The organism is Streptomyces sp. NPDC051018 (genome assembly GCF_044456085.1).
Taxonomy (GTDB): Bacteria; Actinomycetota; Actinomycetes; order Streptomycetales; family Streptomycetaceae; genus Streptomyces.
On sequence record NZ_JBITFN010000012.1, the window covers coordinates 210,654 to 268,324 of the forward strand.

Genomic DNA, 57,671 nt, shown 5'->3' on the forward strand with positions numbered 1-57,671 from the left:
CTGACATACCGGGACGGTGGAATGGGTGGGGACGATCTGTGCCGCTCACTCGTTCAGCAGGCGGGCGGCCGGCTGAATCACGGGGGGTTCGCCCAGTTCCTCGCCAACTGGCAGCACGTGGAGGGCGAGGAGTGGCAGGACCGGCTGCGCTCCTGGGTGCCGCGCGGGTGCGATGCCTGGATCGTGCAGCGCGAGGTGCAGGACATCACGCAGTACGCCGAGCTGTGGCTGCGCGACAGCGGCGACCACCGGGGGGACCCGGGGGCGTACGCGGCGCGGTACGGGGCATGGCTGGACGAGTTCGAGGCGCGCGGGACCAAGGCGGTCGGCTTTGGCTGGATCACCCTGCGGAGATCGGACTCCGGTCGGCCCTCGGTCGTCGTGGAGGAGTGGCCGCACCCGGTGGAGCAGCCGCTCGGCGAGAGCGTACGGGCCCACTTCGCCCGCCAGGAGTATCTGCGCACCCATGACGACGCGGCCCTGCTCGCCGACCACTTCGTTCTCGCGGACGGGGTGACGCAGGAGCAGGTCGGGCTGCCGGGCGCGGAGCACCCCGAGCATGTGGTCCTGCGGCAGAGCCGGGGGATGCGGCGGGCCACCAAGGTCGACACGGTGGGGGCGGGCTTCGCCGGGGCGTGCGACGGGACGCTGAGCGCGGGCCGCATTCTGGACGCGATCGCCCAGCTCATCGAGGAGGACCCGGTCCTGCTGCGCGACCGCACCCCGCAGGCGCTCCGGCTCCTGGTGGAGGAGGGCTTCCTGGAACCGGTGACGCCGGTCGGGTAACACGCGCGGTGCTCGTGCCGGGGCCTCGCAGGGCCCCCGTGCCTCCGGTGCCGCCCACGTACCGGGGCGGACACAAGCCCTCCCGGACCGGCTGTCATACGGAGGGGCACGAGCCGGGCGCGGGGGAGTGGGGGATGGTAGATCGAGCCGGATGAGGGGGTGAAATCGGCCAATGTTCGGTTACGTGCCTTGTCCCACCCGCTCTGTCGTCCCCCTCCGCCCCCGGTATGTCGGCCCCGCCTCACCCGCCTGTTCACCCGGCGCCCGGACCGGACCACCTCATCGGCCGGTCCGCCCCCTGCTTCCTCCGGGCCCGGTCACCCCGTGATCACACGGATCCCGCAGCCACACCCGCAGAACCCGTGCCGCCCCGCCCCATTTCTTCCCCGAGGGCTCCGTGTACCGGGCCCGCGAGTCCGAGGGGCCGGGGAACCGGAGAGCCCGGGCGGGCAGCCGGAGGGCCGGGCGGGGAGCGCCGCCCGGGTGAACCCACGCGTCGTTCACCCGGAATTCGTGTCTCCGACGCCCCGGGGTGCCAGCCTCGACCCGGGGCAGAGCCTCCGTGATCCCCCGGCGACGCGGCAGTACACAGAAAGGCGGGGTGCGGGTATGGAGAGCGGTCCGGCGATCTTCGCGGGAACGGCGTTCGCGCTGTTCGGGGCGGCGCTGCTGCTGTGGACCGGAGTGCGCGTGATGCACCGCGCGCCGGTCGCCCAGGGAGTGAGTCCCGCCACGGCCGTCGCCCTCACGACCCTCTCCGGTGTCGTTTCCCTCGCCCTCGGGCTGTGGTGCTTCGGCCGCGTCTGAGCGGGGTTCCCGCGCCTCCACGTGCCGGTCCGGGCGGCAGGAATGCCCGGACTCGGGTTACCGTTCGAGTGGCCGTTGCGGGCTTTTGCCGTTTGACACGGGGGCGGGTTGTACCGTCACACTCCGCAGCGGCAGCAGCACCACGCAGCCTCCGCATGGGCATTTCGCGGGATCTGCGGGCACCATTGCAGCGTCACAGCGGTGTGCGCGACCAGCGCCGTACTGCCGTGTCTGCCCATCGAGCGTCGACCGGAGAGAAGAGCGAAGTTGTTCCCGACCAGCGAGACCGCACAGGGCGGCCGCCGACTCGTGATCGTCGAGTCGCCTGCCAAGGCGAAGACGATCAAGGGGTACCTCGGCCCCGGCTATGTCGTCGAGGCGAGCGTCGGGCACATCCGCGACCTCCCCAACGGCGCCGCCGAGGTTCCCGAGAAGTACACCGGTGAGGTCCGCCGTCTCGGTGTCGACGTCGAGCACGACTTCCAGCCCGTCTATGTCGTCAACGCCGACAAGAGGGCGCAGGTCAAGAAGCTCAAGGAGCAGCTCGCCGCCTCCGACGAGCTCTATCTCGCCACCGATGAGGACCGCGAGGGCGAGGCCATCGCCTGGCATCTGCTGGAGGTCCTCAAGCCCAAGGTCCCCGTCCACCGGATGGTCTTCCACGAGATCACCAAGGACGCGATCCGCGACGCCGTCGCCAACCCGCGCGAGCTGAACAAGCGCATGGTCGACGCCCAGGAGACCCGCCGTATCCTCGACCGTCTCTACGGCTACGAGGTCTCGCCGGTCCTGTGGAAGAAGGTCATGCCCCGGCTCTCCGCGGGCCGGGTCCAGTCGGTGGCGACCAGGCTCGTCGTGGAGCGGGAGCGGGAGCGCAGGGCGTTCACCTCCGCCGAGTACTGGGATCTGACCGGCACCTTCTCCACCGGCCGCGCCGGGGACCAGTCCGACCCGTCCTCACTGACGGCCCGCCTGAACTCGGTCGACGGACAGCGGGTCGCGCAGGGCCGTGACTTCGGCCCCGACGGCCGGCTGAAGTCGGGCCAGGTGCTCCACCTCGACGAGACGGAAGCGCGCGCCCTGGCCGCCGCGCTGGAGAACGCCTCGTTCGCCGTCCGCTCGGTCGAGTCCAAGCCGTACCGCCGCTCGCCGTACGCCCCCTTCCGTACGACGACGCTCCAGCAGGAGGCCTCCCGCAAGCTGGGCTTCGGGGCCAAGGCCACCATGCAGGTCGCGCAGAAGCTGTACGAGAACGGCTTCATCACCTATATGCGTACGGACTCCACGACTCTCTCCGACACCGCCGTGGCCGCCGCCCGCGCGCAGGTCACCCAGTTGTACGGGGCGGGCTATCTGCCCGACAAGCCCCGGGTGTACGCGGGCAAGGTCAAGAACGCGCAGGAGGCGCACGAGGCCATCCGGCCCTCGGGTGATCGTTTCCGCACCCCGGGCGAGACCGGGCTGACCGGCGAGCAGCTCAAGCTGTACGAGCTGATCTGGAAGCGGACCGTTGCCTCCCAGATGAAGGACGCGGTCGGGAACTCGGTCACGGTCAAGATCGCCGGTACGGCGTCGGACGGCCGGGACGCCGAGTTCTCCGCGTCCGGCAAGACGATCACCTTCCACGGCTTTATGAAGGCGTATGTGGAAGGCGCCGACGACCCGAACGCCGAGCTCGACGACCGTGAGCGCCGGCTGCCGCAGGTCGAGGAGGGCGACCCGCTCGCCGCCGAGGAGATCTCGGTCGACGGCCACGCCACCAAGCCGCCCGCCCGCTACACCGAGGCGTCGCTGGTCAAGGAGCTGGAGGAGCGCGAGATCGGCCGCCCCTCCACCTACGCCTCGATCATCGGCACCATCCTCGACCGCGGCTATGTGTTCAAGAAGGGGACGGCCCTGGTGCCCTCCTTCCTGAGCTTCGCCGTCGTCAATCTGCTGGAGAAGCACTTCGGCAGGCTCGTCGACTACGACTTCACCGCCAAGATGGAGGACGACCTCGACTGCATCGCGCGGGGCGAGGCGCAGGCGGTGCCGTGGCTGAAGCGCTTCTACTTCGGCGAGGGCTCCGAGGGGGCCGCCCCGGGCGCCGGTAGCGCGTCCGCCGCGGGCAATGGCGACGGCGACCACCTCGGCGGCCTCAAGGCCCTGGTCACCGATCTCGGCGCGATCGACGCCCGGGAGATCTCCAGCTTCCCCGTCGGCGACGGGATCGTGCTGCGGGTCGGCCGCTACGGCCCGTACGTCGAGCGCGGGGAGAAGGACGCGGAGGGGCATCAGCGCGCCGATGTGCCCGCCGACCTCGCGCCCGACGAACTGACCGTGGAGTACGCGGAGGAGCTGCTGGCCAAGCCGAGCGGTGACTTCGCACTGGGCAAGGACCCCGTGTCGGGCAACGAGATCGTCGCGAAGGACGGCCGCTACGGCCCGTACGTCACCGAGATCCTGCCCGAGGGCACCCCGAAGACCGGCAAGAACGCGGTCAAGCCGCGTACGGCCTCCCTCTTCAAGTCCATGTCGCTGGACACCGTCACCCTGGACGACGCGCTCAGGCTGATGTCGCTGCCCAGGGTCGTCGGCACCGACGCGGAGGGGGTGGAGATCACCGCGCAGAACGGCCGCTACGGCCCGTATCTGAAGAAGGGCACCGACTCGCGTTCGCTGGAGAGCGAGGACCAGCTCTTCGGGATCACGCTGGAGCAGGCGCTCGCGATCTACGCCCAGCCCAAGCAGCGCGGGCGGGCCGCCGCCAAGCCGCCGCTGAAGGAGCTGGGGACCGACCCGGTGAGTGAACGTCCGGTGGTCGTCAAGGACGGCCGGTTCGGTCCGTACGTCACCGACGGCGAGACCAACGCGACGCTGCGGAGCGGCGACAGCGTGGAGGAGATCACGCCCGAGCGCGGGTACGAACTGCTCGCCGAGAAGCGTGCCAAGGGCCCCGCCAAGAAGACCGCGAAGAAGGCGGCGGCGAAGAAGGCACCCGCCAAGAAGGCGCCGGCGAAGAAGGCGGCTCCCGCGAAGAAGACCGCGGCGAAGAAGACGGCGGCCAAGACGGCCGCGAAGAAGACCACCGCCAAGAAGACCGCGGCGAAGAAGGCCACGGCCGGCAGGTCGGCGGCCTCCGCGGCCGAGGACGAGTAAGCGGGACGAGTACCGGGACGATCGGTACGGACCCCGGCGGTCGGGGTTCGCCCGGTCGCGGGGCGCGTCGGGGCTGACCGGGCGCGCCCTTGGTTACCGGCAGTATGGGCAGGGTGGGCCCGCTGTGCGCACCCTGTCCCGGAACGTCTGCCGGGCCCCCGCCCCGGTCGCCGCGCGCGGGCGCCCGTGAGCCGTCGCGCACTGCGCCCGTATGTTCGGACGACCCTCCGGGGAGTACGGCGCTCCGGATAGGCTGGGCGGATGACGCGAGCCGAGCAGCCAGCCGAGCAGCAGGCGGTCGTGAGCACCGCCTCAGAGACTGCCTCGGACTCCGGCACCTCCGCACCCCAGCACCCCCACGAGCCCAACGGTACGCACAGTGACCTCGTCGCGGACTCCCGTGAGCGGGCCCTGCGCGCCCTGCTGCGGGTCCCCACGCTGAAGAGACTCTGGAACGCCCAGGTCGTGGGAGGCGTCGGAGACGCCGTCGCCGTCCTCGTCCTCCTGCTGCTGACCCTTCAGGCGGCGGTGACCCAGGGCATGTTCGGCGGCGGCTACCGCGGTGCGGCCTTCGCCGTCGCCGCCGTGCTCGGCGCCCGCGTCCTCGCCACACTGCTCTTCGGAGCCGTACTGCTCGGCCCGCTGACCTCGCTGACCTCGCCGAAGGGCCCCCTCGACCGACGCTGGACGATGATCGGGGCGGACGGGCTGCGGCTCGCTCTGCTCATCGTGGCACCGCTGTGGATCGACTGGACCCCCGCGAACGCGACGGTGATCCTGCTGGTCACGGTCTTCCTCATCGGCGCGGCGGAACGCTTCTGGACCGTCGCCCGTGACGGTGCCGCCCCCGCGCTGCTGCCCGCGCCACCGCCGGAGGGCGCGGCCGTACGCCCGCTTCCGGACCATCGGGAGGCGCTGCGCCGGCTGTGGCTGCGCACCTCCTTCGCCGCGATCCCCCTCGGCGCGGCCGTCCTGCTCGTCGCCACCCTCATCGGCGAACTGATCGGCCAGGGCGTCGAATGGTTCCTGCTGCACCCGGCGGCCCTCGGGTCTTACGTCGCGGCCGGTCTCTTCGCCGCGTCCGTCTCGGCGCTGTTCTTCGTCGAACTGCCGAACACCCAGACGTCGAGGCCGCGCTCGCCGCTCGAAGGGCTGCTGCGGCCCGCGGTCGTCTCCCCGGCCGCGCCGGCGGGCACCGACAAGGCACGTCAAGCGGGCACCGACAAGGCACGTCCAGCGGGTGACAAGGCCCGCCGGACGGGTACGGACAAGGGGCGTACGGGAGCCATACCGCTGCTCGTCCTCGGCTGCGGGGCGGTCGCGGCCGCGATCTCGTCGGCCGTCGCCGTCTCCGTACTGCACTCCATCGACCTCGGAGGCGGAGCCGCCGCTTTCGCGCTCCTCGTGCTCGCGCTGACCGGCGGCAGTGCCCTCGGGATCCGGGGTGCGCAGTACGTACTGCCCGCGCTGTCGCGCCGGCGGCTGCTCGCGCTCGCCCTCGCGATCACCGGAGTGGCCCTGCTCGCGATGGGGCTGGTGCCGGACACGGCGACCGTGCTGTTCATCGCGCTGCTCGCCGGGGTGTCGGCGGGAGTCGCGGCGAGCACCGGGCACACGCTCATCGACCAGGAGGTGGAGGAGCCCCGGCGCATCCGGATGACCGACCACCTCCAGGCCGTCGTCCGGGTCGGCATCGGTCTCGGCGCGATCGGCGCGCCGCTGCTCGCCGCCGCGATCGGACCGCACCGGCTCGCGAGCGGGGACTTCGTCTTCGCGCACGGCGGGGCCGCCTTCACGCTGATGCTGGTGGGCGCGCTGCTGCTGCCCGTGGCCGCGATCGTCCTCGCCAAGACGGACGACCGCTCGGGCGTGCCGCTGCGGCGTGACCTCGGCGACGCGCTGCGCGGTGGCGCGGACCCGGCGCAGGCGCCCGCCGCCACCGGCTTCTTCATCGCCGTCGAGGGCGGAGACGGCGCCGGGAAGTCCACCCAGGTCGAGGCGCTCGCCGAGTGGATCCGGGCGAAGGGGCACGAGGTCGTCGTCACCCGCGAACCGGGCGCGACCCCGGTCGGGAAGCGGCTGCGATCGATCCTGCTCGACGTCTCGTCCGCCGGACTGACGAACCGCGCCGAGGCGCTGCTGTACGCCGCCGACCGCGCCGAACACGTCGGCTCGGTGGTACGGCCCGCCCTGGAGCGCGGGGCGATCGTCATCTCCGACCGCTACATCGACTCTTCCGTCGCCTATCAGGGCGCCGGGCGCGATCTGTCCCCGACGGAGATCGCCCGGATCTCGCGGTGGGCCACGGACGGGCTCGTACCGCATCTGACGGTTCTGCTGGACGTCTCGCCCGAGACCGCGCGCGAGCGCTTCACCGAGGCGCCCGACCGGCTGGAGTCCGAGCCCGCCGAGTTCCACCAGCGGGTGCGCGCGGGCTTCCTCACCCTCGCGGCGGGCGACCCCGGCCGGTATCTCGTCGTGGACGCCGGCCAGGAGCCGGAGGCCGTCACCACCGTCGTACGCCACCGGCTCGACCAGCTGCTCCCGCTCTCCGCCGCCGAGGTGAAGGCACAGGAGGAGGCGCGCAAGGCGGCCGAGGAGGAAGCGCGCCGCAAGGCCGAGGAAGAAGCCGCGCGCAAGGCGGAGGAGGAGCGTCTGGAGCGCGAGCGCCAGGAGCAGCTCGCGAGGCTCCGCGCCGAGGAGGAGGCCCGGCGCAAGGCCGAGGAGGAGGCCGCGCGGCAGCGTGAGGCCGAGCGCCAGGCGGAGGAGGCCCGCCGGCGCGCCGAAGAGGCGCGGCGGCTCGCGGATGAGGAGCGCCGCAAGCGGGAGGCCGAGGAGAAGGCGCACCGCGAGGAGCAGGAGCGTCTGCGCAAGCTCGCGGAGGAGCAGGCCCGGCTGCGGGCCGAGGCGGAGGAACGCCGGCTGGAGAAGCAGCGCAAGGCCGAGGAGGCGCTGCTGAGGGCGGAGGAGGCCCGCCGGGCGGAGGCGGAGGCGGCTCGCAGGGCTGAGGCCGAGGCGGCCCGGCTTGCGGAGGAGGCGCGTCGGGCCGAAGAGGCGCGGCAGGCGGAAGAGGAACGTCGGGCGGATGAGGAGCGTCGGGCGGAGGCGGCGGCGCGGGCGGCTTCCGCGGCCGAGGCGGCCTCGGAGGCGTCCGGGGTCTCGCCGAACGAGGTCACGGTGCCGACGCCCGTGGTCCGCCCGGACGACATCACCCAGGAGGTTCCGAAGGTCTCGCCGCCGTCGGACACGGCCGAGACGGCGGTGCTGCCGTCGGTGGCGCCGGGACGGTCCGATTCCGGGGCCGAGGGGACGGCTGCGGGTACGGATGAGGCGGCGGGAGCCGCTGGAGAGTCCGGAGGGTCCCGAGGGCCTGGAGAGTCCCGGGGGTCCGAAGGGGCTGATGCGGCGGAGACCGCGGTCCTTCCGCCGGTCCGGGGCGAGTCTCCGGAGGACAGGGTCCCGCAGGGCATCTTCCGCGACGAGCGGGCGGGGTCTTCACGCGCGTCGGGTTCCTCGCGTGCCGCGGGTCCGGCCGGCCCCTCCCGTTCATCCGGTTCATCCGGCCGCTCGGGTTCGTCTGGTTCTTCCGGCTCCGGCTCCCGCTCCGGCGCGTCGTCGGTCGGCCCGAACGACCGTACGCGTGAACTTCCCCAGGTGGATCCGGACACGGGCCGCCCCCGCCGCCGCTCGGACTGGGCGGAGGAGACCCCGCTGGACGACCTTCCCACCCTGGCCGACGAACTGCTGGGTCCCCACGACGACGAGGACGACGGGCGCAGGCGGAGGGGCTGACCGGGGCTGCCCTTGGGCTTCCGGGGCCCTGGACTGGACCCGGGGGCGGCGGTTTCCAGGGTCGTTGGCACGCTCCGAGGGGGCGTGGGTACGACACCGGGGGCCTGTCGGGCGGCCCCGGCCGGTTGCCGGGGGCTCCCGGCCCCCGTCGGGCGCCCCGGATTCCGATGGCCGGCGTCTCGGACCTTCGTCGGGCGCCCCCGGACTCCGTTGTTCCGCGCCCCCGGGCCTTCGTCGGGTGTCCTGGGACGGGGGCACCGCACCGGGTGATGGGCACGGCACCGGACCCCGTCAGATGCCCGGGTCCCTTCTCGGGCGTCCCGGACCCCGTTGTCATACCCCTCCCTCACAATGGAGGTCCCAGTACAAGGCAGAGGCAGGTGACGGCATATGGCCGTATGGGACGACCTCGTCGGGCAGGAGCGCGTGCAGGCGCAGCTCGCCGCCGCCGCGCGGGACGCGGACGTCCTCGTCACCGCCGTGGCCCAGGGGGAGCACCCCCCCGACGCGTCCAAGATGACGCACGCGTGGCTGTTCACGGGGCCGCCGGGGTCGGGGCGTTCCACCGCAGCCCGCGCCTTCGCCGCCGCGCTCCAGTGCGTCAGCCCCGACAGGGCCCTCGGCGGCGCGCCGGGCTGCGGGTTCTGCGACGGCTGCCACACCGCCCTCGTGGGGACGCATGCCGATGTGGAGGTCGTCCGTACCGACCTGCTCTCCATCGGCGTCAAGGAGACGCGTGATCTCGTCCGCCGCGCCCAGCTCTCCCCGGCCGTCGGGCGCTGGCAGGTGATCATCCTGGAGGACGCGGACCGCCTCACGGAGGGCGCGGGCAATGTGCTCCTGAAGGCCGTCGAGGAACCCGCGCCCCGCACCGTATGGCTGCTGTGCGCGCCCTCGCTGGAGGATGTGCTGCCGACGATCCGCTCGCGCTGCCGCCATCTGACCTTGCGTACGCCACCGGTCGTGGCGGTCGCCGATGTGCTGATCCGGCGGGACGGCATCGAGCCCGACGTCGCCGCCGCGGCGGCGCGCGCCACTCAGGGCCATATCGGCCGGGCCCGCCGCCTCGCCACCGACGAGCGGGCCCGCGCCCGGCGGTCGACCGTGCTGAAGCTGCCGCTGCGGGTCGACGACATCGGCGGCTGCTTCAAGGCCGCGCAGGAGCTGATCGACGCCGCCGCCGAGGACGCCAAGCAGGTCGCCGACGAGGTCGACGCCAAGGAGACGGAGGAGCTGAAGACGGCGCTCGGCGCTGCCCAGGGCGGGCGGATGCCACGCGGGACCGCCGGGGTGATGAAGGAGCTGGAGGACAGGCAGAAGCGACGCAAGACGCGTACGCAGCGCGACAGCCTGGATCTGGCCCTCAGCGATCTGACCGGGTTCTACCGCGATGTGCTCACCCTCCAGCTGGGCAGCGAGGTCGCGATCGCCAATGACGACGTACGGGACTCACTCGACCGGCTCGCCCGTGCCTCCACGCCCGAGCGCACCCTGCGCCGGATAGAGGCGGTGATCGCCTGCCGTGAGGCGCTGGAGGCGAATGTGGCTCCGCTGCTGGCGGTCGAGGCGATGACGATGGCGCTGCGCGCGGGGTGAGACCCCGCTCGGGCTGAGGGACCCCCGACGGGCTCGTCGGCGAGGCCGCGCCCCGTCGGTGCGCCGCCCGCGCGTCCCCCGCGCGGGCGAGGGGTCGGCGTGTCGTGTACCCGAACGCCGACAGGATCGAACTGGTTGTGCGAGCGTGCGCGGTGCCGCGGGCCAGGGGCAGGACCGGAGCGCGGGACGGGGCGCCACACCGGTTCGTACCGGTACGAATGGGCAACCCTCCGCCGTGTCCCCTACGCTCCGGACATGGATCCAAGGCGCGTACTCCGAAGTTCCGCTCTCGTGCTGGCCGCGGCCGGCGTGCTGCTGTCCGGCTGCACCGGCGGGGGCTCCTCGCCCAGCGCCTCCGCGTCCACGACGGGCGGCTCGGGCTCGGGCGCGACATCAGCCCCGGCGGCGGAACTGAAGCCGTACTACGCGCAGAAACTGTCGTGGCGCGACTGCGGTGTGCCGGGCTTCCAGTGCGCCACGCTGAAGGCCCCCCTCGACTACGACAAGCCCGGCGGTGACTCCGTCCGGCTGGCCGTCGCCCGCAAGAAGGCCACCGGCCCGGGCAAGCGCCTCGGCTCTCTCCACGTCAACCCCGGCGGCCCCGGCGGCTCGGCCGTCGGCTACCTCCAGGCGTACGCGGGCATCGGCTATCCCGCCCCGGTCCGCGCCCGCTACGACATGGTCGCCATGGATCCGCGCGGCGTCGCCCGCAGCGAGCCCGTCGAGTGTCTGACCGGGAAGGAGATGGACACGTACACCCAGGTCGACCAGACGCCCGACGACGCGGCCGAGACGGCTCGCCTCGCCACCGCGTTCAAGAACTTCGCGGCGGGCTGCGAGAAGCGTTCCAAAAAGGTCCTGCCGCATGTCTCGACCGTCGACGCGGCCCGGGACATGGACGTTCTGCGCGCCGTGCTCGGCGACGAGAAGCTGACGTACGTGGGCGCCTCGTACGGCACCTTCCTGGGCGCGACCTACGCCGAACTGTTCCCCTCCCGCACCGGCCGCCTCGTCCTCGACGGCGCTCTGGACCCCTCCCTGCCCGCCCGGGCGCTGAACCGCGACCAGACCGAGGGCTTCGAGACCGCGTTCCGGTCCTTCGCGGCGGACTGCGTCAAGCGCAAGGACTGCCCCCTCGGCACCACCTCCACCACGGACGCCTCCAACCGCCTCAAGGCGTTCTTCGCCGAACTGGACGCCCGGCCCGTCCCCACCGGCGAGTCCCGGCGGCTCGGCGAGTCGCTGGCCACCACCGGAGTCCTCACCGCCATGTACGACGAGAGCGCCTGGCCCCAGCTCCGTACTGCCCTGACGAGCGCCATGAACGGCGACGGCGCGGCCCTCCTGGCCCTCGCCGACACCTACTACGAGCGCGACGGCGACGGCTCCTACGCCAATCTGATGATGGCCAACGCGGCCGTGAACTGCCTCGACGCCCCGCCCGCCTTCACCGACCCCAAGGCCGTCGAGTCCGCGCTCCCCGAGTTCGAGAAGGCGTCCCCTGCCTTCGGCCGGAACTTCGCCTGGGCCGCTCTGAACTGCGCCTACTGGCCCACTCCCGCCACCGGCACCCCTCACCGCATCACGGCCCAGGGCGCACCCCCCATCCTCGTCGTCGGCACCACCCGCGACCCCGCCACCCCCTACAAGTGGTCCCGGTCCCTCGCCACCCAGCTCTCCTCCGGCCGCCTCCTCACCTACGACGGCGACGGCCACACGGCATACGGCCGCGGCAGCGACTGCGTCGACACCGCGATCAACACCTACCTCCTGGAGGGCACCGCCCCCGCCCTCGCCAAACGCTGCCGCTGACCACCCCCGACCTGCCCGGCACCGGGCCCACCGGCCCCCCGGATGGTTCGGGGCACCCAAAACCACCCTGTAGACTTGGCGCCGCTGCTGATGCGAACGCGTCTTCGCCGGACGGGCCATCTCCGCAGCGTGCCGCCTTAGCTCAGTTGGCCAGAGCAACGCACTCGTAATGCGTAGGTCTCGGGTTCGAATCCCGAAGGCGGCTCAGAGAAACCCCAGGTCACATAGCCCGTGACCTGGGGTTTTCTGTCGTTCAGGGCATGCGCGTCACGCGGCTGAGGTTGCGTGGATTTGCTTGCGTGAGCGATGCGTGAGCGGAGAGGGCGCAGCCCTACTTCTTGGGCTTCTTCCGCCCGGTCTTCTTCTTGCCCTCGGCCTGGGCCTTCTTGGCGCGCTTGGCCTTCTTCCGGGCCTTCTCCGCCTTGCGTGCGGCGTCTTCCGCTTCCGCCTTCCGTTGGAGCGGGACCAGCTTGGCGGTGGCTTCGGCGGCCCTCTTGCCGACGTGGGGCAGGACGCTCTGGTAGATGTCCCGCGTGATCCGGGTGTCGCTGTGCCCGAGGGTGTCCGCCACGATCTTCACGTCGATGCCGGCGGCGAGCATGAGGGTGGCCGCGCCGTGGCGGAGGTCGTGCAGCCGGATCGGCGGGAGGCCGGAGGCGGCGACGAGGCGCTCGAAGAGGTCGGTGACCTTGCCGGGGTGGAGCCAGGAGCCGTCCTCTTGGGTGAAGACGAGCCCGGTGTTCACCCAGGCCGAGCCCCACTCCGCGCGGTCGGCTTCCTGCTGCTTGCGGTGCCGCTCCAGTACGTCGACGGTGTCGTTGTCCAAGGCGACGACGCGGAAGCCGCTGTCCGTCTTCGGCTCGGACGATTCGACCTCCCACCCGTCCTGCACGAGCTGACCCGTCACTGTGAGGGAGTGTCGGTCGAGGTTGGTCTCCGACCACGGCTGCCCGCACGCCTCGCCGCGACGCAGGCCACGGAAGGCGATCAGGTGCCACATGGCGTACAGCCGGTCATCGGCCACGAAGTCGAGGAAGGCGCCGGTCTGTTCCGGTGTCCAGACCATGACGGGGGAGGGCTTCCCGGCCGTCTGCTCCCACTTGGCGACCCGTTCGTCCGTCCACACCAGGGCCTTCGGCTTGCGGACCGGGTCGATCTCGACGTGGGCCGCTGGGTTGAACGTGATGATCTGCTGGCCGATCGCGTCGTTCAGAGCGGCGCGGAGGGTGGCCTTGATGTGCTGGCGGGTGGACGGCCCGGTGACGCGGCGGAAGGGCGGCATCGCGTCGATCGCCGCCTTCATCGTTTTGCGGCGGGTCCGGTTCTCCACGCCCTTCCAGGGCACGGTCGCCAACTCCTCGACCGCCGCACGCCGCTGGGCGTTCTGCTCCAGGATCTCGGCGTTGGCGTCGGTGATGGCGGTGAACATCTCGCTGAGGTGGCTCACGCGTAGCCGGTCGAGGCGACGGTCGCCGATGTGGGGTTTGAGGTGCACGCGGACGTCGGTCTCGTAGCGGCTGATGCCCGACTTTCGGATCCGCTTGCCCGCGAGCCACCGGTCCAGCCACTCGCCCACGGTGAGGCTGCCGACGAGTTCCTGACCGGCTTTCAGGCGTCGCCGGGTCTCCTCCACGTCCGGCAGGGGCAGCTTTCCTCCACTGACCTCGGCCAGCATCTCCGCGGTCAGCTGGACACCCTCAGGGTCGTCGGTCTCGGCGAGCCCCATGAGGGCACGTACGTGGTCGAGGTCCGCCTGGGCGGCCTTGAGGCTGCTGTACCCACCACGGGCGAAGGACCGTCGGCTGCCGTCCTCGCGTGGCGGCAGTTCCTGTCGTATGGAGTAGGTGCAGTGGTTCCTGCTGTTGCGCTTGGGACAGGAAGAGCCGAGTTCCTTGCCGGTCTTCGGGTCGCGGCAGGAGCAGCGACGGTAGGTGGAGCCCTTCAAAGGCGTTCCTCCGAGGTGGTGTCGGGGTCAGGTTCAGACGGGTCGATGTCGCCCAGTGCGGGTGGCAGGTCTGGCAGGGTGGCCCCCTCGTCACGGAGGTTCCGGCGGAGGTGGCGGAGGGCGTACTTGGCGGAGATGGCCTGGTCGGCGTACTCGGTCCGCTTGCGCTCGGCTTCTTCCTGCTGGGAGCGGCCGGTGGCTGCCTTGGCGGCGAACCGCGCCCGTTCTTCCTCTTCGAGCGCGGCGAGGGCGGTTCGTACGAGGCTGGCGTGATGCTCGAAGTCGGAGACCAGGCCGGCGTCGTGGCCGGGCACGTCCTGCTCGCCGGTGAAGCGTCGTAGGGCATCCCAGGTCGGCACGAGGTCCTGGAACGGCAGCTCCTGGGTCTTCTCGACGTAGCCGACGGGGAAGATCAGGCAGACCGGGTAGGTCTCCAGGGCGGCGGCCAGGACCATGACGTCCACCAGGGGCAGGGTGGCGCGGCGGCCCGATTCCATGTTGGCGATCACGTTGCGCGGGATCGGGTGCCCCAGCTCCTCGCAGCGGTCCGCCAGGTCCTGCGCACTCCATCCCCTCCCCTTCCTTCTGCGCCGGACCTCGCTGGCCACGTTGGCCTTGATCCGGTCCGCCCACTCCGGAACGTCTTCTTCATCATCGAAACCGTGTTGTGTCATGCAGACACATTAACTTGAGGATCCTCTATGGAGTGGCCTGGAGCCGGACGTGATCCGCGCGTTCGCCGACGGCTGCACGGAAAGAGGAGATGCGGTATGCGTGAAGACGCCACGAACGGGCGGCCGAAGGGGATGAGCCGGGAGGAGCTGCTCGCCCTCCCAGTGGCCGTTGACCTGGACACCAGCAACCGGGCGCTCGGATTGGGGCGGAGCAAGGGCTATGAGCTGGCGAAGCGGGGCGCCTACCCGTGCAAGGTGCTGCGGCTCGGCAATGCCTACCGGGTCGTAACGGCGGACCTGTTGAGCCTGCTCGGACTGGCGGCGTGAGGGGCAGGGAGCGTAGCAGGCGGTTCTGCGCTGAGCTGACACAGAATCGCTGGACTGTGCAGGGGTGTGGACGTAGTGTCCGTGTTCCCTCCGGGGAACGCCCGGCCTGTTCCGTCTCGGAACCGGCCGCGTTCACTCAGTGAACGGAGCGGGCCTCCGGCGGTGCAACGCCGGAGGCCCTGGCAACCCCCATCGGCCTGTCACGAACCAACCCGGCGGTAAGGGCGTGCAAGCCCGCCACCGCCAGAAGAGGAGCCGCCCAGTGGAACACGCCCCCACCCAGCCCTATTCCACCCCCACCAAGCCCATCTGGCCCCCAGTCGCTGTCCCCGGACATCCTGCCCACCAGGGCGGCCAGGGCGGGGAGCCCTCTGCTCCGGCAGAGGTGTCGCTCGGGGAGGCGGTGCCCGATCCGGAGCCGACTGCCGGGTCCGGTCTGCTGGACGAACTGCGTGCCCAGATAGCCAGGTTCGTGATCCTGCCCTCGCCAGAAGCGCTGGACGCGGTGACGCTATGGGTGGCGGCCACTCATCTCCAACCCGCGTGGCAGCACGCGCCGCGTCTCGCGGTGGTCGGTCCGGCGAAGCGGTGTGGCAAGTCCCGGCTGCTGGACGTACTGACCGAGACAGTGCACGAGCCGATGCTCACCATCAACACCACCCCGGCGGCGGTCTTCCGGTCGATCACCGAGGAGCCGCCCACGCTCCTGGTCGACGAGGCGGACACCATCTTCGGCACACCGAAGCAGGCGGAGAAGAACGAGGAGATGCGCGGCCTGCTGAACGCCGGGCACCAGCGGAACCGTTACGTCACCCGGGTCGTCGGCAACGACCACACCCCGCACAAGTTCGCCACCTTCGCCATGGCCGCCATCGCGGGCATCGGCGACCTCCCCGACACGATCATGGACCGGGCCGTGGTGATCCGCATGCGCCGCCGGGCCGAGGGGGAGCACGTCAAGCCGTTCCGCTCCCGCCGTGACATCCCGGTCCTGCACGAACTGCGCGACCGGATCGCCGCCTGGGCCTGTCCCCTGCTGGACGAAGCGGCCGACCTGGAACCGGAATTGCCGGTGGAGGACCGCGCGGCCGATACCTGGGAACCCTTGGTGATCATTGCCGACCTCTCGGGCGGGTCCTGGCCCCGTCTGGCGCGGTCGGCGTGTGCGCGGATGGTCGCGGCCGAGGAGCGGGCGGAGGAGGAGAACCCCGGCGGGGCGAAGATCCTCGCCGACATCCGGCGGATCTTCCACGCCAAGGGAGACCCGGAGAGCCTCAGCACCGACGACCTCCTGTTCGCCCTCAACAGCGACACCGAGGCCCCCTGGGCGGAATGGGGCCGCAACGGGCTGACGCCGCGCGGACTCGGCGCACTGCTCCGCGACTACAACATCGCCTCCGGCAACGTCCGCGTCGGCGACATCCAGCGCAAGGGCTACACCCGCAACAAGTTCGCCGATGCCTGGCGCCGTTACTGCCCCACCGTCCACCCGATCGACGCCGACCCCGTCACCGCCGAGGTCTGAACCGGCCTCCCCGGTTGCCGTCCGTGCCGTCCCTGCCGTGATCCTGCAGGTCAACAGGAATCCTGCCAAGACGGCAACCGGGCCCAAGACGGAAACACGATCACCACCACCCCACCCCGGGTCACGAAGCCTCGTCCCGATCCGTCTTGTGCCGTCCCGGCCGTACCCGCCGTATCACTGCAGGTCACAGCCTCACGCCGTGGGACGGGAAACGAGCCCCGTCCGTCCACAGCCGTACCGCCGGGACGGCAGCACGCCCCGACTGCTGTCCCGGCCCTGACCTGCGCCTGCAACGGCCAAGACGGCAAATACGGACCACGCCGACAGCCCCACGCACCACCCCAGGAGCACGCACCCCATGGCCACATCCGCCATACCGCCCGCGCACCCCGGCACCGGTCACCAAGTGACCAGTTGGGACCGTGCCGCGATCCTCGCCCTCGGTGCCGCCGCCTGCGCCCTCTCGTACGACGCCCTCCAGCAGATGGCCGTCGCCATCCATGTCTGCGGACTCCTCACCTACCTGTTCCCGCTCGTCATTGACGGGTTCATCGCCTACGGCGTACGCGCTCTCCTCGTCCTGCGCACCGCCCCGTTCCGGGCCCGCCTCTACGTATGGGCCCTGTTCGGCACCGCGACCTGCGCCAGCATCTGGGCGAACGCCCTCCACGCCGTGCGCATCAACCAGCAGAGCCCGCCCGGCACGCTGCACCTGAGCGACCTCACCGTCGGCATCCTGTCCACCCTCGCCCCGCTCGCCCTCGCCGGAGCCGTCCACCTCCACATCCTCATCACCCGCGAAACCACCACCGACACGGCACCCCCGCCGGTATCCCTCCCTGAGCCGGAACAGCTCACCAGCGAACCGGCGACCATCCGACGGGGTGGACGGCCGGCGGACGCGACTCTCGACGAACTCGTCGAGATCGGCCGGATGGCCGTCGCCGAGCATGGCCGAGTCTCCCGCTCCACCGTCCTGCAAGCGATCAGGGACAAGGGCCTCAAGATCGGCGGCGAACGACTGACCGAGGTCATGAACACCCTGCGAGCCGAATCCGCAACCACCCCCGCTGACGGCTGACCGCACCCCACCGGAACAGGCACGGGGTGGTCGGAACCCTTCCGACCACCCCGGTCCCCGGACCAACCCCTAACGGACCGGACTGAGAAGCGTCCGGACTGCGGCTTGGGACGGCGACGGAAAGGTCCCGCCTCAGAGCCCTCCCTCCCCATGCTGGTGGTCTCGGCACCTGCAGACAGAACGTCGCCGTGGCTTTTCCGGGAGCCAGCCGACGACTCCACCCACTTCACGCGCACACCCCGAGGAGAACCGCCACATGCCCCACCCGAACAGCCCTCAATCCCTCGACCACCAGGAGACGACCACTGCGGTCACCAGCGCAGCAAGGTATGCCGCTGGACCGTCCAAGGGCCGGTCCCATGCGGATGCCTCCGCCCCGGGGGTGGCGGAGGAGTTCGGGCACCAAGGGGCACCCGAGGGAGGACCGTCAGCGTTCCCGACCGTCAGCCCGTTGCCGCGAGCAGCCGAAGCCGCCGCGTTGCATCGTGTCGCCCGTCGCCGCCAGCGAGATCCGAGTGGCCAGCGCAAGCAGCGTGTCGACGCCCGTTACAGCGTCGACGAGAAGACAGCGATCCTCGCCCGAGCCAGGTTACTGAACATCGCCGGAGCCCACTACGTCGGCGCGGTCGTCATGGCCCACATCCACGGAGACCTCGCCCTGCCGGGTCAGCGCACCCCGCTCGACGACTACATCGACGAGCTGACTGCCCTCCGCGGGGAGGTCGCCAGGATCGGCAACAACATCAACCAGATCGCCCGCAAGCTCAACGCCGGTGGTCATCCCCAGCCTGGGGACACCGAGCTTCTGGCCCAAGCCGAACGCACCCTGGCGGATACCGGAACCACCGTCCGCAGGATCGCAGCAGCCGCGAACCAAGCCCTCACGAGGAAGGAGGGCCGGTGATCGCGAAGATCAGCAGCGGCAAGAGCACCGCCGGCCTCATCTGGTACCTGTTCGACACGAAGAAGGCCAAGGACCGCACCGACCCGCACCTGGTCGCCTCCTGGGACGGCTTCGCCCCGGACCCCGGCCGGGCCGAGGACTTCGACGCCACCAAGAAGCTCCTCGTCGCCGACCTCGACCTGCGCGTCAAGCAGGCCAGGCGGCTCGGCCGGGCACCCGAACAGTATGTGTGGCACTGCTCGGTCCGGGCCGCGCCCGAGGACCGAGAGCTCACGGACGACGAGTGGGCCGAGGTAGCCCGCCGTGTCGTCCACGCCACCGGCATCGCCCCCGAAGGCGACCCGGACGGATGCCACTGGGTAGCCGTCCGCCACGCCCCGGACCATATCCACATTGCCGCCACCAAAGTCCGCGGTGACCTGAGCGCCGCCCGCCACTGGAACGACTACCGCAACGCCGACCGAGAACTCGTCGCCGTAGAGAAGGAGTACGGCCTCCACCAAGTCGCACGTGGAGACCGCACCGCCGCCAAGCGCCCCACCCGCGCCGAACAGGAGAAGGCCCGCCGCCGCGGCCGGGGAACGACCGCGCGTGAGCAGTTGCGCACCACCGTTCGCACCGCCGTTGCCGCCGCTTCCACCATCGAGGAATTCGCCCACCTGCTCAGCCAGATCGACGGTGTGCTCACCCAGGTCGTCTACTTCCCATCCGGGGACGTACGCGGATACAAGATCGCGCTCAAGGGTGACACCAATGCCCAAGGCGACCCCGTCTGGTTCTCCGGCTCCGAGCTCGCCCCAGACCTGTCCTTCCCCAAGATCCGGGAACGTCTGGACGCCATCGAGCCGGCCACCGACCAGCAACTGAACTGGGACAGGCCCGACCCGTGGCACCAGACCATCACCATGATCGAACTCATTCCCCACCGCCTGGACCAAGCCGACGACGAAGCCTCCCAGGCCCACCTCCACGCCTTTGGTGAAGTCCTCGACGCCCTTCCCCTCCTTGCGCCCCGGCAGCTTCAGTCCCAGCTTCGAGACGCGGCGTCCGCGTTCGAACGTGCCACTCGCTCCCGCATCCGGGCCGAGCAGCACCAGGCCCGTGCACTGCGTAGCGCCGCACGAGCAACGCTCCGGGAGCCCCCGCCGAAGGACGGAGCCCTCCTGGCGATGCTTCTCGACGCCGCCGTCCTCGTCGTCATCGCCGCAGTTCGCTGGCATCAGCTCCGCCATCACGACCAGCAGGTCGAAGCCGCCCGCCAGGCTCTGCTGCATATCCAGATCGCCTACGACCAGGCCGCCGTCGCTCCATTGGCCGCCCTCTCCCAAGGCCGACCATCCCAGCAGATCGTGGACCGGCACATTCACCGCGTACGTCGTGCTGTCCCCAGCCAAGCGGAGCGGGTTCTCGCAGACCCTGCCTTCGACGCCCTCGTCGCTGTCTTGTCCGGAGCCGAGGCCGCTGGCCATGATCCGGATCAGTTGCTGCGGCAGGCCACGGATCAGCGTGCCTTGGATGACGCCCGCCACCCCGCCCGAGTGCTGACATGGCGCGTACAGCGACTCAGCACAGGTCAGGCGTCCAGTAGCCGAGACCGTGTGGCTCGCGTTCGCAGTACCGTCAAACCGGGTAGTGCTCCGGCTCGTCCAGCAGAGTTCACGCCGCCACAGCCTTCGGTGCCGGGGCGCCGACGCTGATCACCGGAGCACGAGGCTGTCCCGGATCACCTTGTCGCTGGCGTGTAGGGCCGCCGCCAGCTCGCCGTGCAGGTGATCGGGGATGGCCCTGGCTCCCAGCGCGCAGGCCCTGACCAGGGCGCGGCAGTCCTGGGCTTCCCGAACTGTGGCCACGGTGAGGAAGCACGGGTGGGTCAAAACCTCGCGGGCCGCGTAGCCGTCCTCGGCTTCGACCGTCCTGCGGTGGAGGTCTTCAACAATGCGCTGCGCGGCGGGTGTTTCGGCGGGACCGACCGCGTCGAGAATGGTGAGACCCAGCCGGATGTCGAATACGGTCATCCCAGGCTCTGGCGACCGTTGAAGGTAGGCCGCGATCAGTTCTGCCAGATGCGCGTCGAACGGCTGCTGGGCATCGTGGCGGCACTGGACGGTCAGGCACGCCGTGACGAGTTGTTCCCAGGGGTCGCCGGGCGTCGTGTCGTGGAGGAGAGCTGCTGACGATGTCGTGTCGTCGGATACGAGGGCGGACAGTACGGCGACTTGGCGGCCGTCGAGCATTCGCTTGCCGATGCCTCGGTGGGACTCGATGTGCTTCAGGGCCTCGGCCCAGCGGCCGGCGGTGGTGAGGGTGCGGGTGCCGTCGGCGAGGAGTACGCGCCAGAGCCAAGCGCGGACCTCTTGTCGGTCGGCATCGGTTGCCGTGAGGTCCGCCGGTATCCCGACACCGTCAAAGTGGGCATGCACGCCTGCCGCGACGGCTCCGTACAGGTCGAGCAACCGTTGCCGTCCCTCGTCGGCGCGGCCGGCGCGGATCTGGAGGCGGGCGAGGTTGACGACGGGTTCCAGTCCGCGGATCGCGCTCATCCCGGGCAGCGGACAGGCGTGAAGGTACGCGGCGGCGTGCTGGTGGCACAGCTCACGCGCCATATCAGGAAGGTCGAGATCGGAAGCGATGAGCGCGGCCTGGTTGTAGACGGCCGACGCCAGACCTTGGTCGGCCTTCCGTACTGCGGTGTCGGCTAGGTCGACGAGCGCGTGGACGCGTTGGGGCAGGGGTAAGCAGGCGGGGCGGAATCGGGCGACGAGCGGGAAGCGCTGGGCGGTGGGTCCGTGCGGGTCCATGAGTCCCCCGGGGCGTGAGTGGGCGGCGGTGCCCGCCCTCCGTAGGCCGACGGGCACCGTCCTCTATCTGTCGGTTGTCACTGCCAGTCGACGACGATCTGGTTCAGCGGCGTGTCGAGGGCGAAGAGACCGGGGCGCTGTTCGACGGGCGGGGCGTCGAGGGGCTGGATTTCGAACGTGGCCTCCCGGCCGCGATACTCCCGGTCCCAGGTGCGGACGGCGTCGGCGACCGTCGCGGCCAGCTCGTCGCTGCCGGGCCCGTGGCCGATGACCCCGAACTCCCAGAGCTTGCCACCCTCGGGCGTCCTCTTCTCCAGCAGCCGCCGGGCCAGGTAGGTGACGGCACCCTTCTCCACGGCCGCGGTGGACGAAGGGTAGGGGTCCTCGGTGAGCAGCCCTCCCTTGGCGCTCTGGGGGAACAGCATCCGGATCAGGCCGGAGGGCAGGGAGCAGGTGAGGAACAGCTCCATCCATTCCGGCGACTCCATGGCGCGGACCGTCATACCGGTCCACTCCTCGGTGCGCGGCTGCTCCAGAACACGGGCGAGGGCGTCGGCGTCGATGTCCTGGCCGGCAGGCGCTTGAAGCCGGACGGTGCCGTCGGCGCTGAGCGGGATGACCCGGCGGTCGTCGTCGGCGATGCCCCGCCGGAGCGGCATAAAGGTGTTCATCTCACTGCCGAGCGACACCCACCGGCCGTCATGCTGTTCGTACGCGATGGAGCGGGCGACGCTGCCCTTGAGCCGCTGGGGAACGAGGAGCCGACCGCCGGGGGCGAGCTGTTCCAGCCAGGCGTGCGGCACGCCGTGCGCGCCGACGGTGGCGATGATCCGGTCGTACGGTGCTCCCTCGGCGTATCCGAGGGCTCCATCCCGGGTCACGGCCCGGACATTGGTGATTCCGGCAGCGGCGAGGTGGGCGCGGGCACCCTCCACGAGGTCGTCGTCGACGTCGAGCGTGGTGACATGGCCGCTCTCGCCGACCAAGTGGGCGAGGAGCGCAGCGTTGTAGCCGCTTCCGGCGCCGAGTTCGAGGACGCGGTCGCCGGGCCGGACGTCGAGCTGGTCCAGCATGAGGGCGACGACCCCCGGCTGGGACGCGCACGAGATGGAAGTGCCGTCAGTGTCGTACTTGATGTGCACCGGCGCGTTGGCGTAGGCGTCTTCGAGCGACGCGTCGGGCACGAACACATGGCGGGGGACGGCCCGAAGGGCGGTCTCGACGGCGGGGGTGCGGGCGTGTCCGTTCGCCCGGATCTGGTCGACCAGGGCATTTCGAAGGCGCTCGGCGTCCGCCCAGCCGGTGGTGATCGTGTCGGTGTTCACCGCGCCGACGCTATCGGCGCCCGCCGCGGCCCCGCTGGGCGACGCGGTGTTGTCACTGGTTCCCATGACTACCTCTCGTGCGATGTTGAACAAGGCGCTCTGGTCGTGCCGAAGGAGACCGGCGCGGTTGGCGTGGAAGATCACGTGGTGGGCGATGACGGCTCGCAGGCCGCGGGTGATACCGCCGTGGTCCGCGAGGTTGGCGAGGGCCACCCCTGCTTGTTCGAAGGCGGTGACCCATCCGTCGTGCCCGTGGAGCGGGCCGCCCGGGTGGCAGAGGCTGCGGGCGTCGGCGGTCATCAGCTTCCGTACGGCGGGGGCCAGTGCAGCGGCGCGTTTGATCGGCAGCGGATCGGTGGCCGGCCGGAGGGCGGCGACCTTTGCCCAGACGTCCCCCTGCTCGAACCAGTCGAGTCCGGCGCCGCGCATCATGGCGCTCATCAGCAGTACGGCGGTCTCCCGGCGCCCCAGATGCCTCGGGCCCGGCTGGTACATCAGCAGGTGGCGGGAGTCGCTGTGGAACAGTTCGTGGGCAGCGCCCATGGCCGCCTGGCCGCCGAATGCGTCGGTCTCGGGCTCGTATATACCGGACAGCCACGACACGACCGAGCCCACGCCGACGAGGTCGTTCAGCAGCGTTTCTACGACCGGGGAGGGTTCGTTGGCGCGGTACCGCAGAGGCCAGGGCTGTTTGTTCATGAACCACCAGCCGGAGAGCTGTCCGGCCGCTTCGGCGGCGATCAGGGCGGGGCCGAGGCATTCGGCGATGACGAGCTGGGCGCGTGAACGGTCGACGAAGGTGATGTTGTGCTGTTGCCAGCGGTCGGAGGGCATCGGGGTCTTTCGGTCGGTGGATCAGGCGACGAGCAGGCAGGAGTCCCAGGCGGAACGGGGCGGTACGGCGGTGCTGGGCGCGAGGAGCGCCAGGGCGACACCGGCGGCACCGTTGAGCAAGCCCGGCTCTCCGTCGCCGAGTGCGGTGTCCGGCGGGTGGATCTCGTTCAAGAGCGCCGGGATCGCGACGCGCATCCGGCCTGCGGTCGTCGCATGGGCGTCGTCGGCGGCACGGGACGCAATGTGGGCGAGCCCCGCGAAACCGTGGCACAGCCCGTCGTCCGTCGTGACCTTGAGCTGGTCGGCGTCGGTGAGGGCAGCCACGAGGGCGTTCTCCGCCCCGATTTGGCGGGAGGTGTCGCCGAGGGCAAGCGCGGCGAGTTGCTGGGCGCGGGCGAGGCCGGCGCTGCCGTAGCACCAGGAGGGGCGTTGGGGTGCGGACGGGGTGAGGTGGCCGGTCCGCAGTTCGTCCCGGGTGATCCAGTACGGCCAGGCCGGGCCGTGACCGGTCTCCCAGCGGTCCAGCCACGCGAGGATGGTGCGCAATGCCGCGTGGTGCCCGTCGACGACGGTGCCGCGCCGGGCAGCCAGGGCGAGGAGGGCGAGTACGCCACCGATGCCGTGCGCCATGCCGTTGTTGGCGTGGCCGCGGGGGAAGCGGTCGTCCGGGTTGCCCGAAGGCCCGGTCTCCGTCCACCAGCCGGGCAGGGCCTCGCCCTGGTGGGGCAACGGTTCGGTGAGACGTACGCAGTAGTCGAGCACGGCACGCGTCGGCGCGCTGCCGGGGTCGCGGCGCAGTAGGTAAGAGCCGTATCCCGTAAGCCCTCTGATCGCGTCGAACTCGGCGAGCTGCGGCAGACGCCCGGCGTCGATACGGCGGTGCGCGACATCCAGACGTCGTCCGACGTCGATCGTGATCCGGTCGTCCATCGAGTTCAAGGCACGCTGGTACGAGCCGGGGATGTGGTCTGCCGCGCAGGCCAAGGCATGGGCGAGTGCGGGCATCCCGTAGAAGGGGTGGCTGTCGGGACCGCTGGTGAGCGGCTGATGGGAGGCGGCGGCGAGCCAGTCGTGAGCGCGCTGCCACGGCCCGAGGTCGCGTGCGGCCCGCTCGATGTGCAGGAGCGCGATGCCGGGAGGACCGTAGGCCAGGTGCTGCCGGCGCGAGGGCGAGAACCGCTGTACGTCGGGATCAGCGAGCCGGTACGCGATGGCGTCGACCAGGCCGAGAGCCGGGTGAGTGGTCACGCCGGCCTCCTCTCGGCACGCGCCGTCCAGGCGAGAGCGGCGGCACGCGCCAGATAGAGGCACACCTCCTCCTCGGGGAAGTTCACCGCGATGTTCCGTACGAAGTGGACGTGCAGGAGTGACGTCAGGACATCGTCGATCGCGACGCCCTGGGTGTCCGGGCCGGGCAGATGCAGCCGGTAGGCGGCGAGGGCTGGCTCCCGTTCCGCCCATCCCGACACGATTGCCTCCCCGCCTGGGACTCCGCGCAGTGCCGACCAGCCGTCGCGGGGATCGGCGAGTTGCACGGCCTCGGTGAACTGCCCGCGTGGCACAGGCGCGGGGGACGTCGGCGGGATGTGGTCGATCAGCCACCGCATGCCAGCTTCGGTACCGCCGAGGAAGGCGGTGGCGATGGCGACCGTATGCGCCGCCACCAGGGCACGATGCCCGGGACGCTGCCGTTGCGCGAGCTGTGCCACGACGGCGCGGGAGTCAGCGCGGAACACCTCCTCGGCGGCCTCCCACGCCACCCCGGAGCCCCAGCGGCCCATCTCGCGGTACGAGGTGGGATAGCGCAGATCGGCCAGCAGACCGACGCGGCGCATTTCGTCGCCCCACTCGCTCACCGCACGGGCGGTCTCGGCGAAGGCTCCCGGATGGGGGAGGGCGATGCGGACGCGGAGGTGCTGGGCCGGGTCGCGGAAGCGGATGAACCACCACGGCGGGTTGCCGAGTCGCTTCAGCAGTTCGGGCAGGTACTGGGCGAGCAGGGTGTCCTGGCGGCGGGCGTCTCCGTACAGGGCCGCCAGGAGTACGCACGAGGAGGCAGGGGTCTGCATCTGCGCCGGTGAGAGGGTACGAGCGGCGGTGGGAGCGAGCAGTGGCGGCCAGGCCGTCGGCCGTACCGCCTTGAGAGGCACCACGATCTCGTGAGCGCGCCCGTCGCACCAGCCGTACTTCTCCGGAGCCTCGATGAGCACGGCGGTGTGCGCACGGTCAAGGTGCTGACGCAGCAGCACCCGATGGGCGGCCTCATCAAGGTCGAGGAACAGGCGCCGGTCGCCCTCCACGAGGTACACCCGGCGTGGCAGCCGCCGTCGGACCCGCCAGTTGGCCAGAGCCGCGTCCCACTCGGTGCCGCTGAGCAATTCCGACGCGTCCAGCCGCCAGCGTGCCGGGGCCAGCACCGTACGTCCGTAGCGGAGGCGCGGAAGGAACGGCATCGCTGTGGCGGCGCCCCAGTCGAACGCGGTGACCTGCGCGCACTGGGCGCGGGACAGCTCGGTGAGGAATCGCGCCAGCGGCGGGGTGTGCGTGTGCAGGTTGAGCGCGTTCATCCCGACGGCTTCAACTCGGTGGCCTCGCCCTGGGGCGGCTAGGTACATGCGGCGCCCGTCGCATGCGACCGCCAGGTCGTCGGGGGTGAGCACGTCGGTATCCGGGGCGTGGTGCTCCTGGAGGCTGATCACGGTGGGCAGGACCTGGGGTGCGCGGGTGACGTGGGCGCTTTCGGGGAGCAGGGGCGGGAAGGAGAGCTGCGCGGGCACAGTGTCACTGTCCGCGGTCGGTAGATCAGCCAGCTCTGCGCTTAGCGCCTCGCGGGCTGCGTGCTCCAGCACGCTGAGGAAGCGGCCCGTGGACACGCCGGAGCCGCGTGACACGCTCACGACCTCCAGCCGGAAGCGCCCGCGCCGCAACTCTTCCAAGCTGGCCGAGTGCACTCGTACTCCCACCTCCAGATGCGGAGGCACCCGTGGCTCGTCCGGTCCCACGTCGAGAGCAGCGACCAAGTCATCGGTGAGGACGACCTCGTCGAGCCCTTCCAGCGCGGCCGTCTGAGCCAGGCGTACGAGTACATCGTCCCGAGCGGAGATCCGAGGCCGGCACGCGCCGCGTGGAGCGCCCGGGTAGCCGTTGGGATAACCGACGCCGCTGTCTGCCACGACTTCCTTGAGCGGCACCATCGTGCCGATGCCGTACCGCTCGTAGAACCGCTGGTGGTACTCGCCCCACGCGGCGGTGCCGTACGGGCGGGTACTCAACCGGGTCAGAACGAGGGCGGCGCGCTCGACTTCTCTGGCTACTGTCTCCGGCAGCACGAGCTGGGCGTTCAGCCGCAGGTCGAACGCGACGGGATGGCGGTTCCCGCTCGGCACCAGCTCCCGCATCCGCGCGGCGGCTCTGTCTCGGCCGTCTCGTGTGGCGCACTCCTCCAGGCCCGCCCGGATCGCGTGCAGCTCTGCCACAGTCTTCGAGACCGGAGCGACAGACTCGGCGTCGACCGCGTCGAGCTGGTCGACGAGGTACCCGAGGGCGTCGGTCTCGGTGCCCGGCGCGTGCAGGCTTGTGATCAGTACCCGCCGCCGGACCAGCTCCGCCAACAGCACTTGGGACTTATCGTGCCTGGCCTCGGGGAACTCCGCCCGGAGCTTGTCCAGAAGCGCGCCAAACCGGATCGGCGCCCTGGCTGCGGCGAGGACAGCGCGCACCGGTGAGGTGAGGGCCAACGATGCCTCGACCGCCCGGGTTCCGTGGCCTTGGGTATCGGACTGGAACGGCACGACGAGCCGTTCCCCACGGACGGATGCGGTGCTGTTGGCGACGACTGGCAGCCGTTCAAGTAGTTCCGGGCATGACTCCAGCCGATGCACGACGGTGGCCAACCACTCCGCCCCGGCCCGGCCGACGACTACGTGCTCCGAGCCCCAGTCCACGCGCACCTGCGATCCGAACCTCGCAGTGGCCACACCAGCAAAGAGACCGAAGGGAGTCGCCCGATGCTGCGCCCGCAGCAGATAGCGGACCACGGCCAGCGCCGCGCGCCGTAGGTCCCGGGCAGAGGGTTTCCCCGCTGTGCACAGGGCCTGTACCTGCGCGGCCAAGGCCGGGCTGGAGTGTTGCAAGGTCTCGGCGAAGTCCTCGTTGGCCCAGACCGTACGCAGCCACGTCACTTGGGTTGCCACGATGCCAGGCGATCCCCCGCCGAGATCGGGGCACGGAGAGACCGGCAGCAGCGGCCGGGCGACGGCGCGCACGAGGGCGGTTGTTCCGGCGCGGAACGTCGCGGTCGAGGTGACCACCGACTACCTCCGTGGGTTGCGGGAACGGGCGGCTGGGGCCGCCGCACGGAGGCGGCGGCACCAGCCCGGTGTGACCACAGACAGGTCAGGCAACGTTGGTGGTGCAGGCACCGCAGGTGGTGCCGCAGTTGTCGTCGGTCAGGTTGACCAATCCCGCCGGGTCGGCGATCTCGACAAGGGAGACGTCCAGGTCGAAGACGTCCGACGATTCCGGCGCCTGCGGGCGGACCTGGGTGAGACTGGGTACCACGGTGTTGCGCGTCATGGTGACTACCTCCTTGTTTCGTTGGTTTGTTGCTTTGCTGCATTGCTTCCAGTCGCCCTCACGGAGCGATGCCTGATCGGATGGCTCCGTGGGAGGCTCCTAGCCGCCCGGCACGAGGCCACGGAAGCGGGCCGCCCTGCCTCGAACCGGGAGAGCTGAAGCGGCTGAACGGATCGTTCACTGGCCGCTCTTAAGCCGTAGCTCGGCCCAGACCTCCTTGCCCCACGGGCACCTGTCCGAGCCGTGCAGGTCATAGCCCCAGCAGTCCGACACCGCATCGATGAGGAGCAGGCCGCGGCCTGACTCGTCACCGTGGTCTGCGAGGCCGGCAACAGGCAGGCGTTCCGGTTCCCAGTCCACGACGCTGACACGCACGCGCGATGCGCTCGGCCGTCCCACGGTCAGACGGATGTCGTGGCACGGGGTGTGCTTGGTGGCGTTCGCGATGAGTTCCGTGACTATCAGCGCGGCGCGATCGGCGAGTTCGTCGAGGCGCCACGCATCAAGGACGTTCTGAACGAGCTTGCGACCGGTCTCAGCAGCGGACGGCTGGCACGGGAAGGTCTGACTGAGTGCGGGGCGGCCGACGGAGGCGGTGTGAACAGGCGTGTTGAGGCTGGTCATGGCGATGGAGCCTTCGTGTTGTCTAGGTGCCCGGTCCGCCCCTTGCGAGACGTGAAAATGCGGACCGGGCCGTCAACAGCCGCCCGGAATGATGGGCGACCGACATCCAGACAACCCCGGCTTCCGCTCTGCCGGTTAGGGCTATCAGGCACCCACCTAACGGAAGTACCTAGGGTGATTTGACCCAGCGTTTACCTGACTGCTGGGTGACGTGAGCGCTACCGTGCGTGGATGGATGCCGCGCGCAACATCGCTCTTGAGGCGTGGATGGCCGAGCATGGCTACAGCTCCAACAGCCTTGCCGAAGCTGTGAACAGCTCTTTAGAGCGGTTGACCGGGAGGCCCGGAGGGCTCGACGGATCATCGATCCGGGGCTGGAAGGCAGGACGCGTGAAGTGGCCGAAGTCGGCCACCCGTAAGGCGCTTGAGGACATCGCCGGACTGCCCGCCACCGCTTTAGGGTTCGTTCCACGGGGCAGCACTCTGTCCATCCCGGTTCCACCGCAGCAGGAGGACCCTGACATGAAGCGCCGTACGCTCGTCGGCGGGATCGCGACGGCCGCCGTCGCAGCGGCAGCACCCGGCGCCGCGTCGCCACGCCGTATCGGCATGAACGACGTCGACCGTCTGCAGAAGCGCTTCGCCGGGATCGTCGCCAGCGACCACCGCCACGGTGGACAACTCGGCATCGAACAGCGAGCCGCCGCGCTCGCAGACGAGGCACTGAACCTCCAGAACGCGGGAAGCGCCACCCAGCGCGTACGCAGCAGCCTGTACGCCTCCGCGGCAGCATTCCGCTCCTCGGCGATGTGGGCGGCGATCGACGGCCGGCGCTACGACGTCGCGAAGACGCACATGCGGGAGGCGCAGGCCCTCGCAGAGATGTCCGGGGACCAGGCGATCAAGTTCCGCATCTGGAGCCATACGGGGACGATGTACCGGCACCTCGGGCGCCCCGCCGACGCCCTCGCCGCGAACGACGTGGCCCGGAACCTCTTCCTCACCCGGCGCGACCCCCTCTTCGCGTCCCTCGGCCTGGCCCGCCAGGGAGCCATCCAGGGTGCAGCCCAGGACCGCAGTGGCATGCGTCGAGCATTCGACCAGGCGCAGGAGGCCATGTTGCGCTCCGACCCCGCGGACTACCGGCCAGTGTGGATGCTCGCCTTCTACGACCAAGCGGAGCTGGACTCGCTGGCCCTGTCCGCGCGTCTGGCGCTGGGCGACTACCCGGCCGCTGAGTACCACGCCCACCGCTGCCTGGCCGCGCTCCGACCGCACATGATCCGGTCCCGCGCCATCGCGACGACCCGCCTCGCGCACGCCCAGCTCGCCCAAGGGGCTGCGGACGCCGCCACGGCCACCGCGATGAAGGTGCCCGCCGACGTCGCCACTCACCACGCCCGGGTGGCACGCATGCTGCAGGAGTTCGGCGCCGCCCTGCGCGCCACCGCCCCCGGCAGCACCACCGTGCAGACCTGGACCGAGCACGCCGCCACTTGGAGGACCACCGCATGACCACGGCCCCCGCCATCGAACTGCGCACCTTCACCACCCTCGACCCCGTCCGCGGCGACCTCCTCGACGTCTACGCCGACGTGCGTGCCCCACTCCTCCACCTGCCGAACTACGCAGTCACCACCTTCGGCGAACGCCTGGACCGCCACGGCACCGAACCGGGCTTCGTCGCCGTCCTCGCATACGCCGACGACGAACCGGTCGGCTACGCCTACGGCAACACCATCGAACGCGGCGACCGATACTGGCAGCGCACCACCCCGGAGCCGGCGGAGAAGTACACCGAGCGCCCAGCCCTGGCCCTGAAGGAGATCGGCGTCCGCCCGGCCTGGCGCAAGACGGGCACGGCCCGCCGCATCCATGACGCTCTCATCGCCGCCCGCGATGAGCCGTACGCCACCCTCATGGTCAACCCGGCCGCCGGTGACGGTAAGGTCCACGCGCTCTACAGGTCGTGGGGCTACGAGGACATTGGGCAGAGCCAGCCGTCATCGGCATCGCCGGTTCTCGCAGTGATGATCCACTTTGTTCCTGTCTCATTGACGCCCGAAGTCTGATTCGTTCCTTTTTGGATTTGCATAGGTAATGGCCCCCTGTCTGGCGGGAGTGCACTGGCCCTCGACGTTTTCAGGTGAGAACCTTAGGAATGCTCTGGTTGATTTGTGGAGAAGGGCAACGCGGCCTGGGCCGCGACAGCTTGGCGTGGTCATCCGAAATCAGACCCTTCAGCACCCGTTTCGCCAGCCGTTTCCTTCTGCACTGTGCGTCAGCGTGCTCACAGCAGGACGGTACTGCGGCTAAATGGCGTGCCGCATGCGGCGTCGGCGCAGGTAGCCGCGAATCTTGCGGGAGCTGTAGCCCTTGTCGGAGATGACGTGGTCGGGCCGGGTCCGCAGGTGGCCCGGCCCAAACCTGCGGACCCGGGAACCCATCACCTGCTCGAAGCGGGTGCGGTCGTTGGCGTTACCACCCGTCAGGATGAGGCCGAGCGGGCGGCCCTCCCGCCGCAGGCCAGATGGAGCGTGGCGCTCAGCCCTCCAAGGGACCGGCCGAGGGCGTGATCACCCGCTTCGTCGCCCTCATGCGCCCCTTCTTTTGCCGCCAGCCGCGTGCTTGTGGGCCCCCACGGCCGTGGAGTCGACCGACATGAGCCAGTCGATGCCCCCGGCCGCGTCCTTCTCCGCCTGGTTTATCCGCAACATCCGCGAGAATGTCCCGTCCAGTGCCCACTGGTGGAAACGGTGTGTACAGGGTCTGCCGCGAACCCTCCCGCTCCGGCACATCGCGCCAGGCCTGGTCTGCAGCTCCACACAATCCCGTTCAGCACCACCCCGCCGTCCGACCGTGGCCAGCCTGCAGTCCCCGAACTCGGGCAGGAACCACGACATCGCCCCCCAACTCGGCATCCGAAAGCTCATGACGACGCACCACAAACAACGTGATCTCTCACCACGTGATCAGCTTTGAAGGCACTCCCTAGCCGCCGACCTCCTGGCGGTCACGGTCCAGGGAGTCGTGATGGTGAACAACGCGGAGAACTTGAAGGCTAACGAGCCTTAGAGCAGCGGGATTGAAGGGCGGGTGGAGGAGAACGGAACGGTGGGCGTGCCTATCCCGCTGGAGCGGAGGGGCCGCCGCTGATCGGCGGAGCAGGCCACCGGACAGCAGGCCAGGCCCGATCTGGAGGAATGCTCGCCACATGGACGGCGGGCGTGAGGCTTCAGAAGCCGCTCCCGCCGTTCTGCCTGCTTAGTTCAAGGAACCATGGATGAGTTTAGGGCGTCCCCTGTACCGTCTAAGCGACAGCGCTGTCGCTGATGTCCCAGGAGGGGGGAAGAGGCACAGGGGTGTGCTGGAACGAACAACCCAATGACGCCTTTAACGCGCGGTGACCGGCAACCCGATCGCCCCGTGTGAGGCGTTGCTCCCAGCGCGCTGACCATCATCCACCCCTACCTCTGAAGGCATGAACGCATTTGACCGTTGGTACAAGGGGCTCAGCAGCTTCAACCGGGACCTCGTCCTGCAGCACTTCTGTGCAGAGGCTCCGGTTTCGCTGGGCGAGCTTGCTTCTCGGCATGCCCTTCTTCGGCAGACTGCGCGGCAGTGCCGGAAGTTCCTCATGGATGAGTTCAACCGCAGTGTCGAGGGGGATTCGATACTCCGTGCCTGGATAGAGCACGCGGAGCTTGATCTGCGGAAACCTTGCCTCGTCAGTTCGTTTCTGGACCGCCATGCCTGGCTTGGCGAGAACATTGGGGACGGGCTCACCGCCCTCCGCCTGTTCACCGGCATGCGCTGGCTGGACGCGACCACCTCCGTGTCCCCGACCGATCAGTGGATCTTCATGAATGATCTGGAAGAGTGTGGCGCCGCCACGGTGAGAGCCCTTGATCTTGATGTCGACGAGGTGATGAGTCTGTCGACAGCCTCCGCTCTCCTTGACGCACGCAGGGTTCCTGTCCCCAGTGATTTCAACACCCTTCGTCAGTGGCTGATCCACTGTGGTCTTGACTGCGAGGGCAAACAGATCTCGTTGACTCGCTCCAAGCCCCGGCTTACTGAGACCGCTGTCGTCTCTGGCGGGCTGTCTGAGCTGGTCGAGAAGCTGTCCGCCCTCCTCCTAGTAAATGAAAACGGCGAGAGCGTTCTTACTCTCGGTGACCTCCTAGGTGAGGCGGAGACGGCGGACGGGGAGCTTGGAGTGGTCTCCCGCATGCTCCGCGACACCACCTTTGCGGCGGGTGAGGGCTGGGTTGTGCCGGATCGCTCCGCCGATTCCGAGCGGCGTCGGGCAGTGCGAGGCGAAGGAATCTCGGCGGAGCGGAATGCTACGGAGGGTAATAGTCCTTCAAGTGCGACCGAGCAAGTCAAAATTAGCGAAGCAGAGAGTGACGGATCCGTTCCGCTTGCAGGCAAGCTGGCGGATGCCGGCAAAGCAGGTCTGGAGGCGTCGCCCGGAGACCTCATCGCGCAGCTCCTCGAAGGCTGTGCTGAGGGCATGAGCACCTCGCTTATCGAGGATGCACTGGACGGAGTCGTGCCACAGGGAGAAGTGACGGAGGCGCTCTTCACGGATGCGCGCTTCGCGATCACGGCCAGGGGAGCCTGGTGCCTCCAGGACGGTTCTGACACGACTGGACCCTCCGCTGCAGCGATCCCGGCCCAGGGACTTTCCTCCCGAGAAGAAGAAGCGTCCGCCTCGACCACCGAGGCCGTCGGCCGCGTCGGCTCGCGCGGTGGGCTTCAACGTGAGCGCGAGCGCCTCGACAAGGTGGAGGCCGCCTTGCGCGAGGTGGACACCCCGCTGACTGTCGAGGAGTTGAAGGAGCGCACGGGGGTCACCATTGGGATCCAGTATCTCCGGCAGCAGATCGAAGCGGATGCTCGCTTCAGCCGGAGCCAGCGGAACCAGTGGTCGCTGACTGAGTGGCACCTCCCGGTGTACAAGCCGATCAAGGAACTGATCTCTGACATGGTCGATGCGCACGGCGGCCAGGTTGAGGCAGACAAGGTCGTGGCGCTTCTTCGCCGAGACTTCGACATCAAGGAGTCCAGCCTGCGGGCCGCCATGTCCATTGCGCCCTTCACCGCAGGCGGAGGGATCGTCCGCCGTATAGGTGAAGACCTGGACATTGGCTCCGAGGAAGCAGCTGTCCCCGCAGCCCGCACCGCTGAGACCGATGCGTCGGGCAAGCAGCAGCCCCAACCCGTCGACGAGGCCCCCGACGTGGATGACCTCATGGACCACCTGGGGTTGATCTGATGGCGGCTTCCCCTTTCCTACGCGACTGCGGCGCGGAGTCCGACTACCGCAGCGACCGCAACAACCTTGTCGAGGACTTCTACCTGCCTGCCCTCGCCGCCTCCACCGCTTACGACCGGGCCGTGGGCTACTTCGCTGCGTCCGTGATCGCCACGCTCGGGCAGGGAATCGACGAGTTCACCGCGCGCGGCGGCACCATGCGGATCATCGCCTCCCCCTACCTTGACCCGGCCGACATCAAGGACATTGAGGACGGCTACGAGCTGCGCAAAGTCCTCCAGCGTGCTGCCCTCCGCGACCTAGAGCAGGCGGTCGAGGACGCGCGGGCAGCCCGTGGCCTCGGCAAGCTCGGACGACTGGTCGCCGAGCACCGAGTCGATTTCAAGCTGGCCTATGTCGAAGAGCGTGGCCGCGTCGGCATGTACCACGAGAAGATTGGTGTCTTCCGGGACGGCCGAGACATCATCGCCTTCAAGGGCAGCGCCAACGAGACCCGCTCCGGTCTCGTTGGCAACTTCGAGGCGATCGAGGTCTATCGGAGCTGGGAACCGAGCGATGCACGCCGGGCCGCGCGTATAAGCAAGGACTTCGATGACCTCTGGGAGAACCGCACGCAGATGCTCCGCGTTATCCCGTTCACCGATGCCGCCAAGGTGATCGTCGAGCGCAGCGCCCGGGCCACCGCAGACCAGTACGAGCTGGACGAACTCCCGACCGGCGGAACCCCCATCCGCACCACGCCGCTGCCTCCTCCTGGCACGCTTGCGATCCCGCCTAGTCTGAAGGTTCGCGACTACCAGAAGGAAGCGGTCCAGAACTGGTTCCGCAACCAGTGCCGAGGCATCCTCCGCATGGCCACAGGCACAGGCAAGACCCTGACCGCACTTTCCGCTGCCTCCCAGCTCGGCACGCTCCTTCGGAAGAACGATGCGTCCGCCTCACTCCTCACTGTCGTCGTGGCCCCGTACCAGCATCTGGTCGACCAGTGGGCCAAGGACATCGAGTGGTTCGGCGTGACACCGTTGCGGGCCTACGAGACGACCAGCAGATGGTCCCCGCGCGCTCACAGCCTGCTCCAGAACATCGCCCTCGGCGGTACCCGAGGCGGCGTCATTGTCGCTACCAACGCCACCTTCGGCGGCGATGCCTTCCAGAACCTGCTCAGCTCCTACCGGGGGCACCTCCTCCTCATCGCGGACGAGGCCCACAACCTCGGTGCCGCGCACTTGCGTACCCGCCTCCCGGAGAAGGCCCAGTACCGCCTCGGCCTCTCCGCCACCCCGGAGCGCTGGTTTGATGAGGAGGGAACCGACGCCCTCACCGACTACTTCGACCGAGTCGTCTTCGAGATGGGAATCGGCGAAGCCATCCGCCGCAGCGCCCTGTGCCGCTACACCTACACGCCCATCCTCGTGGAGCTGGACGACGAAGAAGCCGAACTGTACGCAGAGACCAGCGCGAAGATCGCCCGCCTGATCGCGGCTGGCACAGACCTGAAGGAGACCGCCGACCGGGACTCCCCGCTCGGCCGACTTCTGAAGAAGCGCGCCGACATCATCGGCCACGCCCGCGGCAAGCTGGAGATCCTCCACGCGGAGATCGAGAGGCGCCGGGACACCAGCCACCAGCTGATCTACTGCGCCGAGGGCAAGCATCCCCTTCTCTACGAACACGGCACCGACGGCCCGCGTCAGATTGACCAGGTCATGGAGATGATCGGCAACGAGCTGCACATGCCCGCTGCCCGCTACACCTCGGAGACCAAGCGCTCGGCCCGCCTGGACATCCTGCGCCGCTTCGAGAACAACGACCTCCAGGTCATCTCCTCCATGCGCTGCCTGGACGAAGGCGTGGACGTCCCGGCCTCCCGGACCGCCTACCTCCTGTCCAGTTCCTCCAACCCCCGCCAGTTCATCCAGCGCCGCGGCCGCGTCCTGCGCAAGGCGCCCGGCAAGAAGCACGCGGACATCATCGACTTCGTCGTCGTACCGCCTGCGGGCGGGGACGCGATTCAATACGAGACCGAACGCAGCCTGCTCCGTCGCGAACTGGCTCGCGTCGAAGAGTTCGCCTACCTCGCTGACAACGAGGGGGACACGCTCAATGTCCTCCGCCCCGTGCGCGAGCGCTACGGCCTCTTCGACACCTGAGCCCTCACTGCAAGTACTGCCATTCCTTCCGTACCCGCTACCTCGAACCAGGAGTAACCCGTGAGCGACGAAACAGCCGGCCAGCCTCCCGCACGAACGGTGCGCGACGTCCTGAACGAGCTGCCGCGGGAAGCCAAGATCCTCGTCCAGAAGGTCATCGACCTGGAGACCGAGAACATCCACATCAGGGAGACGACCAAGGTCGTCCCGAAGATCGTCGACACCGTGAGGGAGCTGACCAAGTGAAGCTGCTCAAGCTGACGCTGAAGAACTTCCGAGCCTTCTATGGTGAGCAGGTTCTCGACCTGTCTGTGGAGGAGGGCAAGCCCGCCGTCCTCATTTTCGGTAACAACGGTGCCGGCAAGACCACCCTGCTCAACGCGTTCGCCTGGGCCCTCTACGGCACCTTCTCGGAAGACGTGGAACAGCAGCATCGCGTCATTCACGACAAAGCATGGGCGGACACGGCGTTCGGGGAGGACATCACGGCCTCGGTTCGGCTGGACTTCGAGCACGACGGGACCCGGTTCTCCGTGGTCCGGCACGTCACCGTTACCAAGGAGAAGGCGGAGCAGGAGCCCGTCGAGCCCGAGCTGACGGTCACGGAGATCGGGACGGACGGCGAAGCCCAGAGCATCCTCAACGGCCAGGACCGGATCGAGAAGATCCTGCCCAAGGGCCTGCGTCAGTTCTTTTTCTTCAACGGTGAGCGCATGGAGAAGATGTTCTCCGGCGACGTGAAGCGGGAAGGCGAAGGCAAGAACCAGGAGGTCCAGAAGGCCATCAAGACCCTTCTGGACTTGGAGGCCATCGAGCGTGCTCTGGAGGACCTGCCGAAGGTCTCCCGAAAGCTCGCCAGCGAGATCGACTCCAAGGAGGACAGCAGGCTGAAGCAGCTGTCTGACCATATGGACCAGCTCGCCACCCGCGAGAAGGAAGAGGTGGCAGAGATGCTGCGCCTTTCCGGCGAGATCAGTGCCTTCCAGAAGGAAGTCCAGTCCATTGACCGCGCCCTGCTCCAGAACAGGGAGGCGGAGCCGCTCCAGAAGAAGCGGGACTCGCTGACCCGCCAGATCAAGGCCGCGCATGACCGGCACATGGAGTACAAGAGCCGCAAGCGCGAGCTGCTGTCACGGCACGGCTTCCTGGCTCTGACCAGCGGGATCGACACTAAGGTGATTGAGCTCGCGGACGAGATGCGCGAGCGCCGCCAGCTGCCCGCGGGCATCCAGCGCAGCTTCATCGAGGACATTCTCGAAGCCCAGCTGTGCATGTGCGGCCGTGAGGTCCGAGAGGGGACCCAGGAGTACGAGGAGCTGGACAAGCGCAAGTACAACGCCGGTCTCGAGGACGTCCAGGAGAGCTGGATGCGGGTCAGCGGCAAGATGAAGAACCTGGAGGAGAGGCGCCAGGAGATCCTGGAGCAGCTCACCCTCAACGCTTCCGACATTCAGAAAGCAGACGCCGAGATCAGCGAGCTGGAAGCAGAACGCTCTGATGTCGATCGGCAGCTGGAGGGGGTGAACATCCAGGACGTCCAGCGCCTCATCGAGCGCCGGAAGAACTACGCCTCCAAGGAGACCGACGCCCGCGTCGCGCACAAGGAGGCTGAGAACAAGGTCACCTCGATCAAGCAGGAGGCAGAGGCCACAGGCCGCCAGTACCGGAATGCTGAGGTCAAGAGCGAGAAGGCCCGCAAGGTTCAGATGCAGGTCGAGCTCGTCGAGAAGGTGCGTGCCGCGCTGAAGGAGATCCTCGAGATCAAGACCGAGGAGGTCCGCGACCAGCTTGACAAGAAGGTCAAGGAGGTCTTCTCCCGGATCTTCATCAAGAGCTACGTACCCGAGCTGAACGACGACTTCGAGCTGGAGCTGCACACCGCGAGTGGAGTGGCCATCCGCTCCACCGGTGAGAACCAGATCCTCGGGCTCAGCTTCGTCGGCGCGGTCTCCGAGGTTGCCAGGAACATCAGTGCCCGAAAGAAGAACAGGGGGGAGGCGACTATCGAGACCGGCAGCGGCGGTGTCTACCCGGTCGTCATGGATGCCCCCTTCGGCAGTCTCGACCTGACCTATCAGGAAGAAATCTCCAAGGCCCTGCCAGCGCTGACATCCCAGATCGTCACCCTGCTCTCGCAGTCGCAGGCGCGGGGAAAGGTTCTGGAGAACCTCCAGCAAGCCGCCAACCAGATGTACGTACTGCGCTCTTATACGCCGAACCAGTCGGCAGGCGAAGAGACGATTGTGATCAACAATCGTGAGGTTCCGTACGTGTCACACGGCGAATTCGAGCACACTGTTCTGGAGAAGGTGACCTACTGATGGCCTACACGGACCGATTCCGCCGTCCCCAAGAGCATGAGGTCCTGCTCGGTAAGCTCACCGACAGAAAGACCGGGACGTTCGCGACTATGGTCGAGGCGATGATGTTCGCCGCGCTGCTAGGCCGCTGCCGAGGCGAGCGCAAGCCGTTCGACCAGGCTGACGAGCCGATCCGCCTCGCGCTGATGGAGAGCCGGGACTACGGGGAGGTGCTTCTCGACATGCTTGGAGCCGTCGAGTGCCCCGACGACCCGAAGATCCTCAGCGCGGACCGGCAGCCCGAGCGGGTCCTCATTTTCGAGGAGTACGCGAACGCTGGCCTGTCCCACCTGCAGACCCTTATAAATCGTCAGTCCGACCAGGACCTTGACACGGTCATTTCGAACCTCGTCCTTGAGGGGCTAAGGACGCCGCCGGAGGCAGAGAAGGACGACGTTGGCGACATCCTTGCCAGCGCTGACCTGGACTGGTAAAGCCGCTACCTCAGGGCAGGGTCGACAGCCGGAATCCGTACGGCTATCAACCCTGCCCACCTCTGTGGAACGTAGTAGTTGGTCTCGTGTTCATGGGGCGGGATGTCTCCGATGGCGGTGTGAAGCAGCTGGTTGTTGAACCAGTCGGCCCACTCTGCGGTGGCCGCGGCCTCGATGCCCAGGTCCGCGGCGACCGCATTCATAACGGCCCACCCGGTGGGGTGGCTGTGAATAATCTCCGCGACCATGCGTACCGCACACTCGCGAAACTCGGCAGGGTAAGAGGACGAGCGGGCCATGACTTGATTCGCTCAGGGAATCGAGCCTTCAATTAGCACCGAAGCGCTTCATGCCCTAATTCACTGATGCCGATAGGGTCAACGTGCTCGGAGTTATGCGACTCCTGACAAGACGCTGAAGGTGATCCCAGATGGTCAGCCGGCGTCACCTGCGCCTCACACACGACTTGGCAGCGTGTCCCTACTATTGCAGTACAGCTGCCTGCTACCGGAAGGCCGTGATCAGTGCAGCCAGGGAAGTTACCAGGGTGGCAACTGCCGTGATTGTGGCCGGAGTTATACGCCCCTTCGAGGGGCCCTCGTTACTCTGGCCACCAGACGTGCTCCGGCCCTCATCCCGCAGGCACGTCGAGGTGCAGCAGTGATCGTCGCCAAGCGGATTGTGCACGTTGCTCCTTTCTTTGGGCTCATGCGGTTGCCACGTAGCAGGGGAAAGCGGAGCCCAACTACCCCTCCCCCTCGGCTGCAGCGAGCCAAAGGGAAGATGAACGACCATGACCGGGTAACCCTGACACCATCCGAGTCATACCGCTTTGGAACGAGACGTTCTCACAAACAGCTATACGTAGCTGTGCGTCACAGTTTTTGATTTATAAATTCAAGCCCCCTGGATTCGATCCGCCATTGCGACACGTGAAACCATGTTCGTGCAGCGGCACGCCAAGTCGCAGTGCACTTCGCGAACGGTGCGACTTGGCGCCTAGGCGCCAGTCGAGGAAATCCGGAAGGGAAGACTCCCTAGGCTGGCACTCTAAAACTGCTGGTCCGGGGGGTGGCGCTCGCGGAAAGTGAAGCGACACCTCATATGGGTTACTTCATTCGAGTGCCGGGCGGTGCGTGTGATGGCTGCCCTAAGTCTCGGAACTTTTCGTTCCGTTTTCATTTAGAATGAAGCCTGGATCCGTTGCTGGCAAAGTAAAAACCTTCACGCTACATCGATTAGAGCTCTTTCGTTACAGAGAGTGTCGGCCGAAAGTCATCGAGGTTGTTGGAGGTGTATTGATTTTTCGGCGAGAGGGTCAGGAGTCTGATAGTGGGCAACCGGATAGCGTTAAATGCCACTTATTGATCCGAAACGGTAAGCGTTCCGGGTCGTCGAATGCTGCGTGAGTGAACTGGTGGGGGAGGCGCTGACCGCGCGGCGCGTGGGTGAGCATCAGGTGCTGTCCGGGGTCGAGCAGGCAGCAGTGCGGCAGGCGATTTTGGATCACCTGCCGTGTGACCTGGGTCTTCGTGGCCAGTTGTGGACGCGTGGCCAGGTGGGTGAGCTGATTGCGAAGCTGTATCGGGTGCGGATGACCGAGCCCGGGGCGGGCAAGTACCTGCGGCGCTGGGGGCTGTCGTTCCAGCGGCCCGACAAGCGCGCGGTCGAGCAGAACCGGAGGCGGTGCGGACCTGGCTGGAGGAGACATGGCCGGCGATCCGGGCGACGGCGAAGGCCAAGAACGGTGAGGTGCTGTTCGCCGACCAGGTCGGAATCCGTTCTGATCAGGTCACCGGTCGCACCTGGGGCGAGAAGGGCCGCACCCCCATCGTGCGCCGCACCGGCAATCGGTTCTCCGTGAATGCGATGTCCGCGATCAGCGCGAAGGGCCGGATGCACTTCATGGTGTTCACCGAGACCTTCGACGCGAAAGTCATGTGCCGCTTCCTCGACCGGCTCATCGGCCACTTCCGACCGCAAGATCCACCTCGTGGTGGACGGTCACTCCGCACACCGCTCTCACGTGGTCCGCACATGGCTGGCCGACCACGCCGACAGGATCGAGCTGCACTTCCTGCTCCCGTACTCACCCCGAACTGAACCCCGACGAACTCGTCAACGTCGACCTCAAACGCAGCCTGCTCATGAGCAGCAGGACCCGCCACCAGGCCCAACTCGCAGCCGAGAACCGCAGGTTCTTCCACCGCCGCCAGCGCCAGCCCCACATCGTCCGCGGCTACTTCGACGGCCTCCACATCCGCTGCACCCTCGAAGAGAACCATTTGAGTTTCTGATCAATAATGGTTGCAGCCTCGGCGCTATTTTTGTATTCGAGAGGATGTAGTAGAAGGGCAGGCGGGGGAAGTCGTGCTTCAGCCTCGACAGGCTGACATTTCACATACTTTGGCGTTTGAGCCGGTTGAGGAATGGATTCTCCGTGCCTGCAGTAGTTCAGCGCGGCCAGGTCTTGACCGCGAGCCCGGCAAGGACGGTCTGCCGAAGTCGGATGCTGTCCGGGGTCCACTCGCTCTTCTCGCTGATCTTTCTGGTCAGCTCGAAGCCCGACGCCTTGAAGACCTCGACCTTTTCGGCAAACGACTTGTTCCCGATCTTAGAGTTCACTCCAGCCTGCAGGAGCACCATGTTGCCAATGCGGTAGACCCAGCTGGCGGCGTCCTGCTTGTCCCCGCTCTTCTTGATGAAGTCCTCCCAGTCGGCTTCCTTGGCGTTCTGCGGGAACACGTGCTCCAGATTGACCTGGCTCGGGTTGCTGTTGGGGACGAACTCTGGCTGGGACTCCTTTCGCCTTGTCGTTTCCAGGGCGCTTAGGTAGTACCGGGCAAGTTTGGAATCGCTTCTTCCGATGGTGGCGAGCGCGAACTGCTCCCTGAAGTCGGTGTCGGAGGGGATGAGGTCCTCTACGCGCAGTCGGACCTGCGCGGTGGTGGTGACCTCGCCTTTCCGGATGGCGACCGCGATCTGAGAGTACTGGTCCTCGAAGCGGCCGCGGTTCATCATGCTCATAATCATGCCGCGCACTGACCAGTTCACCATGGCCCGGAGGAGCTTCTCGAGCTCGTGGGAGTGGAAGTGGTCGACTGCCGCCAGCAGGAGGATCTTGTTGGGAACCAGGTCGAACATGGCGAGTGTGTCGAGAGCGGGACGGTGACCGTTGCCGCTGCATTTGGTCGCCCAGAAGTCGCTCTCCGGGTTGGAGAGCGCGGTGTAGGCGTGTGTGGCTGACAGGAGGTTCTCCGAGAAATGCAGCGCCTCCTGTCGATGGGTCACCTCCTTGCGTATCTCCGCGTAGAGATCGCGCTCGGTGATCTTGCCAACCTTCGAGCTCCAGTAGTGGCGCAGGAACTTGGTGAACTTCGCATCGGCGGCGCCCCGAGCTGGAGCGTCCCGAGTGACTGGTGCCAGTTGTTCCGGACCGCGTTGAGGTTCTGCTGCTCGCCGGCGGCTCCGAAGAGGTGGTTCTTCAGGAGGTCCGCGGTGGTCAGGTCGGCGCCTCGATTGTTGAGAGTCTCGAAGATCACGTAGGCGTCTGCCTCGGTCGGGGTCTCGACCACGGCGAGCTGCGCCCGGTGCTGGATGTAGCTCACCCATTTCTCGAGGACGTTGGCCGCGTCCATCCCATGCAGGCTGCGGAACTGCGAGATCTTTTCCCGGAAGAACCGGTACGCCTTGACGATGTCGGAGTCGGTCCTCGCGGGTTTCCCCGGGAGCGCGGTCTCGGTGGTGATCCCGAGGAAGTCGGGGTTGTCGTTCTCGTTGAGCTTGAGGTGCGACTCTGCGTACCTGTCGTTCCATGCCTTGCTGGCCAGGAAGGTGCGGCTGATGCCCACAGCCTGGGAGTCGTCCGCCTTGAGCAGGTTCCCCTCCAGGGTTCGCAGCTCGTCGCGGATGGCAGCGATCAGGAGGGAGGAGGTAACCAGCCGCTGTTGGCCGTCGATGATCCGCTTCCGAGTCCCGTCGCCGTCCTGGGTGATCACGATCGTGCCGAAGAAGTACTCCTCCTTCGCCCCGCCGTTGATCGCCCGGTTCAGGTCGGTCCAGTAGTCGAGGACCTCCTGCTCCACCTTCCAGCAGTACGAGCGCTGGAACTGGGGAACGACCAGGCGATTGTTGCGCAGGACCTCACCGATGCCGACGAGGTAGAGCTGAAGCGAGGTGCTGCCGTGTCCCGATGCCATACAGGGCAGCTTAAGTGTCAATGAGTTAAGCGGATCTGTGTTTTCTGATGACTGGTCGCAATCGTGTGGAGGTGCAGGAAAGGGCCGACCCGCGCAGGCGAATCGGCCCTAAACTGGGCAATTTTTGACAATTTAGACGGTTGTTACGGCCCCGATCAGCCCCTCGATCGCTGTCATCTCCTTGTGCGCACCCAAGTACCCGACCCCCCGCGCCAGATGGATCGTCAGCGTATGGGAGACGTTCTCGTCCGTCGGCTCCAGTCCGTCTGCCACGCAGCGCTGCTTGAGCAGGGCGAGGTAGAGGTCGCCGTGGGGTCCGGCGAAGGTCTTCCAGGACATCTCGACGTTGGAGTCGGTGACGACCTCACGAACCAAGGGGGTAGAGGCGTCCGCCAGGGAGAGCGCCAGGGCCCAGCGGCACAGGACGTTCCAATGGGTGATGCCGGTGGTGTGTTTCAGACGGCTCAGGCGGTCCTTGCTTGCGGTGGCGAGGCGGATGTTCTCAAGCGACATTGCTGGCTCCTACGTTCCACCAGTAACCCTCGACGACGCTGGTGGTGAAGGTGGTGTCATCGTGGACCAGGGTGTAGGTGTGGGCGACGGACTTCTTGAGGCGGCCAAGCAGGTACTCGTCGATCTCCTCATCGGTGGAGAGGAGGAGGACTTGGTCGCTGGCGTATGGGAAGTATCGGTCCACCAAGTGCTCACGGTGGCGGCTGTCGAGCCGGCCGAGCGGCGTGTCGATGACACTGGGCAGGTGGTTGCCGGCGACCTTCATCAAGCCCCAGAGGAGGGAGACGGCGAGTAGCTGGCGCTCGCCCGCGCTGAGACGGCCGGGGTCGATCGGCTCTCCGTCGGTGTCAGCCAGGGTGAGCGTGAACTTGTCGGTATCGATGCGGAGGTCGTTCACCAGGCCCTGCTTGCGCATGAGGGTCTGAAAGCTCGTGAGCATTGCTACCTCAAGGCGGCTGATGTGCCGCTTGAGGAGGGCATCGCCGAACTGTTCCAGCGTCTTCCGGGCCTTTTCCGAGTACTTGATGATCCGCTCGACCTCTTCGGCCTTCACCTTGGTGCGAACGAACTCTTCGTGGGCACGCTTTAGGGAGGCGGAGACGTATTCGAGGCGGCGCTTCAACTCGGCGACGTTGTTGAGGCTGTTCTCGTGCTCCCGTTCCAGCCGTGCGACTTCCTGGAGCTGGTCTTCACGCTTCTTCTGGATGGCCTCGACCTTGCTCTTGGCCGGTACACCCGCCAGCTGACGCTCCAGCTGCACACTCTCTTCGGCGGCTTCCGCAGCCTGCTGAAGGAGCTCGGCAGCTCGTGCCTTGTCGCGACTGAATGCCTCGTCGAGTGCCGACAGCTGAGGGAGCGTGTCTGGGGAGAGGCCCAGATCCACCTTGAGGCCAGCGGACTTGGCGCGCTTGGCGCGGTCAGCCTCTAGCTTCTCCATTACAGCGGCCTTCGCCTCGTCAGGGAGCATGTCCAGTAGCCACTGGTCACGCTCTTCGAGCACCCCCAGTACCTGGTGGGACTCGGCTGCCGTCCGCTCGCGACCAGCCTGCTTGCGCAGCTCCTTGAGGTGACTTCCCATCATCAGGAGCGGAAGCGGGCCTGCAGCCAACTGGACGAGGGAGCTGCGGATTTCGGCGAGGCGAGCGGAAACCTGCGCGTACTCGCGCTCGATCTCCACGCGACGCTCGAAGAGGTTTCCGCCCTCCTGCTTGTAGGCAGCCTCCAGCGTTTCGAGAGTGCGCCGAGCTTTGACGAGCTCGCTGTTGCGCTGCGCGGCCCGCTGTTCTGCGTTCTCCAGAGCGGCGTCGGCCGCCTGCCGTTCCTGCTTCTCCGCGTGGATCTTGTCCATCAGGTGCTGCTCTTCGTCCGACAGCTTCTGGCGGCGCTGGAGCGCGAGCAGGTCCGTACGGAGCTGCTGGACGGTGCTGACACCGAGCAGCGAGTGGATGGCCGATTCGATGACCGATGCCGCGCGCTCGGGGTCGGCGAGCGATTCGATCTTCTCTCCGTCGAAAAATGACAGCGAGGCGACTTCGAGGGGGAGCAGGCTCTCGATGTGATCGGCCCACTCCTGGCTGAGAACCCGACTGAACTTCAGCTCAGGTTCGACGCGTCGCCCCGGCTTCACCCTGGAGCCGTACTCCTCATCGACGAACGCGTTCACGAATTCCTTGACCGTCGTCTTGCCGCTGGTGTGCCAGCTGCGGACCACCTTGTAGTAGTGCTCCGTGCCGTCCACCGTGACCGTGAACTCCAGAATGATCTGCGCACCGCGGGTCGGGTCGGCCTGCCAGTTGATGCTCTCGCGGAGGTACGTCTCGTACGACTTGCTGCCTCGACCGCTGCAACGTGCTCGCGGCCCGTACAGTGCCAGCTGGATGGCGTCGAGGAGGGTCGTCTTGCCGCAGCCATTGAGGCCGCCGATGAGGACGATCGGCTTGTTCTTCTTGGTGGTCAGATCCAGCGACTGGGTGCCGCGGTAAGCCCCGAACTCTTCGAGAGTGATCTTACGCAGGAGCATCGATATTGGTTTCTTCGTCCAGGGTCAGGTGGGTCTGCGATTCCTCACGCCACTTGTTCTTGCGCTGCGCGAAGTCTATGGCGTCGGCGCTGTCCTCGTAGTAACCCTTCTTTACGGCGCTCTCCAGGGCTTGGAAGAGGCCAGAGCGTCGGGACATTGTCCGGTACTTCCGCTCGACGGAGAGCAGCTCGCGGACCATGTCGTAGTGCAGGTCGTCGCCCCCGCAGAGCTCCTTCAGGAGCTCCATCTCGTCCGCGCCCATGACGAGCTGCTCGTCCAGAGGTCCGCCCGGGAAGTCCTCGCCCGTGGACTCCGCGTAGATACGGGGGAGGGAGTCCTCGACCTCGTGCTTGTCGAAGACCCAGATGCGGCGGATCTCGTGCAGCTCGTCGAGGGTGATCAGTTCGATGTTCTTGACGTGTTCCGGCGCGTTGGCGCGGATCCACGTCTGGGCGTCCAGCAGGTCCTTGAGCCAGTCCTGGCGGAACTTCTGCAGGTACGGGCCGTGGATCGGGACCTCTTCGCCGTCGGTCCTGCGTTTGTAGACCATGACCTTGCCGTTCATGCGGCGGAAGTCTCGGGCCGGCTGGTCAGGGCGGGGGTACGGTAGCTTCCGGCCGGCGGGGAGTCCTTCCTCGCCCTCTTCGAAGTAGCCGAACGGGGCGTCGAGCTTGTCGCGGAGGTCCAGGAGCGGCCTCATCCACTCCTTCTCCTCGTCGTTCTGGATCATCGCCGACATCGACTTGTCCTGCTCGACGAGCGTGCACGTCCAGCACCCGAAGCGGCTGGAGCCGCATGAGGGAGTAGTCGAGTCGACCACTAGCGGGCATTCGCCATCGCCGGAGGCGCCCTGGTACATGGTGAGGAGATCCTGATTGTTGTAGCCCCACGGGTTGGGCTTCTGCATCAGGTACTCCCAGACGTCGTCGTTGGTCCAGTCTTCGACCGGGCTGTAGACGAGGGAGTTGGGAAGGTTTGCATTAGGGGAGAGACGATCACGGACGCGCCGCTTCTCGTGCTTCTCCATGGCACGGGCGCGCGCCTGGCTCTCGGTCTTACGGATACCGAGCACCATGATCGCCTCGCCATGTGTTGCCACGACGTTCCGAATGAAGGAGTTTGAGGGCTTGATCTTGAGGCGCTCGGTGCACCAGCGGAACTTGGGGCGCGGCGCCGGGTAGCCCCGACCGATCAGGTTGACCCAGAAGGTGTCCTTGATCTCCGGCGTCAGGCGATGAGGCTCGATAGGGAGGTTCTGCTTGGCGGCGGCTTTCTCCATCGTCTCCAGTGATGTCGTCACCCACGCCGCGACAACGGGGTTCTCGACGAGGGTGTCGGTACTGATGACGTGGACCGTCTTGGTGCGCTGCTCCGCCGGCAGAGCGGCAATGGCGTTCCATACGAGCTGAAGGACCGCGGTGGAGTCCTTGCCGCCGCTGTATCCGATGACCCAGGGCACCTGGTCGGCGGTGTAGAGCTCACGAACCTCGTCTGAGAGCTTGGCGATGACCTCTTCGAGGGGTTGCCCGTCGAATGGCTTCCGCCGCACCGGCGTGATGCCGAGTTGCAGAGGGATGGTGCTCATGCTTCGCCTCGCAGGTATGCGTCCTCTACCCGCTGCTCTTCGGCGCTAAGGCCGAGGCGCAAGTGATTGCGCAGGTAGTTGACTGTGAGAGTTACATTTTGGTGGCTTTTGGAAACACGGCCGCCGACGATGGCGCGGCCCTCCCAATCTGCATTTGACCGAGTCCAGTCGACATTTTTCAGAGGGGAGAGTTTCCGTTTCCATTTACTAGGCGTGGTGGATTCCCGAAGTAGGGAATTTCCGATGCGGCCGAGAGCATGCAATGCGATTCCGTGACTGTGGATGAAGTCGCGCCGCATCTCGGGTGCCGAGAGCTCTCGCTTGCGAACCATCTCCCACTCGGGAAGCGTCGTGTCGATGTGCTCCCAGTACTCCTGCGCCAGCTCGGCTGCGGCGTCTGCCTCGATCTCCAGGCCCTGCAGGAGGGACTGGGTGCCGTAGTAGAGAGCGCTCAAGGTGAACATCATCCGGGAACGGGCGGAGAGGGTGCTCTTCTCCATCTCGACGTAGCCCTTGAAGACCTTGCACTGGCCGGCCAGCGAGCGCGCGACCTGGGCTTCGCTGTCCCGGTGGTCATAGAGGACGCCGATGGACCGGGCCGGACGTACCGCGTGCCGGTTGAGGTCCGCGAACATCTGCTGCGAGCGGGCGAGCCCCGCGTCATGGAAGAAGACGATGGCGATCGTCTCGTTGCCGATGTCCGGGTTCTCCTTGAGGGCGTGCTCGATGGCTGCGCGCCGGTGCTGGCCGTCGTTGATCAGGAAGCGGGAGTCCATGGGGATGCGCAGCTGCCCGGTACGGAAGGCGTTGCCGTCGGAGCCGAGATGGTCGAACTCCACGTCGCCGTCGACGGATGCGGTCAAAGCGCTGAAGACGTAATCCCCTGGATTGTCCAGAATGTACTTCGTGAGTGCCGGGAGGCGCCCCTTGTTGAGGAGCCGCTGGGCGCGTAGTTCCGGCGAGAGCTCGTCTTCGTCGAAAATAAAGATCTTTGGGATGAGGCGCAGGGGGCACATCGAGACGTAATACTCGCGCCCTGCCTGGATGCCGCGGATCGCCGGGAACGTGTACTCGAACCCCGTTGAGGTGCGCGGAGCTACGACTCGGGGCGCTGGTGTCGCTGCTTTGATCTCCACCCGGCAACCTTAGCGTACGTCATCCGTTTAACGTACGGAGCTTGCTGAAGTTACGTCATCTTCACGTACGTAAGACACACCGGCATGTCTGGGGTTACGCCCGGCTGGCGCGAAGGACGTTCCTGCCCGGGAAGGCGTACGTCGATGTCTGCGTTGACAACTCTGAGGCGCTGCGCTGTGCGTCAGCCGAGCATGCGTGTACGTTAACGGTTTGACGTACCCGGTAACGGGATGATTGCTCTGGGATGGGTGAGCGCGGTGGTGGCGTATCTCGATGTGGCGGCGACGACCCGTGTGGAGCCGCGGGTGGCTGACGTGGTGCTCCACTGGATGACCGAGGACTTCGGCAACGCCGGCAGCCGCACCCATGAGTACGGAGCCCGGGCAAAGAAAGCGGTCCAGGAGGCAAGGACGTTCCTCGCCGGGACAGTTGGTGTGAGGACCGAAGAGGTCATCTTCACCAGTGGAGCGACGGAGTCCAACAACATCGCGCTGCTCGGCATGGCCCCGTACGGCGAGAAGCACGCCCGGAAGCACATCATCACCTCCGCTATCGAGCACAAGGCGGTCATCGAGCCCCTGCTGCATCTGCAGGAGAAGCAGGGGTTCGAGGTCGATTTCCTGAAGCCCGGTCCCTCGGGGCGGATTTCTACGGAGGCCGTGCTGGAGAAGCTGAGGCCAGACACCCTGCTCGTCTCGCTAATGCACGTGAACAATGAGACAGGCGTCATCCAGCCCGTGGCCGAGCTGGCGGAGAAGCTCCAGAAGACCCCGACTTTTCTCCACGTCGATGCCGCGCAGGGGTACGCGAAGGTTCCCGAGGACCTGAAGGCGCCCATCGATTTGACCAGCATCAGCGGTCACAAGATCGGTGCACCCAAGGGGATCGGCGCTCTGGTGACCCGGCGCCGCGGCTGGGACAAGGTGCCGCTGGAGCCGATCATGTTTGGCGGCGGGCAGGAACGAAAGCTGCGCCCCGGGACGCTTCCCGTGCCACTGGTCATGGGGCTGTACGAAGCATCCAAGGTCTTCCAGGAGAACCGGTCGCGTTGGGAACGGGACGCGAAGGAGATGCGGGAGCGGCTGCTCGCCGCGCTCGGGAAGACCCGCTTCCAGATCAACGGCGATGCCGACCACGCGGTCCCGCACATCCTCAATGTGACCTTCGACGGGCTCAATGCCGAGGCCCTGATCGTACGGATCAAGGACCAGGTGGCCGTGGCGACCGGCTCCGCATGCACCAGCGCCTCGTACACGCCGAGCCACGTGCTGACCGCAATGGGCCTCCCGGAGGAGGTGGCCACCAATGGCCTCCGCTTCTCGTGGTTTCCCGGGCAGGTCTCGGACTTCGACCCGGACGGCTTGGCGGAGACGATCGCGTACATGCAACCGGATGCCTTCTGACGGTTTGAGCTGCTCAGTCTTCGGGGCGCTGGACCAGCCGGTGTCCCCGAAGCATGCGACCGCACCTGATCAGTTCGGCCTCCCAGCCATTCTCGGTGCCGATCAGGTGCGGATTCTCGTAGAGGCCGGCGCGTAGCTCGGACTCGGTCAGACGGCGGTAACGTGGAACGTCCGGGTCGTCGGGCGCCAGGAATTCGTGCTTGCGGTGGAGCAGAGGACGGTTGGCAGAGTTCGCGTAGGACATGTGCGAGGTCTCGAGGGTCTTGAGATCTACGAGGTACGAGGACGTGATCCGCGGGTGTGGGTCCTTGTCGAATTCCGGGTAGTCGAGCCAGCTGATGGCTCGCCCCTGGTGCTTCAGCTTGGCGATGGTCCATTCCTGAGGGCGGCCGGCGGCGACGGAGGCGCAGTGCTCGTACAGGCGCAGGACTGTCGGCATCCGGTCGATCGCCCGGCGGTGCACGTACAGCGCGGTCGGGGTGATCTTGCCGACGCTGGATGCGTTCATGGCGCCCCGGATATAGGTGTCGTCCCGGAGCTTGAGGAGCAGACGGTCGGAGCGCCTGCAGGCTTCCTTGTACGAGGTGAAGAACGAACGGACGTCGAGCTGGATGCCGAGGGGGAGGCTGCTGAACGGACCTCGGCCGTTGAAGAGCTCGACGGCGAGGAACAGCAACGTGTTCAGCGTCGTGCGCTTGGCGCCCTCGGAGACCCTCCCGGCGTCTGCGGAGTCGCGTATGAGGCGCCTAAGTTCGCCGGGTTTCAGGTGGGCGAGCTGTTCGGCCATCGGCCGGGGCATCTCGTCGACACGGGGCGGGCGGCCACGCCGTTCGACGTAGTCGACCAGCGAGGCGATAGCGGAAGTGGTATCGGCTGAAGCGAGCCACTCGGCGTCGGGGACGATGCGGTGTGCGAGGTAGCCCAGTCGGGCTGAGTCGTCCTTGAAGGCGTACACGATGCCGGGGGCCGCCGATATGCAGCGTGTTTCTGTGACCTCCTCGACGTAGATCCGGAGCTCGTCCGGGCTGAAGAGGTGCTGGAACGTCTGCCGGCTGGTGAGGAGGCCGTCGCCGTACTCCTGGCCGCGGACTTTGGACCGCTCCCAGGTGAGGCGAGCCGAGACGATGAGTACGGAGGTGGTCAGCCTCCATGCCTCCTTGAGCGTCTGCCGGCGCTCGACGGGGTCCTCGATGATGTTCAGGACGTAGGTGAGGAGGACGACGTCGGAGGGGGCCACCGGCGCGCTCGAGTTGTAGTAGGGGTCCCAACCGGTGATCTTGCAATCGAGGCGCTGGAGGGAGGCGACGTCGCCGCCTCGGCCGCAGCCGTAGTCGAGGATCGTGCGGTCCGTGTTGAGCTGGCGATCGGCCAGAGCCTGGCGCGCCGGCACGGAGAGGCTGGAGCGACCGATCGCGGTGCGGCGGCGGTCGCTGTTCCATGACTGCTGCATGTCGGCCTCGTCAGTCTGGGAAGGGGGCGGGTCGCAGCATAGGCAGGGTGGCGGTACGGGCGAAGAGGTTTCCAGCGCGTCCCTCAGTGCAATCGGTGAACTTGCCTGGCTGGCAGGCAAGGCGGTGGGTATCGGAACCGTCATTGCCACGATGACACTCGCGCTCATCCAGGACCAGTCGCCGCCCGAGCAGCTGGGCGTGACTACCTCGGCAGCGACGACGCTGCGCACCCGCGGCTCGGCGGCTGGCGCGAACGGCATCGCTGTTCTCACCGCGTCCCTCGACACGACCCAGCATCAGGGGCAGCAGAACCGGGCGTTGCTCAGTTGCTGGGTGCGGACGTAGGTCTGAAGCGTGAGCGCTGCGTGAGCGGACTGGGCGGCACCACAGCGGACCTGGAGTCATGCTGATCAAGGCTGCAGGTCTCTGATCAGCGAGAACAGGATTCGGTGGCACCGTTTGGCACTACTGATCACGATCTTGTGGGCCCTCGTAATGCGTAGGTCTCGGGTTCGAATCCCGAAGGCGGCTCACCTTGTGACCAGCGGTTTCCCTCGGGAAGCCGCTGGTCTTTTTTGATCTCCAGTTGCCTACCCAATGGGCCGTACAGGTCTTCCGGCACGCCTTGCGATGGTGCTTGGCCCCGCAGGTGCGCGCGTCCTGGCAGCCGTGCCGCCATGTGAGCCGCTGGAGCTGCCACCAGATCTTCATCACCCGGCGTCGAGTGGGTGGTCGGACTCGATACTCCGTCAGTCTTCGGCGCTCGCCCTCCTCCTCCGCGGTCGCGTGGCCGCCGAACTCCGGACGCAGGCAGGGCCAGAAAGCGATCAGACGAGGGCGGCGAGCGGCTCGCGGGTGCCGATTCCGAATGGAGATGTCATGCCGCTGGGGTGACTGGCGGTATGGGGTTGCAAGGGGCGCACACAGCGTGCGGGAGATCCGGAAGAAGCCCGCGAGGGTCAGTTCGACGAGGTTCACCCCGCCGGGGCCAGCCCAGAACCTGCAGGGATCCGAGCAGAGCCAGGGCTGCACAGGGCGCCCCACGCGCTGACGCAGGCCGGCTGCCAGCCCCCCAGTGACTGCTCGATCAGGGATACCGGCAGATCATCGGAGGCGGGGAAGGCCGATATGTTCATCGGTCGGCACTGCCGGGCGGGACGACCCATTCGGTGGGTTGGCCGGTGAGGGAGGCGATCATGTCGAAGTCTCCGTCGTAGTGGAGGACCGTTCTCCGGTTTAGTTCCGCTGTGGCGGCGATCAGCAGATCGGGAAGGGACAGAGCGCGGTGGAAGCCTGAGTTGAGGGCATGACGCTGGATCTCGAGAGCGCGGGTGAAGGTGTCGTCATCGGTGCGGAGGTAGTCGAAGGCGTGGAGCCAGGTGCTGATCCGTGTTGCTTCTGAGCTGTCCCGGGCGGAGTGGACCATCTCGAACTCGGTGGGCTGGCATACGGCGAGGAGGGAGCGCTCATGTAGAGGCTTGAGCACCTCCTTGACGCTCGGCTTCGTCCAGCGGGCGAGGGCGGACTTGTCGATCAGGTAGCGATCCTGCATCAGGCGGCCCGGTCTCCGTCGCCGTCGCCGTTGTGCTTGAGGGAGCCGTCTGCGTTACGTGGCCCGGTGTTCTCGACGATCTCACTGAAGTCGAGTTCGCCGGCCTCCATGGCATCGAAGCCCTCCTGCCGCAGGTGTCTCTTGACGGCGTCTTCCATGGCGAGGCGGACGGCTTTGGCCTTGGTTTTGGTCCCGAAGATGCGCATGGCCTCGGTGACCATGTACTCATCGAGGTCGATGACGGTTCTGGCCATGTGGTGATCCTTCCGAAGGACTTCTTCCAACAAAACGATATCGGTTATCGGACATAATCGATATCTTTTCGATCGTAGGTTCCGTCATGGATGGCGGCTGCGTTCATGGTGACGTGCCGCGCGGTCGCCCCTTGTGAGAAATGGGCAGTAGTCCTCACGCCGGGCTCCGCCCCTGTCGGGGGTTTCGCCGGAAGCGATGGGGGCGGTCGACCCAGTGGCCCTGCCGGTGGGCAGCCGGTAGACAGACGCCTTTGGGCAGCACATCACGGGGTGGCACGGGTTAACGGTCGCACGTGCTCTGATCAGGGAAACGTCACCATGTAGCACGGCGAGGTGTGCCGGGCAACACGAACGCCTGGTCTCTCGTCATGCGTAGGTCTCGGGTTCGAATCCCGAAGGCGGCTCACCAGGGACCCAGGTCAGATGCCTTCTGAGCTGGGCTTGCTTTCCCCCGTCGGCTCCAAGGCCCCGGCCGCGGCTGCCGTCCCGCCCGCGCGGTGACAGATCGCTGTTCAAGCGACGCAGCGCCCGTCTGTCCCGTCGCCGGTACTCTTGCGTAATGCGGCCCCTTCGGTACTCCGTCAACGTCACCTTGGACGGGTGCTGCGATCACCGCGTCATCGTTCCGGACGAAGAGATGCATCGCCACCACGCCGGGAACCTCAAGCAGGCCGATGCGCTTCTCTTCGGCCGGGTGACGTACGAAATGATGGAGGAGGCGTGGCGTCCGCCGATGTCGGCGGGGGCGATGCCTGATTGGACGGAACCCTTCGCCCAGACGATCGACGCGGCGAAGAAGTATGTCGTGTCGAGCACCCTGGAACGGGTCGACTGGAACGCGGAACTCGTGCGCGGGGATCTGGCCGAGGCCGTTCGGCGGCTCAAGGCGGAGTCGGGTAAGGGGCTGTTCGTAGGTGGCGTGAAGCTCGCGCTGGCATTGACCGAGCTGGGATTGATCGACGAGTACGAGTTCGTGGTTCACCCCAGGCTCGCGGGCCACGGGCCGACGTTGTTCTCCGGGCTGTCGAAGCATGTCGACCTGAGGCTCGTGAGCCGGGTGGAGTTCGCCTCGGGCGCGGTGGCGATGCGGTACGAGCCGAGGAGCTAGCTGTATTGCCCTGTGAGGTTGGGGACGCAGCTGGCGGGTGGTTTGCCTGCGAGTGCGGTGTGTCCGCGGTGGTGGTTGTCGGTCGACGGAGGGTCTTCTCCGGACGTCGTCAGTACGCCCCGAACGACCAGAAGACGCCCACCTCGGCATCGGCCACCGCGATCAGGCCCAAGTCCTCGAAGAGATCGAGGCCGTTGAGGTACTCGGAGGTGAGGAAGCCATGGGATTTCGTGCCCGCGAGCCCCGCTTCGAGGAAGTCATGGGCCGGGTCGGCGGCGGCGGCGGTCGCGTTGGTCCAGAAGCGCGCGGTGGGACCGTACCGGTCGAGCAGGGTCCGGGCATCCGCCAGCACGGCGTCCCGGTCCGGGCGGGAGCGGACGGGGGCGGGTTCCGCCTGCCATTCCTCGGCCATGACGGCGAGTGCGGCGACCGCCGCCCCCGTCTCCAGGGGATACAGGAGGTCGGGGAGCCGGGAGGGGTCAGGGGGATCGAAGGGGTACGCGGGCACCGTATAGCGGGCGTCGTTGGTGCGGTCGCAGTCGAGTCTGAGCCAGCCCCGGGGGTCGGGGACCGACCGGTGCAGTACGGCGTGGACGTCGTACGCCCAGTCCTCGTGCAGCCGGGGGCCGGTGGCCGCGAAGGTGTATGTGTCGTCGAGCAGCCGCAGCGCCGCCGCGTTCCAGGGACTGCGACGGGAGCGGAAATCCAGCAGCAGACCGCCGACCTGGCGGACGAAGTCGATCTCCGGCTCACGAGGGATCTGCCGGAGCCGGTCGAGGGCCCAGTGGGCGAGTTCGTGTTCGTCTTCCGCGGTAAGGCCGGCCAACTCCTCGGGAAGCGGGAGTTCTTGTCCGGTCCAGAGCGCCTCCAGGTACGCATCAAGGAGGTCTTGGGCGGACCGGTCGGCAGGCGGTGTCATTCCACCACTTTAGGCTATCTCTTCGGGGCCGTACCGGACCGAGGTGATCAACAGGGCAGAGAGACGCGCGCTGCGGCGAGCGATCCGGAGGAACGGCGACAGCGCGCCTCAGCCGGCCCGAGGCAAGCAGAGGCTGTCGAACCATCGTGGACACTCCGTCCCGGCCCCGGGAGCCTGATGCCTTCCACACCAGTGTCGAAGTGGTGCCCGTTCCCCTTCCCGTTCCCGGGAACAGAGCCAGTCGGCCGGCTTGGGGATCTCTGGTGCCGACTGCTCCCGATTCCGGTGCGACCGGGGCTGTCACTCGAGGGTTTCCAGCAGGTTCTCGCAGAGTTGGGCACAACGGACGTCGGCGGGGATGAGCCGGTCCGCCTCCGTCAGTAGCGTGATGGCATCGCGGGTGACGTCGACGTGGGCGATGCTCTCTTTCAGCCCCACACCCTCTCCGATGAAGCGCAGGCCCCGGCTGGTGGACCCGCGCGTGGACGCGTCGAAGTCGCGGGCTGTGAACCACAGCGCGTCCAGACGGTACAGCGCGTCGATCGCGTCGCCCGATCCGAGCCGCCAGGAACGGGCGACGAGCCCACAGACGGTGTCCCAGAAGGGCAGCGTGGCCGCGTCCCCCATTTCTTCGCGTGCCTGGACGGCGATACGGGCGACCACGTCGTCCTCGACCCCGGGTGGAAGTGAAGCCGACGCGGTGAGTTCCCGGAGAGCGGGCCAGTCGCAGCCCAGGCGCCGCAGGGACACCGCGACGGCACGCCAGCCGTCACCGGCCACGAGCCAGCCGACCGGGCACGAGGCCATGGAATGGGTCACTTGGGCGAGGCCGCGCCGGGGCATGGACCTGAGTCTAGAAGCGCCCGACACCAGACCTCGGTCCTGGTTTTGTTCACGAGGAAGCGGTTCCGGCGCACTCTCCGTGGAGGGCTGACCCGGTGTGATGTCAGTGGTGTGTGGTGGGATGGCCGGAATCTGCTGCCGTGACCTGCTGGGAGTCCGCTGTGAGGCCCGTGTACGCGTCTCTGACTCATGCCTTGGCCGAGGCTCTGGTCGATGTCCTGTGGTTCATCGAGGGCAGTGAAGACGAGCAGATGGATCCGGACGACGCCGTCAAGGTCCTGGAGGGTGTCAGCCACCTGGTCGGCCAACTGTCGGTCGACCAGCGCAGCGAATGGAACGACCTGCTCAGGACGATGGCCGAGGCCGAGTCCGACTCCGCACGGCGGGAGTTCCTGGAAGGGTTCCCGGAAGGCTTCGGCCTCCTTGATGACGAGGGCTGACCATGTGCTGCACGAGTGGAGCAGGACGCGCTCGCGGAGGAGACGGAAGCCGGACCGGCCGAACCTGTTGAGCATGCCCGCGAACGACCGGACGTGGTCGGGTGAGCGCCTCGGGCTCAGTGGGACCGGACAGTCTTGAGCAGGAGCCGTCCCGGTCGGGTGAGCGCCTCGGGCTCAGTGGGACCGGACAGTCTTGAGCAGGAGCCGTCCGGACTCGGTGAGGGTGGTTGAGTGTCGGAGGACGACCACCTCGCGACGGCCCGGGGCGAGGGCGGCCTGGCGGTCGTCGGCCGTGGTGAGGTGTGTCGGCGTGCCTGCTCCCCGGAAGGCGAACGGGTCATGGCTTCGGGACCGCGGGCCCCTGACGGGTCGGCAGGAGCCCGCGGTGTTTCGCTTACCTGGTGTTCTCGGCCTCTCGGGTCGGCCTCACGTCAGGTGCCGGGCGAAGAACCGGTTGCCGTCCTCCACCTCGAACCACGGGGTGCCGGTGTGTCCGCCCACGTTGGCGTGCAGTGTCTTCGCCTTGCTGCCGAAGGCGTCGAACAGGTCCAGCGCCCTCTGCCGGGGGTTCCCCTCGTCGTCCCACTGCAGCAGGAACAGCAGGGGAATGGTGATCTGCCGGGCCTCCTCGCGCTGGGCGTGGGGCACGTAACCCCCGGCGAAGAAGCCGGCGGCCGCGATACGTGGCTCGACCGCCGCGAGGCGGATGCCGACGGCGGTCCACCCCGAGTACCCGACCGGGCCGCCGACCTCGGGCAGCGTGAGGAGGGCGTCCAGGGTGATCCGCCATTCCGGGACCGCCCTTTCGACCAGGGAGCCGACCAGGGACTCAAGGATCTCGTCGACCGGTTCGCCGGCCCGCATCGCGCGGCGGAGGTCGGCGCGAGCCTGCTCATCGGCGGGGGAAAGGGGCCGGTCACCGCACCCGGCAGCGTCGATGGTGGCCACCGCGTAGCCGTACGCCGCACCGTGCCGGGCCCGTGCCACCAGCCGGTCCGCCCCCTTGGGCAGGCCGTTGTTGTGGGCCATCAGGATCAGCGGGACCGGTCCGGCGGACTCGGGTGTCCACAGGGTGCCGGGGATCTCGCCGAGGGTGAATTCGCGTTCGAGGACGCCGTCGTCGAGGCGCTGCTCGGAAGTGAACCGCATGGTCGTGCCTTTCGGGAGTGCGCTGGAACGGCGCTCCCGGACGACCTACAGCCCGACCGTGACCCTGGAGGAGAGCACCCATGTCGATACGTTCACGGGTACCACCTCCTCACTCTTCCGCACGGCCTCCGAGAAAGTAGCAGTGGCGGCCGAGGTCCGCCAAGCGGGTTTCTGCCCGGGCGCCGGGGGCCGGTCGCCCGGAGCCCGGGCAACGACGCAGAGCTGCCCGGAGGGTGCCTCATCACGGCTTCCCGAGTGGAAGTCCTGCGTCTGCGCGGTGAGTTGGCCCCGCGACCGTTCGTCCCGCTGCGGCGGAGGCGGCGTTCACCT

Annotated in this window: 45 protein-coding genes, 1 tRNA gene and 1 pseudogene (1 of these 47 only partly in view); 24 read left to right on the forward strand and 23 right to left on the reverse strand. The window is 67.7% G+C overall.

Features of this window, described 5'->3' with window-relative positions; genetic code table 11:
• The 7 genes from ACIBCM_RS22025 to ACIBCM_RS22055 form a co-directional block, all read left to right on the forward strand.
• On the forward strand, positions 1–786 hold the 3' portion of the coding sequence (locus tag ACIBCM_RS22025) for a methyltransferase (protein ID WP_399245648.1). Its footprint begins 747 nt before the window's first position; the window shows 786 of its 1,533 coding nt (coding positions 748–1,533); its start codon lies off the left edge, out of view; it ends in the stop codon at positions 784–786.
• Between the two features lie 609 nt (positions 787–1,395).
• Positions 1,396–1,593 carry a hypothetical protein gene (locus tag ACIBCM_RS22030; protein WP_399245650.1) on the forward strand — a complete coding sequence of 66 codons (198 nt, stop codon included), beginning with the start codon at positions 1,396–1,398 and terminating at the stop codon, positions 1,591–1,593.
• Positions 1,594–1,860: 267 nt separating this feature from the next.
• Entirely contained in the window at positions 1,861–4,731 is a 2,871-nt protein-coding gene (gene topA, locus ACIBCM_RS22035; protein ID WP_399245652.1) for a type I DNA topoisomerase, read from the forward strand.
• Positions 4,732–4,992: 261 nt separating this feature from the next.
• On the forward strand, positions 4,993–8,523 hold the full coding sequence (gene tmk / locus ACIBCM_RS22040) for a dTMP kinase (RefSeq protein ID WP_399245654.1): 3,531 nt from the start codon (positions 4,993–4,995) through the stop codon (positions 8,521–8,523).
• Positions 8,524–8,913: 390 nt separating this feature from the next.
• Positions 8,914–10,119 carry a DNA polymerase III subunit delta' gene (locus tag ACIBCM_RS22045; protein WP_399245656.1) on the forward strand — a complete coding sequence of 402 codons (1,206 nt, stop codon included), beginning with the start codon at positions 8,914–8,916 and terminating at the stop codon, positions 10,117–10,119.
• 255 nt (positions 10,120–10,374) lie between these two features.
• Positions 10,375–11,931 carry an alpha/beta hydrolase gene (locus ACIBCM_RS22050; protein ID WP_399245658.1) on the forward strand — a complete coding sequence of 519 codons (1,557 nt, stop codon included), beginning with the start codon at positions 10,375–10,377 and terminating at the stop codon, positions 11,929–11,931.
• A gap of 131 nt (positions 11,932–12,062) precedes the next feature.
• Positions 12,063–12,136 (forward strand) — tRNA-Thr (locus ACIBCM_RS22055).
• A gap of 126 nt (positions 12,137–12,262) precedes the next feature.
• On the opposite strand, the gene ACIBCM_RS22060 is transcribed toward ACIBCM_RS22055, so the two are convergent.
• Complete coding sequence (locus ACIBCM_RS22060; RefSeq protein ID WP_399245660.1) at positions 12,263–13,876, reverse strand: tyrosine-type recombinase/integrase; 1,614 nt, start codon at positions 13,874–13,876, stop codon at positions 12,263–12,265.
• Positions 13,873–14,550, reverse strand: a complete 678-nt coding sequence (locus ACIBCM_RS22065) for a helix-turn-helix domain-containing protein (RefSeq protein WP_399245662.1) — start codon at positions 14,548–14,550, stop codon at positions 13,873–13,875. Before ACIBCM_RS22065 ends, ACIBCM_RS22060 begins: the two co-directional genes overlap by 4 nt.
• Positions 14,551–14,646: 96 nt before the next feature.
• On the opposite strand from ACIBCM_RS22065, the gene ACIBCM_RS22070 reads away from it, so the two are divergent.
• The 5 genes from ACIBCM_RS22070 (at position 14,647) to ACIBCM_RS22090 (ending at position 20,084) form a co-directional block, all read left to right on the forward strand.
• A complete protein-coding gene (locus tag ACIBCM_RS22070; RefSeq protein ID WP_399245664.1) occupies positions 14,647–14,877 on the forward strand; it encodes a hypothetical protein in 231 nt (76 codons plus the stop codon).
• Positions 14,878–15,139: 262 nt separating this feature from the next.
• Positions 15,140–16,402 (forward strand): DUF3631 domain-containing protein, encoded by a 1,263-nt coding sequence (locus ACIBCM_RS22075; RefSeq protein ID WP_399245666.1) that lies wholly within the window; start codon positions 15,140–15,142, stop codon positions 16,400–16,402.
• A 358-nt stretch (positions 16,403–16,760) separates the two neighbouring features.
• Positions 16,761–17,483 (forward strand): DUF2637 domain-containing protein, encoded by a 723-nt coding sequence (locus tag ACIBCM_RS22080; protein ID WP_399245668.1) that lies wholly within the window; start codon positions 16,761–16,763, stop codon positions 17,481–17,483.
• 451 nt (positions 17,484–17,934) lie between these two features.
• Positions 17,935–18,387 carry a plasmid mobilization relaxosome protein MobC gene (mobC, locus tag ACIBCM_RS22085; protein ID WP_399245670.1) on the forward strand — a complete coding sequence of 151 codons (453 nt, stop codon included), beginning with the start codon at positions 17,935–17,937 and terminating at the stop codon, positions 18,385–18,387.
• On the forward strand, positions 18,384–20,084 hold the full coding sequence (locus ACIBCM_RS22090; protein ID WP_399245672.1) for a relaxase/mobilization nuclease domain-containing protein: 1,701 nt from the start codon (positions 18,384–18,386) through the stop codon (positions 20,082–20,084). The genes mobC and ACIBCM_RS22090 overlap by 4 nt, the downstream gene beginning before the upstream one ends.
• Here ACIBCM_RS22090 and ACIBCM_RS22095 read toward each other — a convergent pair whose 3' ends face one another.
• The 6 genes from ACIBCM_RS22095 to ACIBCM_RS22120 form a co-directional block, all read right to left on the reverse strand.
• Complete coding sequence (locus ACIBCM_RS22095) at positions 20,085–21,185, reverse strand: hypothetical protein (RefSeq protein WP_399245673.1); 1,101 nt, start codon at positions 21,183–21,185, stop codon at positions 20,085–20,087.
• 77 nt (positions 21,186–21,262) lie between these two features.
• Positions 21,263–23,344, reverse strand: a complete 2,082-nt coding sequence (gene fxlM, locus ACIBCM_RS22100) for a methyltransferase, FxLD system (protein ID WP_399245674.1) — start codon at positions 23,342–23,344, stop codon at positions 21,263–21,265.
• A 21-nt stretch (positions 23,345–23,365) separates the two neighbouring features.
• Positions 23,366–24,592, reverse strand: coding sequence for a lanthionine synthetase C family protein (locus ACIBCM_RS22105; RefSeq protein WP_399245676.1), 1,227 nt, complete (start codon positions 24,590–24,592; stop codon positions 23,366–23,368).
• A complete protein-coding gene (locus ACIBCM_RS22110; RefSeq protein WP_399245762.1) occupies positions 24,589–27,525 on the reverse strand; it encodes a lantibiotic dehydratase in 2,937 nt (978 codons plus the stop codon). Before ACIBCM_RS22110 ends, ACIBCM_RS22105 begins: the two co-directional genes overlap by 4 nt.
• A gap of 214 nt (positions 27,526–27,739) precedes the next feature.
• The gene (locus tag ACIBCM_RS22115; protein ID WP_399245678.1) at positions 27,740–27,919 is read right to left on the reverse strand and encodes an FxLD family lanthipeptide; all 180 of its coding nucleotides are present in this window, start codon (positions 27,917–27,919) and stop codon (positions 27,740–27,742) included.
• A 177-nt stretch (positions 27,920–28,096) separates the two neighbouring features.
• Positions 28,097–28,543 (reverse strand): ATP-binding protein, encoded by a 447-nt coding sequence (locus tag ACIBCM_RS22120; protein WP_399245680.1) that lies wholly within the window; start codon positions 28,541–28,543, stop codon positions 28,097–28,099.
• Positions 28,544–28,774: 231 nt separating this feature from the next.
• On the opposite strand from ACIBCM_RS22120, the gene ACIBCM_RS22125 reads away from it, so the two are divergent.
• On the forward strand, positions 28,775–30,058 hold the full coding sequence (locus tag ACIBCM_RS22125; RefSeq protein ID WP_399245681.1) for an XRE family transcriptional regulator: 1,284 nt from the start codon (positions 28,775–28,777) through the stop codon (positions 30,056–30,058).
• A complete protein-coding gene (locus tag ACIBCM_RS22130) occupies positions 30,055–30,615 on the forward strand; it encodes a GNAT family N-acetyltransferase (RefSeq protein WP_399245683.1) in 561 nt (186 codons plus the stop codon). Before ACIBCM_RS22125 ends, ACIBCM_RS22130 begins: the two co-directional genes overlap by 4 nt.
• 240 nt (positions 30,616–30,855) lie before the next feature.
• Here the strand turns inward: ACIBCM_RS22130 and ACIBCM_RS22135 are convergent, their stop codons facing one another.
• On the reverse strand, positions 30,856–31,068 hold the full coding sequence (locus ACIBCM_RS22135; protein WP_399245763.1) for a transposase: 213 nt from the start codon (positions 31,066–31,068) through the stop codon (positions 30,856–30,858).
• Between the two features lie 69 nt (positions 31,069–31,137).
• Positions 31,138–31,260: a hypothetical protein gene (locus ACIBCM_RS22140; RefSeq protein WP_399245685.1), complete on the reverse strand. Its 123-nt coding sequence runs from the start codon at positions 31,258–31,260 to the stop codon at positions 31,138–31,140.
• Between the two features lie 764 nt (positions 31,261–32,024).
• Between ACIBCM_RS22140 and ACIBCM_RS22145 the strand changes: the two genes are divergently transcribed.
• The 5 genes from ACIBCM_RS22145 to ACIBCM_RS22165 are packed head-to-tail and all read left to right on the forward strand — an operon-like array spanning position 32,025 to position 38,768.
• The gene (locus tag ACIBCM_RS22145; RefSeq protein WP_399245687.1) at positions 32,025–33,824 is read left to right on the forward strand and encodes a hypothetical protein; all 1,800 of its coding nucleotides are present in this window, start codon (positions 32,025–32,027) and stop codon (positions 33,822–33,824) included.
• On the forward strand, positions 33,824–35,974 hold the full coding sequence (locus ACIBCM_RS22150; RefSeq protein WP_399245689.1) for a DEAD/DEAH box helicase family protein: 2,151 nt from the start codon (positions 33,824–33,826) through the stop codon (positions 35,972–35,974). The genes ACIBCM_RS22145 and ACIBCM_RS22150 overlap by 1 nt, the downstream gene beginning before the upstream one ends.
• A gap of 60 nt (positions 35,975–36,034) precedes the next feature.
• The gene (locus ACIBCM_RS22155) at positions 36,035–36,220 is read left to right on the forward strand and encodes a hypothetical protein (protein WP_099930490.1); all 186 of its coding nucleotides are present in this window, start codon (positions 36,035–36,037) and stop codon (positions 36,218–36,220) included.
• The gene (locus ACIBCM_RS22160; RefSeq protein ID WP_399245691.1) at positions 36,217–38,295 is read left to right on the forward strand and encodes an AAA family ATPase; all 2,079 of its coding nucleotides are present in this window, start codon (positions 36,217–36,219) and stop codon (positions 38,293–38,295) included. Before ACIBCM_RS22155 ends, ACIBCM_RS22160 begins: the two co-directional genes overlap by 4 nt.
• The gene (locus ACIBCM_RS22165; RefSeq protein WP_399245693.1) at positions 38,295–38,768 is read left to right on the forward strand and encodes a DNA phosphorothioation-associated protein 4; all 474 of its coding nucleotides are present in this window, start codon (positions 38,295–38,297) and stop codon (positions 38,766–38,768) included. Before ACIBCM_RS22160 ends, ACIBCM_RS22165 begins: the two co-directional genes overlap by 1 nt.
• 5 nt (positions 38,769–38,773) lie before the next feature.
• On the opposite strand, the gene ACIBCM_RS22170 is transcribed toward ACIBCM_RS22165, so the two are convergent.
• Positions 38,774–38,971 (reverse strand): hypothetical protein, encoded by a 198-nt coding sequence (locus ACIBCM_RS22170; protein WP_399245695.1) that lies wholly within the window; start codon positions 38,969–38,971, stop codon positions 38,774–38,776.
• Positions 38,972–40,206: 1,235 nt separating this feature from the next.
• Between ACIBCM_RS22170 and ACIBCM_RS22175 the strand changes: the two are divergent.
• A pseudogene (locus tag ACIBCM_RS22175) lies at positions 40,207–41,065 on the forward strand (IS630 family transposase); the annotation flags it as partial.
• A 157-nt stretch (positions 41,066–41,222) separates the two neighbouring features.
• Here ACIBCM_RS22175 and ACIBCM_RS22180 read toward each other — a convergent pair.
• The 6 genes from ACIBCM_RS22180 to dndB all read right to left on the reverse strand — a co-directional run bounded on the left by ACIBCM_RS22180 (position 41,223) and on the right by dndB (position 48,221).
• Entirely contained in the window at positions 41,223–42,059 is an 837-nt protein-coding gene (locus ACIBCM_RS22180; RefSeq protein ID WP_399245696.1) for an HNH endonuclease family protein, read from the reverse strand.
• Positions 42,056–42,967 carry a DUF262 domain-containing protein gene (locus ACIBCM_RS22185; protein WP_399245698.1) on the reverse strand — a complete coding sequence of 304 codons (912 nt, stop codon included), beginning with the start codon at positions 42,965–42,967 and terminating at the stop codon, positions 42,056–42,058. The genes ACIBCM_RS22180 and ACIBCM_RS22185 overlap by 4 nt, the downstream gene beginning before the upstream one ends.
• Before the next feature lie 132 nt (positions 42,968–43,099).
• A complete protein-coding gene (gene dndE, locus ACIBCM_RS22190; protein WP_399245700.1) occupies positions 43,100–43,480 on the reverse strand; it encodes a DNA sulfur modification protein DndE in 381 nt (126 codons plus the stop codon).
• Entirely contained in the window at positions 43,470–45,500 is a 2,031-nt protein-coding gene (dndD, locus tag ACIBCM_RS22195; RefSeq protein WP_399245702.1) for a DNA sulfur modification protein DndD, read from the reverse strand. The genes dndE and dndD overlap by 11 nt, the downstream gene beginning before the upstream one ends.
• Complete coding sequence (gene dndC / locus ACIBCM_RS22200; protein WP_399245704.1) at positions 45,487–47,085, reverse strand: DNA phosphorothioation system sulfurtransferase DndC; 1,599 nt, start codon at positions 47,083–47,085, stop codon at positions 45,487–45,489. The genes dndD and dndC overlap by 14 nt, the downstream gene beginning before the upstream one ends.
• Positions 47,082–48,221 carry a DNA sulfur modification protein DndB gene (gene dndB / locus ACIBCM_RS22205; protein WP_399245706.1) on the reverse strand — a complete coding sequence of 380 codons (1,140 nt, stop codon included), beginning with the start codon at positions 48,219–48,221 and terminating at the stop codon, positions 47,082–47,084. Before dndB ends, dndC begins: the two co-directional genes overlap by 4 nt.
• Before the next feature lie 231 nt (positions 48,222–48,452).
• Between dndB and dndA the strand changes: the two genes are divergently transcribed.
• On the forward strand, positions 48,453–49,625 hold the full coding sequence (gene dndA / locus ACIBCM_RS22210) for a cysteine desulfurase DndA (protein ID WP_399245708.1): 1,173 nt from the start codon (positions 48,453–48,455) through the stop codon (positions 49,623–49,625).
• Between the two features lie 13 nt (positions 49,626–49,638).
• Here dndA and ACIBCM_RS22215 read toward each other — a convergent pair whose 3' ends face one another.
• Positions 49,639–51,075: a DNA phosphorothioation-associated putative methyltransferase gene (locus ACIBCM_RS22215; RefSeq protein ID WP_399245710.1), complete on the reverse strand. Its 1,437-nt coding sequence runs from the start codon at positions 51,073–51,075 to the stop codon at positions 49,639–49,641.
• Between the two features lie 199 nt (positions 51,076–51,274).
• Here ACIBCM_RS22215 and ACIBCM_RS22220 point away from each other — a divergent pair, with 199 nt between their 5' ends.
• A complete protein-coding gene (locus tag ACIBCM_RS22220; protein WP_399245712.1) occupies positions 51,275–51,421 on the forward strand; it encodes a hypothetical protein in 147 nt (48 codons plus the stop codon).
• A gap of 787 nt (positions 51,422–52,208) precedes the next feature.
• Here the strand turns inward: ACIBCM_RS22220 and ACIBCM_RS22225 are convergent.
• On the reverse strand, positions 52,209–52,628 hold the full coding sequence (locus tag ACIBCM_RS22225; protein ID WP_399245714.1) for a PIN domain nuclease: 420 nt from the start codon (positions 52,626–52,628) through the stop codon (positions 52,209–52,211).
• Entirely contained in the window at positions 52,628–52,882 is a 255-nt protein-coding gene (locus ACIBCM_RS22230) for a type II toxin-antitoxin system VapB family antitoxin (RefSeq protein ID WP_399245717.1), read from the reverse strand. Before ACIBCM_RS22230 ends, ACIBCM_RS22225 begins: the two co-directional genes overlap by 1 nt.
• 559 nt (positions 52,883–53,441) lie before the next feature.
• Between ACIBCM_RS22230 and ACIBCM_RS22235 the strand changes: the two genes are divergently transcribed.
• Complete coding sequence (locus ACIBCM_RS22235; RefSeq protein WP_399245719.1) at positions 53,442–53,990, forward strand: dihydrofolate reductase family protein; 549 nt, start codon at positions 53,442–53,444, stop codon at positions 53,988–53,990.
• 109 nt (positions 53,991–54,099) lie between these two features.
• Here ACIBCM_RS22235 and ACIBCM_RS22240 read toward each other — a convergent pair whose 3' ends face one another.
• Together ACIBCM_RS22240 and ACIBCM_RS22245 are read right to left on the reverse strand one after the other, a co-directional pair.
• Positions 54,100–54,909 carry a hypothetical protein gene (locus ACIBCM_RS22240; protein WP_399245721.1) on the reverse strand — a complete coding sequence of 270 codons (810 nt, stop codon included), beginning with the start codon at positions 54,907–54,909 and terminating at the stop codon, positions 54,100–54,102.
• A gap of 300 nt (positions 54,910–55,209) precedes the next feature.
• Complete coding sequence (locus ACIBCM_RS22245) at positions 55,210–55,752, reverse strand: hypothetical protein (protein WP_399245723.1); 543 nt, start codon at positions 55,750–55,752, stop codon at positions 55,210–55,212.
• A 194-nt stretch (positions 55,753–55,946) separates the two neighbouring features.
• On the opposite strand from ACIBCM_RS22245, the gene ACIBCM_RS22250 reads away from it, so the two are divergent.
• Positions 55,947–56,192, forward strand: a complete 246-nt coding sequence (locus ACIBCM_RS22250; protein ID WP_399245725.1) for a hypothetical protein — start codon at positions 55,947–55,949, stop codon at positions 56,190–56,192.
• A 426-nt stretch (positions 56,193–56,618) separates the two neighbouring features.
• Here the strand turns inward: ACIBCM_RS22250 and ACIBCM_RS22255 are convergent, their stop codons facing one another.
• Complete coding sequence (locus ACIBCM_RS22255; RefSeq protein WP_399245727.1) at positions 56,619–57,341, reverse strand: dienelactone hydrolase family protein; 723 nt, start codon at positions 57,339–57,341, stop codon at positions 56,619–56,621.
• Positions 57,342–57,671 lie beyond the last annotated feature (330 nt).

What these genes read in the sequence shown, in the direction of transcription:
- ACIBCM_RS22030 (WP_399245650.1), top strand. Translation starts at nt 1,396, where the DNA reads ATGGAGAGCGGTCCGGCGATCTTCGCGGGAACGGCGTTCGCGCTGTTC.
- tmk (WP_399245654.1), top strand. Translation starts at nt 4,993, where the DNA reads ATGACGCGAGCCGAGCAGCCAGCCGAGCAGCAGGCGGTCGTGAGCACC.
- ACIBCM_RS22045 (WP_399245656.1), top strand. Translation starts at nt 8,914, where the DNA reads ATGGCCGTATGGGACGACCTCGTCGGGCAGGAGCGCGTGCAGGCGCAG.
- ACIBCM_RS22050 (WP_399245658.1), top strand. Translation starts at nt 10,375, where the DNA reads ATGGATCCAAGGCGCGTACTCCGAAGTTCCGCTCTCGTGCTGGCCGCG.
- ACIBCM_RS22065 (WP_399245662.1), bottom strand. Translation starts at nt 14,550, where the DNA reads ATGACACAACACGGTTTCGATGATGAAGAAGACGTTCCGGAGTGGGCG.
- ACIBCM_RS22070 (WP_399245664.1), top strand. Translation starts at nt 14,647, where the DNA reads ATGCGTGAAGACGCCACGAACGGGCGGCCGAAGGGGATGAGCCGGGAG.
- ACIBCM_RS22080 (WP_399245668.1), top strand. Translation starts at nt 16,761, where the DNA reads ATGGCCACATCCGCCATACCGCCCGCGCACCCCGGCACCGGTCACCAA.
- ACIBCM_RS22095 (WP_399245673.1), bottom strand. Translation starts at nt 21,185, where the DNA reads ATGGACCCGCACGGACCCACCGCCCAGCGCTTCCCGCTCGTCGCCCGA.
- fxlM (WP_399245674.1), bottom strand. Translation starts at nt 23,344, where the DNA reads ATGCCCTCCGACCGCTGGCAACAGCACAACATCACCTTCGTCGACCGT.
- ACIBCM_RS22115 (WP_399245678.1), bottom strand. Translation starts at nt 27,919, where the DNA reads ATGACGCGCAACACCGTGGTACCCAGTCTCACCCAGGTCCGCCCGCAG.
- ACIBCM_RS22120 (WP_399245680.1), bottom strand. Translation starts at nt 28,543, where the DNA reads ATGACCAGCCTCAACACGCCTGTTCACACCGCCTCCGTCGGCCGCCCC.
- ACIBCM_RS22125 (WP_399245681.1), top strand. Translation starts at nt 28,775, where the DNA reads ATGGATGCCGCGCGCAACATCGCTCTTGAGGCGTGGATGGCCGAGCAT.
- ACIBCM_RS22130 (WP_399245683.1), top strand. Translation starts at nt 30,055, where the DNA reads ATGACCACGGCCCCCGCCATCGAACTGCGCACCTTCACCACCCTCGAC.
- ACIBCM_RS22140 (WP_399245685.1), bottom strand. Translation starts at nt 31,260, where the DNA reads ATGTTGCGGATAAACCAGGCGGAGAAGGACGCGGCCGGGGGCATCGAC.
- ACIBCM_RS22145 (WP_399245687.1), top strand. Translation starts at nt 32,025, where the DNA reads ATGAACGCATTTGACCGTTGGTACAAGGGGCTCAGCAGCTTCAACCGG.
- ACIBCM_RS22150 (WP_399245689.1), top strand. Translation starts at nt 33,824, where the DNA reads ATGGCGGCTTCCCCTTTCCTACGCGACTGCGGCGCGGAGTCCGACTAC.
- ACIBCM_RS22165 (WP_399245693.1), top strand. Translation starts at nt 38,295, where the DNA reads ATGGCCTACACGGACCGATTCCGCCGTCCCCAAGAGCATGAGGTCCTG.
- ACIBCM_RS22170 (WP_399245695.1), bottom strand. Translation starts at nt 38,971, where the DNA reads ATGAATGCGGTCGCCGCGGACCTGGGCATCGAGGCCGCGGCCACCGCA.
- ACIBCM_RS22185 (WP_399245698.1), bottom strand. Translation starts at nt 42,967, where the DNA reads ATGGCATCGGGACACGGCAGCACCTCGCTTCAGCTCTACCTCGTCGGC.
- dndE (WP_399245700.1), bottom strand. Translation starts at nt 43,480, where the DNA reads ATGTCGCTTGAGAACATCCGCCTCGCCACCGCAAGCAAGGACCGCCTG.
- dndD (WP_399245702.1), bottom strand. Translation starts at nt 45,500, where the DNA reads ATGCTCCTGCGTAAGATCACTCTCGAAGAGTTCGGGGCTTACCGCGGC.
- dndC (WP_399245704.1), bottom strand. Translation starts at nt 47,085, where the DNA reads ATGAGCACCATCCCTCTGCAACTCGGCATCACGCCGGTGCGGCGGAAG.
- dndA (WP_399245708.1), top strand. Translation starts at nt 48,453, where the DNA reads ATGATTGCTCTGGGATGGGTGAGCGCGGTGGTGGCGTATCTCGATGTG.
- ACIBCM_RS22215 (WP_399245710.1), bottom strand. Translation starts at nt 51,075, where the DNA reads ATGCAGCAGTCATGGAACAGCGACCGCCGCCGCACCGCGATCGGTCGC.
- ACIBCM_RS22225 (WP_399245714.1), bottom strand. Translation starts at nt 52,628, where the DNA reads ATGCAGGATCGCTACCTGATCGACAAGTCCGCCCTCGCCCGCTGGACG.
- ACIBCM_RS22230 (WP_399245717.1), bottom strand. Translation starts at nt 52,882, where the DNA reads ATGGCCAGAACCGTCATCGACCTCGATGAGTACATGGTCACCGAGGCC.
- ACIBCM_RS22235 (WP_399245719.1), top strand. Translation starts at nt 53,442, where the DNA reads ATGCGGCCCCTTCGGTACTCCGTCAACGTCACCTTGGACGGGTGCTGC.
- ACIBCM_RS22240 (WP_399245721.1), bottom strand. Translation starts at nt 54,909, where the DNA reads ATGACACCGCCTGCCGACCGGTCCGCCCAAGACCTCCTTGATGCGTAC.
- ACIBCM_RS22245 (WP_399245723.1), bottom strand. Translation starts at nt 55,752, where the DNA reads ATGCCCCGGCGCGGCCTCGCCCAAGTGACCCATTCCATGGCCTCGTGC.
- ACIBCM_RS22255 (WP_399245727.1), bottom strand. Translation starts at nt 57,341, where the DNA reads ATGCGGTTCACTTCCGAGCAGCGCCTCGACGACGGCGTCCTCGAACGC.